Origin of the sequence: Arthrobacter sp. 49Tsu3.1M3, assembly GCF_900168135.1 — a bacterium.
Taxonomy (GTDB): domain Bacteria; phylum Actinomycetota; class Actinomycetes; order Actinomycetales; family Micrococcaceae; genus Arthrobacter.
Genome location: NZ_FUZD01000005.1, coordinates 172,307 through 216,006, shown reverse-complemented (window position 1 = coordinate 216,006; position 43,700 = coordinate 172,307). Strand labels below are relative to the sequence as shown.

38 protein-coding genes, 1 tRNA gene and 1 rRNA gene (1 of these 40 cut by a window edge) are annotated in these 43,700 nt (G+C 67.2%); 12 read left to right on the top strand and 28 right to left on the bottom strand.

Annotated features, from left to right (window positions below):
• The 4 genes from B5X90_RS08925 to B5X90_RS08910 form a co-directional block, all read right to left on the bottom strand.
• Nucleotides 1-68: ribosomal RNA gene (locus tag B5X90_RS08925) — 16S ribosomal RNA — on the bottom strand; the annotation flags it as partial.
• 478 nt (nucleotides 69-546) lie between these two features.
• A complete protein-coding gene (locus tag B5X90_RS08920; protein ID WP_079552079.1) occupies nucleotides 547-4,287 on the bottom strand; it encodes a 1,4-alpha-glucan branching enzyme in 3,741 nt (1,246 codons plus the stop codon).
• Between the two features lies 1 nt (nucleotide 4,288).
• Nucleotides 4,289-6,085: a maltose alpha-D-glucosyltransferase gene (gene treS, locus B5X90_RS08915; protein ID WP_079552077.1), complete on the bottom strand. Its 1,797-nt coding sequence runs from the start codon at nucleotides 6,083-6,085 to the stop codon at nucleotides 4,289-4,291.
• 5 nt (nucleotides 6,086-6,090) lie between these two features.
• Nucleotides 6,091-8,163 (bottom strand): alpha-1,4-glucan--maltose-1-phosphate maltosyltransferase, encoded by a 2,073-nt coding sequence (locus B5X90_RS08910; protein WP_256860138.1) that lies wholly within the window; start codon nucleotides 8,161-8,163, stop codon nucleotides 6,091-6,093.
• Nucleotides 8,164-8,313: 150 nt separating this feature from the next.
• Between B5X90_RS08910 and glgP the strand changes: the two genes are divergently transcribed.
• Nucleotides 8,314-10,932: an alpha-glucan family phosphorylase gene (gene glgP / locus B5X90_RS08905; protein ID WP_179129090.1), complete on the top strand. Its 2,619-nt coding sequence runs from the start codon at nucleotides 8,314-8,316 to the stop codon at nucleotides 10,930-10,932.
• A 30-nt stretch (nucleotides 10,933-10,962) separates the two neighbouring features.
• Here the strand turns inward: glgP and B5X90_RS08900 are convergent, their stop codons facing one another.
• Together B5X90_RS08900 and glgX are read right to left on the bottom strand one after the other, a co-directional pair.
• Entirely contained in the window at nucleotides 10,963-11,319 is a 357-nt protein-coding gene (locus tag B5X90_RS08900) for a barstar family protein (RefSeq protein WP_079552073.1), read from the bottom strand.
• Nucleotides 11,320-11,343: 24 nt separating this feature from the next.
• Nucleotides 11,344-13,458 (bottom strand): glycogen debranching protein GlgX, encoded by a 2,115-nt coding sequence (gene glgX / locus B5X90_RS08895; RefSeq protein WP_079552071.1) that lies wholly within the window; start codon nucleotides 13,456-13,458, stop codon nucleotides 11,344-11,346.
• A 115-nt stretch (nucleotides 13,459-13,573) separates the two neighbouring features.
• On the opposite strand from glgX, the gene B5X90_RS08890 reads away from it, so the two are divergent.
• Nucleotides 13,574-14,377, top strand: a complete 804-nt coding sequence (locus B5X90_RS08890) for a carbon-nitrogen hydrolase family protein (protein ID WP_079552112.1) — start codon at nucleotides 13,574-13,576, stop codon at nucleotides 14,375-14,377.
• Between the two features lie 385 nt (nucleotides 14,378-14,762).
• Here B5X90_RS08890 and rlmB read toward each other — a convergent pair whose 3' ends face one another.
• The 6 genes from rlmB to B5X90_RS08860 form a co-directional block, all read right to left on the bottom strand.
• The gene (gene rlmB, locus B5X90_RS08885; RefSeq protein ID WP_079552110.1) at nucleotides 14,763-15,764 is read right to left on the bottom strand and encodes a 23S rRNA (guanosine(2251)-2'-O)-methyltransferase RlmB; all 1,002 of its coding nucleotides are present in this window, start codon (nucleotides 15,762-15,764) and stop codon (nucleotides 14,763-14,765) included.
• Nucleotides 15,765-15,887: 123 nt separating this feature from the next.
• A complete protein-coding gene (gene cysS, locus B5X90_RS08880; RefSeq protein ID WP_079552069.1) occupies nucleotides 15,888-17,336 on the bottom strand; it encodes a cysteine--tRNA ligase in 1,449 nt (482 codons plus the stop codon).
• A gap of 118 nt (nucleotides 17,337-17,454) precedes the next feature.
• Nucleotides 17,455-17,814 (bottom strand): hypothetical protein, encoded by a 360-nt coding sequence (locus tag B5X90_RS08875; RefSeq protein WP_079552067.1) that lies wholly within the window; start codon nucleotides 17,812-17,814, stop codon nucleotides 17,455-17,457.
• A gap of 106 nt (nucleotides 17,815-17,920) precedes the next feature.
• Nucleotides 17,921-18,439, bottom strand: a complete 519-nt coding sequence (ispF, locus tag B5X90_RS08870) for a 2-C-methyl-D-erythritol 2,4-cyclodiphosphate synthase (protein ID WP_143264690.1) — start codon at nucleotides 18,437-18,439, stop codon at nucleotides 17,921-17,923.
• A complete protein-coding gene (gene ispD, locus B5X90_RS08865; protein ID WP_079552063.1) occupies nucleotides 18,436-19,266 on the bottom strand; it encodes a 2-C-methyl-D-erythritol 4-phosphate cytidylyltransferase in 831 nt (276 codons plus the stop codon). The genes ispF and ispD overlap by 4 nt, the downstream gene beginning before the upstream one ends.
• Before the next feature lie 198 nt (nucleotides 19,267-19,464).
• Nucleotides 19,465-19,947 (bottom strand): CarD family transcriptional regulator, encoded by a 483-nt coding sequence (locus B5X90_RS08860; RefSeq protein WP_026266570.1) that lies wholly within the window; start codon nucleotides 19,945-19,947, stop codon nucleotides 19,465-19,467.
• A gap of 325 nt (nucleotides 19,948-20,272) precedes the next feature.
• Here B5X90_RS08860 and B5X90_RS08855 point away from each other — a divergent pair, with 325 nt between their 5' ends.
• Entirely contained in the window at nucleotides 20,273-20,842 is a 570-nt protein-coding gene (locus tag B5X90_RS08855; protein ID WP_079552060.1) for a hypothetical protein, read from the top strand.
• Between the two features lie 217 nt (nucleotides 20,843-21,059).
• Here the strand turns inward: B5X90_RS08855 and B5X90_RS08850 are convergent, their stop codons facing one another.
• Nucleotides 21,060-21,740: a response regulator transcription factor gene (locus B5X90_RS08850; RefSeq protein WP_018774213.1), complete on the bottom strand. Its 681-nt coding sequence runs from the start codon at nucleotides 21,738-21,740 to the stop codon at nucleotides 21,060-21,062.
• Nucleotides 21,737-22,969 carry a sensor histidine kinase gene (locus tag B5X90_RS08845; RefSeq protein ID WP_079552058.1) on the bottom strand — a complete coding sequence of 411 codons (1,233 nt, stop codon included), beginning with the start codon at nucleotides 22,967-22,969 and terminating at the stop codon, nucleotides 21,737-21,739. The genes B5X90_RS08850 and B5X90_RS08845 overlap by 4 nt, the downstream gene beginning before the upstream one ends.
• A gap of 207 nt (nucleotides 22,970-23,176) precedes the next feature.
• On the opposite strand from B5X90_RS08845, the gene phoU reads away from it, so the two are divergent.
• Complete coding sequence (phoU, locus tag B5X90_RS08840) at nucleotides 23,177-23,839, top strand: phosphate signaling complex protein PhoU (RefSeq protein WP_079552056.1); 663 nt, start codon at nucleotides 23,177-23,179, stop codon at nucleotides 23,837-23,839.
• Between the two features lie 177 nt (nucleotides 23,840-24,016).
• Here phoU and B5X90_RS08835 read toward each other — a convergent pair whose 3' ends face one another.
• Nucleotides 24,017-24,763, bottom strand: a complete 747-nt coding sequence (locus B5X90_RS08835; protein WP_079552053.1) for a phosphoglyceromutase — start codon at nucleotides 24,761-24,763, stop codon at nucleotides 24,017-24,019.
• 178 nt (nucleotides 24,764-24,941) lie between these two features.
• On the opposite strand from B5X90_RS08835, the gene B5X90_RS08830 reads away from it, so the two are divergent.
• Nucleotides 24,942-25,790, top strand: a complete 849-nt coding sequence (locus B5X90_RS08830) for a class I SAM-dependent methyltransferase (protein WP_256860137.1) — start codon at nucleotides 24,942-24,944, stop codon at nucleotides 25,788-25,790.
• 15 nt (nucleotides 25,791-25,805) lie between these two features.
• Here B5X90_RS08830 and B5X90_RS08825 read toward each other — a convergent pair whose 3' ends face one another.
• Together B5X90_RS08825 and B5X90_RS08820 are read right to left on the bottom strand one after the other, a co-directional pair.
• A complete protein-coding gene (locus B5X90_RS08825; protein ID WP_079552051.1) occupies nucleotides 25,806-26,159 on the bottom strand; it encodes a DUF2516 family protein in 354 nt (117 codons plus the stop codon).
• 9 nt (nucleotides 26,160-26,168) lie between these two features.
• Entirely contained in the window at nucleotides 26,169-27,365 is a 1,197-nt protein-coding gene (locus B5X90_RS08820) for a trans-sulfuration enzyme family protein (RefSeq protein ID WP_079552048.1), read from the bottom strand.
• Between the two features lie 134 nt (nucleotides 27,366-27,499).
• Between B5X90_RS08820 and tmk the strand changes: the two genes are divergently transcribed.
• From tmk to B5X90_RS08800, 4 genes are all read left to right on the top strand, one after another.
• The gene (gene tmk / locus B5X90_RS08815) at nucleotides 27,500-28,156 is read left to right on the top strand and encodes a dTMP kinase (protein ID WP_079552046.1); all 657 of its coding nucleotides are present in this window, start codon (nucleotides 27,500-27,502) and stop codon (nucleotides 28,154-28,156) included.
• On the top strand, nucleotides 28,153-29,295 hold the full coding sequence (locus B5X90_RS08810) for a DNA polymerase III subunit delta' (protein WP_079552044.1): 1,143 nt from the start codon (nucleotides 28,153-28,155) through the stop codon (nucleotides 29,293-29,295). The genes tmk and B5X90_RS08810 overlap by 4 nt, the downstream gene beginning before the upstream one ends.
• A 60-nt stretch (nucleotides 29,296-29,355) precedes the next feature.
• A complete protein-coding gene (locus B5X90_RS08805; RefSeq protein ID WP_179129089.1) occupies nucleotides 29,356-30,939 on the top strand; it encodes an alpha/beta hydrolase in 1,584 nt (527 codons plus the stop codon).
• 114 nt (nucleotides 30,940-31,053) lie between these two features.
• Nucleotides 31,054-31,126: transfer RNA gene (locus B5X90_RS08800), tRNA-Thr, on the top strand.
• 677 nt (nucleotides 31,127-31,803) lie between these two features.
• Here the strand turns inward: B5X90_RS08800 and B5X90_RS08795 are convergent.
• The 5 genes from B5X90_RS08795 to B5X90_RS21595 form a co-directional block, all read right to left on the bottom strand.
• On the bottom strand, nucleotides 31,804-32,367 hold the full coding sequence (locus B5X90_RS08795; protein WP_079552040.1) for a DUF805 domain-containing protein: 564 nt from the start codon (nucleotides 32,365-32,367) through the stop codon (nucleotides 31,804-31,806).
• A 41-nt stretch (nucleotides 32,368-32,408) separates the two neighbouring features.
• A complete protein-coding gene (locus tag B5X90_RS21255; protein WP_179129088.1) occupies nucleotides 32,409-32,585 on the bottom strand; it encodes a hypothetical protein in 177 nt (58 codons plus the stop codon).
• 227 nt (nucleotides 32,586-32,812) lie between these two features.
• Entirely contained in the window at nucleotides 32,813-33,556 is a 744-nt protein-coding gene (locus tag B5X90_RS08790) for an HNH endonuclease family protein (RefSeq protein ID WP_372702882.1), read from the bottom strand.
• Nucleotides 33,557-33,712: 156 nt separating this feature from the next.
• On the bottom strand, nucleotides 33,713-35,344 hold the full coding sequence (locus tag B5X90_RS08785; protein ID WP_256860136.1) for a cellulase family glycosylhydrolase: 1,632 nt from the start codon (nucleotides 35,342-35,344) through the stop codon (nucleotides 33,713-33,715).
• Nucleotides 35,341-35,466 (bottom strand): hypothetical protein, encoded by a 126-nt coding sequence (locus B5X90_RS21595; RefSeq protein WP_256860135.1) that lies wholly within the window; start codon nucleotides 35,464-35,466, stop codon nucleotides 35,341-35,343. Before B5X90_RS21595 ends, B5X90_RS08785 begins: the two co-directional genes overlap by 4 nt.
• A gap of 190 nt (nucleotides 35,467-35,656) precedes the next feature.
• Between B5X90_RS21595 and B5X90_RS08780 the strand changes: the two genes are divergently transcribed.
• Nucleotides 35,657-36,973: an MFS transporter gene (locus B5X90_RS08780; protein WP_079552036.1), complete on the top strand. Its 1,317-nt coding sequence runs from the start codon at nucleotides 35,657-35,659 to the stop codon at nucleotides 36,971-36,973.
• Here the strand turns inward: B5X90_RS08780 and B5X90_RS08775 are convergent.
• Nucleotides 36,970-37,443, bottom strand: coding sequence for a hypothetical protein (locus B5X90_RS08775; protein ID WP_079552034.1), 474 nt, complete (start codon nucleotides 37,441-37,443; stop codon nucleotides 36,970-36,972). The two genes, B5X90_RS08780 and B5X90_RS08775, sit on opposite strands and share 4 nt — an antisense overlap.
• A gap of 148 nt (nucleotides 37,444-37,591) precedes the next feature.
• Here B5X90_RS08775 and B5X90_RS08770 point away from each other — a divergent pair, with 148 nt between their 5' ends.
• Both B5X90_RS08770 and B5X90_RS08765 read left to right on the top strand, forming a co-directional pair.
• Nucleotides 37,592-38,566: a hypothetical protein gene (locus B5X90_RS08770; protein WP_256860134.1), complete on the top strand. Its 975-nt coding sequence runs from the start codon at nucleotides 37,592-37,594 to the stop codon at nucleotides 38,564-38,566.
• Nucleotides 38,567-38,602: 36 nt separating this feature from the next.
• Entirely contained in the window at nucleotides 38,603-38,860 is a 258-nt protein-coding gene (locus B5X90_RS08765; protein ID WP_306292823.1) for a hypothetical protein, read from the top strand.
• Nucleotides 38,861-39,106: 246 nt separating this feature from the next.
• Here B5X90_RS08765 and B5X90_RS08760 read toward each other — a convergent pair whose 3' ends face one another.
• The 5 genes from B5X90_RS08760 to B5X90_RS08740 all read right to left on the bottom strand — a co-directional run.
• On the bottom strand, nucleotides 39,107-39,952 hold the full coding sequence (locus B5X90_RS08760; RefSeq protein ID WP_079552030.1) for an aldo/keto reductase: 846 nt from the start codon (nucleotides 39,950-39,952) through the stop codon (nucleotides 39,107-39,109).
• Nucleotides 39,953-40,104: 152 nt separating this feature from the next.
• Nucleotides 40,105-40,572, bottom strand: a complete 468-nt coding sequence (locus B5X90_RS08755) for a hypothetical protein (protein WP_079552028.1) — start codon at nucleotides 40,570-40,572, stop codon at nucleotides 40,105-40,107.
• A gap of 7 nt (nucleotides 40,573-40,579) precedes the next feature.
• Entirely contained in the window at nucleotides 40,580-41,257 is a 678-nt protein-coding gene (locus B5X90_RS08750; RefSeq protein WP_079552026.1) for a bacterial proteasome activator family protein, read from the bottom strand.
• Between the two features lie 161 nt (nucleotides 41,258-41,418).
• Complete coding sequence (locus B5X90_RS08745; RefSeq protein WP_079552023.1) at nucleotides 41,419-41,610, bottom strand: YbdD/YjiX family protein; 192 nt, start codon at nucleotides 41,608-41,610, stop codon at nucleotides 41,419-41,421.
• 13 nt (nucleotides 41,611-41,623) lie between these two features.
• A protein-coding gene (locus B5X90_RS08740) for a carbon starvation CstA family protein (protein WP_079552021.1) crosses the window boundary here: on the bottom strand, nucleotides 41,624-43,700 show its 3' portion. It continues 275 nt past the right edge of the window; only the last 2,077 of its 2,352 coding nucleotides appear in the window; the start codon falls outside the window, past its right edge; its stop codon occupies nucleotides 41,624-41,626.

The window sequence follows — 43,700 nt, the reverse complement described above, 5'->3', positions numbered from 1 at the left end:
CGTTCGACTTGCATGTGTTAAGCACGCCGCCAGCGTTCATCCTGAGCCAGGATCAAACTCTCCGTTGAAGTAAAACAGACACAACCGGCACCCCCGGGAAAACGGGAGAAACCAGCTGCACAAAATTTGAAACCAGCCAAAAACACCAGACCACACCACGGGGTGGCGGGCCCGGCAAATTCAACCAATTCAATACAATAAATTGGTATCAACAAACTTGGCACACTATTGAGTTCTCAAACAACAGACACACCCGGCACCACCACAACCTTTTCGGTCGAGGATCGCTCCGGAGCAACTTTTCAAACTTACCCGGCCGCTTCACCCTAGTCAAATCGGCGGTCCAGACTCATTCTTGCCATAGGCTTCTGGGTCTTGGTGGCCGTTCAACTCCGGGGAGCAGCGCGGAAATAAACTCTACCACCACTTGGACCCGCTGACAAAGCGGCCCCGAAGACGGTGCAGAAAAGCCCGGAATCACGGGGATTCCGGGCCTCTCGCAGACACTTCCCTACGCTCGGCAGGTCTGCTGTCCGGGCGCTGCGCCTAGCCCAGCGGCTTGAAGTACGCGGCCCCGAGTGGAGGCAGGGTCACGGTGAGCATGGCCGGCTGTCCGTCCAGGCCTTTCTTCGTCGCGGTCAGGGTTCCGGTGTTCGCCACCCCGGAACCGCCATAGCTGGCGGCGTCGGTGTTGAGCACTTCCTGCCACTCGCCGGCGGCCGGGACGCCGAGGAGGTAGTCCGTGTGCGGGCCGCCGGAGAAGTTCACGGCGCAGACCAGCGGGTTGCCGTCGGCATCGCGGCGGATGAACGTCAGCACGTTGCGGTCCGAGTCTCCCCCATTGATCCACTGGAAACCTTCGGGCTGGTTGTCCCGCTCATACAGTGCCGGCGTGGAACGGTAGAGCTCGTTGAGATCCTTGGTCAGGAGCTGCATGCCCTTGTGTGCCGGGATGTCCGCGAGCCACCAGTCCAGGCCGTACTGCTCCGACCACTCCGCTTCCTGGCCGAATTCGGTGCCCATGAAGATCAGCTGCTTGCCCGGGTGGGCCCACTGATAGCCCAGGAATGCGCGCAGGTTTGCCAACTGCTGCCACCGGTCACCGGGCATCTTGCGCAGCATGGAGCCCTTGCCGTGCACAACTTCATCGTGGCTGATCGGCAGCAGGAAGTTTTCCGTGAACGCGTAGACCATCGAGAACGTGATGGTGCCGTGGTGCCACCGGCGGTTGTACGGGTCCTCAGCCATGTACTTGAGCGAGTCGTGCATCCAGCCCATGTTCCATTTGAGGCCGAAGCCCAGGCCGCCGCCGCTCGTGGGTGCCGTGACGCCCGGGAACGCGGTGGATTCCTCGGCAATCATGACCGCGCCAGGGTGGGTCTTGTAGACCGTGGCGTTGACCTCCTGGAGGAAGGAGATCGCCTCGAGGTTTTCGCGGCCGCCAAAACGGTTTGGCTGCCACTGACCCTCCTCGCGGGAGTAGTCGAGGTAGAGCATGGAGGCGACGGCGTCCACGCGGAGCCCGTCGATGTGGAACTCATCGAGCCAGTACAGGGCGTTGGCCACCAGGAAGTTGCGCACCTCCCTGCGGCCGAAGTCGAAGATCAGCGTTCCCCAGTCCGGGTGTTCGCCCAGGTTCGGGTCGGCGTGCTCGTACAGTGCTTCGCCGTCGAACCGGGCCAGGGCCCACTCGTCCTTGGGGAAGTGCGCCGGGACCCAGTCGAGGAGGACGCCGATGCCGGCTTGGTGGAGTTCGTCGACGAGGTGGCGGAATTCGTCCGGGTGCCCAAAGCGCGAGGTCGGCGCGAAGTACGAGGTGACCTGGTAGCCCCACGAGCCGCCGAAGGGGTGCTCGGCCACGGGCATGAACTCCACGTGGGTGAAGCCGAGCCATTTGACGTATTCCACGAGTTCCTTGGCCAGTTCGCGGTAGCCCAGCCCCACCTTCCAGGAACCGAGGTGGACCTCGTAGACGCTCATGGCAGAGTTGTGCGGATCGCGGGCAGCGCGGGCCTGCATCCACTCGGCATCCTTGAAGACATACGAGGGCTCTACCACCCGGGATGCAGTCAGCGGCGGGACCTCGGTGCCGAAGGCCAGCGGGTCCGCCTTTTCCACCCAGTATCCGTGCCGGGTCCTGAGTTCAAATTTGTAGCACGCCCCTGCTACAACCCCGGGAATGAAGACTTCCCAGACACCGGTGGAACCGAGGGAGCGCATGGAGTGTTCGCGGCCGTCCCAGCCGTTGAAGTCACCCTTGACGCGCACTGCCTGGGCGTTCGGGGCCCAGACGGCGAAGGACACGCCGTCGACGTCGCCAAGCGAGGACTTGTAGTGCTGCACATGCGCGCCCAGGACATCCCACAGACGCTCGTGCCGGCCCTCACCGATCAGGTGCAGGTCCACTTCGCCGACGGTTGGCAGGTAGCGGTAGGGGTCGTCCATGATCTGGGGCTCGTGGTCCTTGTAGGTCACCTCGAGCCGGTAATCCGGCACATGGCCGCGTTCGAGCGGCTCCATCACGGCCACCCATACGCCGCTCGATTCGTGCGTCATGGGCGTCGAACCTGCCGACGTCACGACCGAGACCGCTTCCGCCAGGTGCTTGACCGTCCGGATGGTGACGTGGCCATGGTCATCGAGGTGGGCGCCGAGGACCGAGTGGGGCGCGTGGTGTTCGCCGCTGGAGACCCTCGCAAGGGTCTCGCCATCCACGGGCAGTGGTGTTCCGGGCCGATCGATACGTGCTGATCCTGTCATTTTTATACCTTCCGCTGCGGCTTCGGCGGCGACGCCGGAACCTGTACTGCCGAGGAGACGACGCGATGCGTTCACCGGGATGGAGAGCCAGTCCGGCCTGTTCCTTAGTTCGTAGATGACTTCGTAGAGGGCTTTGTCGAGCCACAGCGCCACAAAGAGCGGCGAATCGCGGTCGATGCTGCCGGGAATGACGTCGGCGTAGCCGGCCAGGAAGGCCTCAGCGCAGTCATCCACCCAGGTCCCGGGTACCACGGCGCCGGGGTTTTCGCGGACGGCGGCGCCGGCGGCGTAGTCGAAGGACCGCAGCATGCCGACAACGTCCCGAAGGGCGACGTCCGGGAAGTTGCGCTCGGAGATGGGGCGCAGGGGCTCGCCCTCGAAGTCGAGGATGGCCCAGCGCGGGGGGCCTCCCGGCTCGCCCGGGACCATGCGGGCGGGAACCTGCAGGATCTGCCCGAGATGGAGGTCGCCATGGATACGCTGGAGCTGGCCTGCGCTGGTGCCCTCGAGCCGGCCGAGGAGACCGTTCAGCGCTTCTTCGTAAGGCCCGACGACCTGGCCGGCCTGGGCCCAGGACTGACGGACGCGCTCGGCTACTCCCGGCGCGATGTCCTGTCCCGGCGCAGATTCGGCGGCTGTGCCCAGGGCCTCGGCGAGCCTGCGGTGTACGGTGGCTGTAGCCGCGCCCAGCGCGTGGGCTTCGGCAGCGAACCCGATCCCCCGGCTGGCCGCGTCCACGGCGAGCCGCCAGGCATCGAGTCCGCCGGCGAGGAATTCGTGCGCCACGGCAAGCTCGCCGGAGGCGAGACGGACAGTGGCGGGACGGACAGTGGCAGGACTGCGGGCACCGGATGGCTCCGCCCCGGCTGCAGCCGCCGGCACCTCCCACTCGCCGGCCACCCACCCAAGGGTTGCCGGGACCTCCGCGGTGTGCCCCGCAGTCAGCGCCGCACCGATTTCAACCTCGGGATTGTGGCCTTCGGACAGCACCCGGAAGAACTTCACGATGGCGACTGTGCCGCCGTCCTCGTCGTCGACGATTACGGAGCTGTTCGATTGCTCGCCCGCGAGGACCTTGACCTTGCCGGTTCCGGACGGCAGGCGGTAGCCGGACTCCACCAGGTGGCCGGTGGCGTTGCCCGACGGCGTCGTTGCGCCGTGCCGCATGAGCTCCAGCCAGGCGGCGACAAAGGAGGCGTCGTGGACACCGTCGTACACCCACTGGTGGGCGGCATCAGCGCGGGTGCCGGGAAGTTCGCCGATCAGCGCGCGTTCTGCCCCCGGCAAGGGTTCTGGCCGGAAACTGAGCGGCACCTGGACGACGTCGGTGCGGCTGCCGCCGGGCGTGGGGTAGGACACCGCGACCAGCAACACCTCGAACGTGGCCCCGCCGGCGCCCGTGTCCAGGCGCAGGCCGCCCGCCGGTTCGAAGGTGAACTCGGCGGTCTTGACAGGGAACCATCGCTGGCGCGGCAGCCAGGCGCCAAGGAGTCCGCTCAAGGCCGGGGCAATGACTGGTCGCGTCATCTCAACCCTCGATGGACAGGACGGGCATCGCCTGTGTGAACGGGGATGCCGGGTTGGAGGCGGCGGAACGGATCCGCAACCAGAAGAAATCGTGGCTGCCCAAGGTCAGGGTCAGCGTTCCGTCGTCGCCGATGGCCGGGAAGGCCTGGCCGCCGAAAACGTCCCGGAGGCCGCGGCCGGCGAAGTTCGGCACCCGCAACGTGGTCGCCACGGGGTGCTGTGAGAGGTTGAAGGCGCACAGGATGGTCTCGGCGTCCTCGCCGGCGGCGTTGCCTTCCGGGAGCTCACGCAGGTACGCGAGGACGACGTCGTGGTCAGCCTCCACATGCTTGAATCCGCCGAGCCCGAAGGCGGGGTGGTTCTTGCGGACGCTCAGGATCTGGCGGGTCCAGCGCAGCAGCGACCCCGAATGGGCGGCCTCGGCCTCCACGTTCGCCATGCTGTAGTTGTAGACCAGCGACTGGATCACCGGCAGGTACAGCTTGCCCGGGTCGGCGCTGGAGAACCCGGCGTTCCGGTCCGGGTTCCATTGCATCGGGGTGCGGACCGCGTCACGGTCCTCGAGCCAGATGTTGTCCCCCATGCCGATCTCGTCCCCGTAGTACAGGAACGGGCTGCCCGGCAGGGACAGCAGCAGGGCGTTGATGAGTTCGATCTCGGAGCGGGAGTTATCCAGCAGCGGGGCCAGCCGGCGCCGGATGCCGATGTTGGCGCGCATGCGCGGATCCGGCGCGTACCAGCCGAGCATCGCGGCGCGTTCGTCGGAGGTGACCATTTCCAGCGTCAGTTCGTCGTGGTTGCGCAGGAACGTGCCCCACTGGGCGCCTTCGGGAATGTCCGGGGTGTCCTTCATCGTCTCGATGATGGGGGACGCCTTCTGGTCCCGCAGCGCATAGTACAGCCGCGGCATGATCGGGAAGTGGAACGCCATGTGGCATTCCGGTTCCTCTTCGGTGCCGAAGTACTCCACCACTTCGGCGGGCGGCTGGTTGGCCTCGGCAATGATCACGCGGCCCGGGTAGCTTTCATCGACCATCCGGCGCAGCTGGCGGAGGAATTCGTGGGTCTGCGGCAGGTTCTCGCAGTTGGTGCCCTCCTCCTCGAACAGGTACGGGATGGCGTCGGCCCGGAAGCCGTCGATGCCCTGGTCCAGCCAGAACCGCACGACGTCGAAGAGCGCGTCAATGACCTTGGGGTTCTCGAAGTTCAGGTCGGGCTGGTGGCTGAAGAACCGGTGCCAGAAGAACTGCCGGCGGATGGGGTCGAAGGTCCAGTTGGATTCCTCCGTGTCCACGAAGATGATGCGGGCGTCTTCGTACTTTTCATCCGTGTCGCTCCACACGTAAAAGTCGCCGAACGGACCATCCGGGTCCTTGCGTGACTCCTGGAACCACGGATGCTGGTCGGAGGTGTGGTTCAGCGGGAGGTCGATGATCACCCGGACGCCCCGGGCATGGGCCTCGGCCACGAGCCGTTTGAAGTCGCTGATGGTGCCGAACTCGTCCAGCACGGAGTTGTAGTCCGAGATGTCGTAGCCGCCGTCGCGCAGCGGTGACTGGAAGAACGGCGGGAGCCACAGGCAGTCCACCCCCAGCCACTGCAGGTAGTCCAGTTTTTCGATCAGGCCGTGGAAGTCGCCCGAGCCGTCTCCGTTGCCGTCGGCGAAGCCCCGGACGAGCACCTCGTAGAAGACCGCCTTGCGGTACCAGAGAGGATCGTGCTGGAGGCCAGGGGCATTCAATTCAAAGCTCCCCCTCGGGCTGAAGTGCTGGCTCGGGTTCTGCGGGCTAAAACTCACTGGCACTACCTCCGGATGCTAAGAATGTGAACGGGCTCGACGTGCGGGTCCAGGCGGACGTAGTTGTATTCCCCCCATTCCCAACTCTCGCCGGTCAGCAGGTCATCAACCATGAAACGGCCGTTGTGCGTGAAGTTCTCCGCGTCCAGTTCCAGCGCCGGCAGGTCCAGGGACACCGTGCTCTCCCTGGTGCCGTGCGGGTCCACGTTGACGACGATGATCAGGGTGTCCTTGGTCCCGTCCGCGAGGGTCTTGTGCTTGGAGTACACCACGGTGGAGTTGTCCGAGCTTTGGTGCACCGTGAGGTTCTGCAGGTCCCCCAGGGCCGGGTGCGCGCGCCGGATCCCGTTGAGCCGGGTCAGGTACGGGGCCAGGGTGCGCCCCGTTTCTGTCGCCGCGTCCCAGTCGCGGGACTTGTACTCAAACTTCTCGTTGTCGATGTACTCCTCGGCGCCGGGACGCGCCACGTGTTCGTAGAGCTCAAAGCCGGCGTACACGCCCCAGATCGGGCTTGCCGTCGCGGCCAGGGCGGCACGGATCTTGAAGGCCGCCGGGCCGCCGAACTGCAGGTATTCGGTGAGGATGTCCGGGGTGTTGACGAAGAAGTTCGGCCGGAAGTAGGCCGCCGACTCGTGGCTGACCTCCTGGAAGTACGTCTCCAGTTCTTCCTTGGTGTTCCGCCAGGTGAAGTAGGTGTAAGACTGCTGGAAGCCGGCACGGCCAAGAGCGTGCATCATGGCCGGGCGGGTGAATGCCTCGGCGAGGAAGACGACGTCGGGGTGCTTCTTATTGACCTTGCCGATCAGCCATTCCCAGAACCACACGGGTTTGGTATGCGGATTGTCCACCCGGAACACCTTGACGCCATGGCTGACCCAGAGCATCACAATCCTAAGAATTTCGTTGGACAGCCCCGCGGGGTCGTTGTCGAAATTCAGCGGGAAAATGTCCTGGTATTTCTTTGGCGGATTCTCCGCGTAGGCAATAGTGCCGTCGACGCGCGTGGTGAACCATTCCGGGTGGCTTTGCACCCACGGGTGGTCCGGCGCGGCCTGCAGGGCCAGGTCCAGGGCCACCTCGAGTCCCAGCTCACCGGCCCGCGCCACGAAGGCATCGAAGTCCTCGAAGGTGCCCAGATCCGGGTGGATGGCGTCGTGGCCGCCCTCGTGGGATCCGATGGCCCACGGCGAACCGGGATCGTGAGGTCCGGCGATCAGGGTGTTGTTCGGCCCCTTGCGGTGCTGGACGCCGATCGGGTGGATCGGCGGCATGTAGATGATGTCAAAGCCCATGGCGGCGACGGCGTCGAGGCGCTGCGCGGCGGTGCGGAAATTGCCGGAGGTCCATTCCCCGGTGTCGTGGTTGCGCACGGCACCTTCGGAGCGGGGGAAGAATTCGTACCAGGCGCCGGCCCCGGCAAGCCTTCGCTCAACCAACAGCGGGTAGGGCTCGGACACCGTCACAAGTTCGCGGATGGGCTGGCGTTCGACGACGGCGGCGACGTCGGCGCCGAAGCCGGCGGCGAGGCGTTCCTCGGGTGTCCGGGACGTGTCTGAGAGGACGACGACGGCCATCCGCAGCGTTCTGCGGTCACCGGAGGGGCGGGAGGCGTCTTCGGAGGCTTCCGCCAGCAGGGCGGCACCTTCGGACAGCATGAGCTCGACGTCGATGCCGGCCTCCACCTTGACCTCGGCGTTGTGGTGCCAGGTGCCGTAGCGGTCGTGCCAGGCCTCGATGACGAAGGACCAGTTGCCGGTGGCGGGCGGGGTCAGGAGACCTTCCCAGCGGTCCGTGCCCATTCCCCGGGGTCCGCGCGGCGGGGCGAGGCGGACCCGCTGCCGCTCCTTGCCGCGGGGGTCGAGCAGGACGGCGCTGACGCCGAGCTGGTCGTGTCCCTCCCGGAACGCGGTGGCTCCCACAACAATGGTTTGGCCCTCGACGGCTTTGGCGGGAAACTTTCCCCCCTCCACCGAAGGCTGCACGGCGGTGATCGGAAAGCGGCCAAATCGAAGGCCATCCGTGATCAGGGCCTTGGGCTTTTGCTTGGACAGGGCGCTGGTTCGCGAGTTATTCGTCACAGCCTCGACGTTATCTACAAAACGGCCAGAATGCTAAGGCCTCGAACGTTTTCCGGAGGTTTCCGGCTCTGGCGGACCGATATTCGTCATTTACAGGAAAGAATCTTAAAGCGGTTCCGGGGCACCGACTTGTCCGTTAGTGTTTCGCTGGTGAAGGCAATCCGCAGATTTACTGTCCGAACCGTTCTCCCGGAGTCGATCCGGCCGCTGGCCCGGCTCGCCACCAATCTCCGGTGGTCCTGGCATCGGCCTACCCGGGAGCTTTTCGAGGGGCTCAACCCCGGGATCTGGGCGGAGAGTGCCCACGACCCCGTGACTTTCCTGGGCCTGGTCAGCCGGGAAGAGCTGCAGCGCCTCGCCGCGGACCAGGACGTGGTGCGGCGCGTGCACGCCGCGGCCGATGATCTCGACCGGTACCTGGAACAGCCGCGCTGGTACCAGAGCCTGGGCGACGGCGCGCCGGCATGCATCGCCTACTTCTCGCCCGAGTTCGGCATCACCGAGGTCCTGCCCCAGTACTCGGGCGGCCTGGGCATCCTGGCCGGGGACCACCTGAAAGCGGCCTCGGACCTTGGCGTGCCGCTGATCGGCGTCGGCCTCCTGTACCAGGCCGGCTACTTTAAGCAGTCGCTCTCCCGGGACGCCTGGCAGCAGGAAACGTACCCGGTCCTCGACCCCGACGGGCTGCCCCTGACGCTCCTGCGCGAGGCCTCCCCGGACGGCAACGGCAAACCGGTCCAGATCTCCCTGCCGCTTCCCCAGGGCCGGCGCCTGCTGGCGCACGTGTGGCGGGCCGACGTCGGACGCGTGCCGCTGCTGCTGCTGGATTCCAACGTTCCGGGCAACGACGAGGCCGCCCGCGGCATCACCGACCGCCTGTACGGCGGCGGCGGAGACCACCGGCTGCAGCAGGAGCTGCTGCTGGGCATGGGCGGGGTCAAGGCGCTGCGGGAGTTCCAGCGGCTTACGGGCGTCCCCGCGCCGGAGGTCTTCCACACCAACGAGGGCCACGCCGGGTTCCTCGGCGTCGAGCGGATCCAGGAATTGATGTCCGGCGCGACGCCGCTGAGCTGGGAGGAGGCCCTGGCCGCCGGGCGCGCGTCCACGGTGTTCACCACCCACACGCCGGTGCCCGCGGGAATCGACCGCTTCGAAATCTCCCAGATTCAGCACTTCTTCGAAGCCGGCCTCGCCCCGGACGTCCCGGTGGCAAAGATCCTGGACCTGGGCCGCGAGGACTTCGCCGACGGCAACCCGTTCGTGTTCAACATGGCCGTGATGGGGCTGCGGCTCGCCCAACGGGCCAACGGTGTGGCCAAACTGCACGGCGTGGTCTCGCGCGGGATGTTCTCCGCCCTGTGGCCGGGCTTCGACCACTCCGAAATCCCCATCACCTCCGTCACCAACGGCGTGCACGTCCCCACTTGGGTGGACCCGCGCATCTCCGCGCTGGCGCGGGACCAGTTTGGTGCCGAGGCGGAAGCGCAGGGCCGGTGGGACCTGGCCTACAACGTCACCGACGAGGACCTCTGGGCGTTGCGGCGCGAGATGCGGGTGTCCCTGGTGGAGGATGTCCGGCGCCGGCTCAGGGCCGCGTGGAAGAAGCGCGGTGCGGCCGACGCCGAGCTGGCGTGGACGGACTCCGTCTTGGATCCGGACGTCCTGACCATCGGCTTCGCCCGCCGCGTGCCGACCTACAAGCGGCTGACCCTGATGCTGCGCGATCCGGAACGGCTCAAGGCGCTGCTGCTGCACAAGACGCACCCCATCCAGCTGGTCATTGCCGGGAAGTCCCACCCGGCGGACGACGCCGGCAAGAAGATGATCCAGGACCTCGTCCGGTTCACCGACGACCCCGCCGTGCGGCACCGGATCGCGTTCCTGCCCAACTACGACATCGCCATGGCCCGGACCCTGTTCCCCGGCTGCGATGTGTGGCTGAACAACCCGCTGCGCCCGCTGGAGGCCTGCGGCACCTCCGGCATGAAGGCGGCCCTGAACGGCTCGCTGAACCTCTCGGTCATGGACGGCTGGTGGGATGAGATGTACGACGGCGAGAACGGCTGGGCGATCCCGACCGCCAACAACGACGCCTCCCCGGAGGAACGCGACGACATCGAGGCGGCGGCACTGTACGAGCTGCTCGAAACGCAGGTGGCGCCGCGATTCTACGGGCTGACCGTGTCCGACGCCGCGGGCGCTGCGGGACCATCCCAGCCCGGCCCGCAGGCTGTTCCTACGCACTGGGTCTCGATGATCAAGCACACCATGTCCCACCTGGGGCCGGCGGTTTCCGCGGAACGGATGCTCCGGGACTACGTCAACGTCCTGTACCGGCCCGCCGCGATCGCAGGGCGCCACGCCGTGGCGGACAACTACGCCCAGGCCAAGGCCCTGGCGGCATGGAGCTCACGGGTCCGGGCCGCGTGGCCGCACATCCAGGTCGAACACGTCGACTCGGTGGGGGTATCCGAGGACCCGCAGATCGGCGACCTGCTGCAGGTAAATGCGTATGTGGCGCTGCGTGAGCTCTCACCGGACGACGTCTATGTTGAGGTGGCCTACGGCCGCGCCGAGGACACCGACGAGCTGACGGACATCACGGTAGCGGAGCTCAAGGCCGCAGAAGACCTCGGCAAGGGCCGGCACCTCTTCAGCGGCACGCTGGTGATCGACCGTTCGGGGTCCTTCGGCTACACCGTGCGCGTGCTCCCCAAGAACGATGCGCTGGCCTCCAAGGCGGAACTGGGCCTGATCGTCAACGCCTGACCGTCACCGCGTGGCGTCGTGTGAGCTCGTTTAGAGGCAGACGGCGATGACGTCCAGGCTCTTTCCGGCGTAGCCTTCGGCGTCCTGCAGCGTTTCGCAGATGACGCCGAAGGACCGGTCCGCCCGGAGCGCAGCGGGCACCTGCCAGATGAACGTCACGGGGGCCTCGCCGTCGTCGGTCACGGCATCCGCGACGTCGTGCAGCGAATCGTGCAGGGCATCCAGGTCCGTGCCGTAGTCCTCGGGGACGTCCAGGAGTTCGCCGAACGTATCCAGGACCGCCTGCTTGGTGTCCGCGGCGGGGACCACCAGGGCGCGCCGGCCGGCGTCGCCGATTTGCGCCGTGAGTTCTTCGATGGTCCAGGTCTCTGCCGAGTAAATCTTCATGGGGTCCTTAATCTCGAAATTTAATTAGGTGCGGTAGATATTGATCGTGTTGGCCTGAACGAGGTCGCGCTCACCTGAGGCGACGCGGGCGCCCTGACGCCGGTCATGGAGTTCGGACGTCGTCACGCGGAGTTCGAAGAGCCGGTGCCCGGTGCCGTCCTCATTGCTCAGCCGAGGCAAGGTGACCTTGACGTCGTCGGCGCCGCCGTTGACCACCACGAGACCGTCGATGTGCCCGTCGTCGGACCCGAGCAGGAGCTGGATCACCCGGTGGCCGGGGTCGTGCCACGTGTCGGCGGACATGGGCTGGCCGGCCACATCGAACCAGTGGAAGTAGGACTGGTTGTCACGCGCCGGGTAATCATGCGGCTGGCTGGCCAGAAACTCCTTGCGCAGCCGGATGACGCGCTTGGTGGTGCGCAGCATCGCATGGGATTCCGTCGTGCTGGTCCAGTCGATCCAGGTCAGTGCATTGTCCTGGCAGTAGGCGTTGTTGTTCCCCTGCTGGGTCCGGCAGATCTCGTCCCCGGCGGTGATCATGGGTACGCCCTGGGAAATCATCAGGCAGGCCATCAGGTTCCGCCTGCTTTGGGCACGCCGGGCGAGGATGTCGCTGTCCTCGGTGGGGCCCTCGAAGCCGTGGTTGTAGCTGCGGTTATCGCCGTGGCCGTCCCGGTTCTGCTCGCCGTTGGCCTCATTGTGCTTGCGGTCGTAGGCCGTCAGGTCGGCCAGGGTGAAGCCATCGTGGGCCGTGATCAGGTTCAGCGACGCTAGCCGGGACCGGCCCGAGGACTCGAACAGCCGGGCGGAACCAGAGAGCGCGTCCGCGAGGCGGGCCACCGGGCCGCCGCTGCCACCGCCGTCGATCGCGGCGCGGTCGGCGAGCCAGAAGCTGCGGACGGCGTCGCGGAAATGATCGTTCCAGTCCACCCACCCGGCGGGAAACCGGCCGGTCTGCCAGCCGCCGTAGCCCACGTCCCAGGGTTCGGAAATCAGCTTGACGCCTGACAGGACCGGATCGGCTCCGACGGCGACGAGGAAGGGGTGCCGCGGATCGAATTCGTTGGCGCTGTTGCGGCACAGCGTGACCGCGAGGTCGAAGCGGAACCCGTCGATGTGGAACTCGCTCACCCAGTAGCGCAGGGAGTCCAGCACCAGCTGCACGACGCGGGGTTCGCCGAAGTTCAGGCTGTTGCCGCAGCCGGTGGTGTCCACGTACCTGCCGTGGCCGTCGTTGCGGTAGTACTGCATCTCGCCCAGGCCGCGGAAGCTCAGGGTGGGGCCGTCCGTGCCGCCCTCGGCGGTGTGGTTGTACACGACGTCGAGGATGACCTCGAGCCCGGCGGCATGCAGCAGCTTGACCATGCCCTTGAACTCGTCCTGGACCGCGTGGGCGCCGGCGGCCTGGGCGGCCTCGGTGGCGTAGCCGGGATGCGGGGCGAAGAACGCGGCCGTGTTGTAGCCCCAGTAGTTCGTCAGCCCGAGCTGCTGCAGGTGCGGTTCGTCCACGTGGAAATGCACGGGCAGGAGCTGGACCGCCGTGACGCCCAGCGAGATCAGGTGCTCGATCATGGCCGGGTGGGCCATCCCGGCATACGTCCCCTGCAGGTCCTCCGGAATGTCCGGGTGCAGCTTCGTCTGGCCCCGGACGTGGGCCTCGTAGACGATAGTGTTGCGCCACGGGACCCGCGGGCTGCGGTCCAGACCCCAGTCAAAGTCGTTGCCGACCCGGACACTGGTGATCAGATCATCGCGTTCGTCGACGGCCCGGCCGTAGGGGTCCATGAGCAGCGGCTGCTCGCCGGCGGCATCAAAATCCGTGGCGGGCATGGACAGCGGGAGGGCCTCGTGTTCCGGGGAAGCCCGGAAGCCGTAGCGCGAACCGGCGGGGATGCCCTCAACAATTCCGTGGTGGACGCCGTCCGTGAAGTTGGGCAGGGTCTTTACCTGCCAGGTTCCCCCGGGCGGCTGATATGCGATCTCCAGGGTGGTCACGCCGGGCGCGTAGACGGCCACGTTCGCGAACGCCCCCCGGGGATCGTCCACCGCCGGTGATCCGGTATGTGGAACGCTGATCCCCAGCGGAAACGCCCGCGAAGCGTCTACGGTGGAAGCGGTATCTATGTAAGACATAACCATTGCTTAAAGCTTAGCCGGGCCAGACAAATGGCCCCCGTTTTCGTTTTCATGACGTTTTGCAGTGTACGGACCGCCGCACTGCATACTGTAATGGAGCGCCGAGATGGAGGTAATTGTGCGCGTTGCACTAGCCCAAATTATTACCGGCCGTGACCTGGCCGCGAACCTTGACCTCGTGGACGCCTATGCGCGCCAGGCCAAGGCCGGCGGCGCGGACCTGGTGGTGTTCCCGGAGGCCACCATGCGGGCCTTCGGCAATTCGCTCCTGGATATCGCCGAGCCACTGGACGGCCCGTGGGCATCCCACGTCCGCGCCCTCGCCGCAGAGCTCGGCATTGTGATCGTCGCCGGCATGTTCACTCCCGGCACCGCCGGAGACGGCGCCAAGGTGCGCAACACCCTGCTGGTCACCGGCCGCGGCCTCGAGGCCAGCTACGACAAGATCCACCTGTTCGATGCCTTCGGTTTCGCCGAGTCGGACACGGTTGACGCCGGCGCCACCCCCGCCACCTTCGAGCTCGACGGCGTGACGTTCGGCCTCGCCACCTGTTACGACGTCCGATTCCCGGACCTGTTCACGGAAAACGCGGACCGCGGCGCCGACGTCAACATTGTGTGCGCCTCCTGGGGTTCGGGCCCCGGCAAGGCCGAGCAGTGGAAGCTCCTGGCCCGCGCCCGCGCCCTGGACTCCACCACCCTGGTCCTCGCCTGCGGCCAGGGCGACCCCGCCAGCGTGGGTCACCAGGTCAAGGGTTCCGCCCCCACCGGCGTCGGGCACTCCGTGGTGGTCTCCCCCCTGGGCGACGTCCTCGAAGAGCTCGACGGCGCCCCCGGCCTTCTCTTCGCCGACCTGGACACCGCCGCGGTCCAGGAAGCCCGCACCAAACTCCCGGTCCTGGCCAACCGCCACAGGTTCTAGGCGGCACCAGCCGTTAGTGGTTACCTTCGCAGAGGTCACCTTCCGCCCGGCTGCTTGAAGAGACGCTCCCTCACTTTTCGCACGTTAAAAGGAAACGCTCCCTCACTTTTCGCACATTAGACGGAAGCGCTCCCCAACAACAAGTGAGGGAGCGCTTAGCCGTTTACCGCGAAAGGTGAGGGACCGTTTGCCATCCTCCCGCACAAGGTGAGGGAGCGTCGGAGCCAGAACCGGAGTTTTTGCTAAGGAGCGCATCGCCGACCAGAGCGTAGTGAGGCCGCCCGCGGCCGAGCAAAGCGAAGGAAGGTGTCTAAGCGACGGCAAAACTCCGGTTCCGGCGAAACCTAACAACAACTGCGGTTCCGCCGAAACCTGACCCAGGGTTCTACTTAGCGGCGCGCTGGCGGGAGATTTCGTAGAGGGAGATGCCGACGGCCATGGAGGCGTTGAGGGATTCCATGGCGGAGTCGATCGGGATGGAGACGATCTGGTCGCAGTTTTCGCGGACCAGGCGGCTCAGGCCCTTGCCTTCGGATCCGACGACGATGCACACCGGTTCGGTGGCCAGCGTGAGCTCGGGCAGCGAGACGTCGCCGTCGCCGTCGAGCCCCAGGACGTAGATCCCCATGTTCTTGAACGCCTTGAGCGTGTTGTTCAAGTTGGCCGCGCGGGCGACGGGGACGCGGGCGGCTGCACCGGCGCTGGTCTTCCAGGCCGAGGCGGTGACGCCCACGGAGCGGCGCTCCGGGACGACGACGCCGTGGCCGCTGAAAGCCGAGACGGAGCGGATGATCGCCCCGAGGTTGCGGGGATCGGTGATGCCGTCGAGCGCGACGAAGAGCGGGGCGTTGGCTACGTGGCCCTTCTTCCAGGCCTCGAGGGTTTCCTCGGCGAGCTCGTACGCGTCCTGGTATTCGTACGGCGGGATCTGCAGCACGAGGCCCTGGTGGATGGCGTCGTCGGTCATCCGGTCGAGCTCGGGCTTGCCGGTTTCCATCAGCGGGATGCCGCGTTCGGCGGCCAGCTTCAGGGATTCCTTGACACGGTCGTCCATTTCGATGCGGACGGCGACGTGCAGGGCCTTGGCCGGGATGCCGGCGCGCAGGGCTTCGACCACCGAGTTGCGCCCGGTGACGACCTCTTCGGTGGCGCGGCCCTTGGGACCGGAGCGGCCGGAGCGGGCGGCGGCGCTGGTAGTGCGGCTTCCGCTGGCGCGCTTGGCCTCGGAGCGTTCCGAGAGCTGCTTGTTCTTGAACGCCTTGTGGTAGGGGCGGTCCTCCGCCTTCGGCGTGGGGCCCTTGCCCTCCAGAGCCTTGCGGCCGTGACCGCCGGTTCCGACGGTGGGGCCCTTCTTCAATTTGACGGACCGGCGACCGTTGTTGGCCATGATTTCCACCCCTGCTTGTTACGTACTTCGTTGATAAGTCTGACCTCCAGTCTACTGACTCGAGTAAAATCCACGATTTCGGGGTGGCCCGGGAGGGATGTCAGGCGGCGCAGCAGGATCCGTTCAGCCGCGCTTGAGGCTCCAGCTTGCCCCGTCCGGCCCGTCCTCGACGACCACGCCGGCTGCGGCCAAGGTGTCCCGGATGGCGTCGGACGCCGCCCAGTCCTTGGCCGCCCGGGCGTGGGCCCGCGCCTCCAGCTGAGCTTCGACCAGGACGCCAAGGGCGGTGTTGGCTTGTTCGTCGGCCGCCGGCGTTGCGGTGGCGTTGAGGCCGAGGACATCCAGCATGGCGGTGACGCTGGCCAACGCCTGGCCCGCGGCGTCGAGGTCGCCGTCGGTGAGAGCCGTGTTGCCGGCCCGGACGGTCTCGTGGAGCACTGCCAGTGCCTGCGGGACGTTGAGGTCATCGTCCATGGCCACGCCAAAGGCTTCCGGGACAGAACCAGCAGACGCATCCGGTCCCGGGTCGGGCAGGACCCGGCTTGCGCGGCTGAGGAAGCCGTCGATCCGCTCGACGGCGGCAGCGGCTTCCTGCAGGGACGTCGGCTGGTAGTCCAGGACCGAGCGGTACTGCGCCTGCCCGAGGTAGTACCGGACGACGCGCGGCGGGGCGATCTCGAGCATTTCCGTCGGACTGATGGTGTTGCCGATGGACTTGGACATTTTCTCGCCGGCGTAGGTGACCATCCCGTTGTGCATCCAGAAGTTGGCGAAGCCGTGGCCTGCCGCCTGGGACTGCGCCATTTCGTTTTCGTGGTGCGGGAAGCGCAGGTCCAGGCCGCCGCCGTGGATGTCGAACTCGGTGCCGAGGTATTTGGTGACCATCGCGGAGCATTCGAGGTGCCAGCCCGGGCGGCCGGCGCCCCACGGCGAAGACCAGCTCGCGGTCGTCGGCTCGCCGTCCTTGTAGCCCTTCCACAGCGCGAAGTCGCGGGGGTCCTTCTTGCCGCGGGGATCCGCGTCCGGAGCGCCCTGCATGTCGTCGAGCCGTTGGCGCGTCAGGGTGCCGTACTTGGACCAGGAACGCACGTCGAAGTAGACGTCGCCGGAGTCGTCGAGGGCCGGGTAGGCGTGGCCGCGGTCGATCAGCAGTTGGATGAGGGCGTGCATTTCCGGGATGTGGCCGGTGGCGCGGGGCTCATAGGTGGGGCGGGAGACGCCGAGGGTGTCGTAGGCCTTGAGGAATTCCTGCTCGTAGCGGTAGGCCAGGGCCCACCATTCCTCGTTGCGGAGAGCCCCGGGCTCGTCTTCAAAGTCGGCGCCGAAGGAGGCTGCGGACTTGGCAAGGATCTTGTCGTCGATGTCGGTAACGTTGCGGACTGCCGTCACCCGGAAGCCGCGGTACTGCAGCCAGCGGGTCAGCTGGTCGAATGCGATGGCCGAGCGGATGTGGCCGACGTGCGGCATGCCCTGCACGGTGGCTCCGCAGTAATACAGGCTCACCTGGCCAGGTACCAGGGGGACGAAGTCGCGGACTTCGGCGGATGCAGTGTCGTAAAAGCGCAGGGTCACCGCTCCAGATTAGCCGATGGCGCTCCGCGGCCCGACCCGCTTTGCCGGCGGCCGGGACTGGCGGGGGCGCAGGCCGGCGGGCGGCAGGCCGGCCGCCGGGAACGGCCGGTGCGGTGACCTACTTGCAGTATTGGCCGATCTTGTTGATCTGCTCCGTGAGCTGGGCCGTCTGTTGGTCCGTCTTGGTTCCCGTAGGGCTCGCCGCAACCTGCTTCATGATCTCGGCCATCTGCTGGATCGGGGCGCCCACCTCCGGCGCCACCTTGTCCGCAACCTCCTGGTAGTGCTGGCCAATCTGCCCCGCCTGCTCCTTCGCGCTCCCGGAGGGCACGAAGGTGTCGGTGTTGAGGAACTTACAGCTTTCCTCGACGCTGAGCTTCGGAGTGGCGCTAGGCGTCTGCGGTGTTGTCGTGGAGGCGGCACAGCCGCTCAGCATGGTCCCTGCCACGAGTACGACGGCGGTCAGCAGCTTCTTCACGGCAGGTCTCCTGGCAATTCGGAACGGGTGTCTCGCTTGGGTCTTCCCTCAAGCGTAGGGGACCGGGGCCGGCGGCGCTTAACCGGCTGTGCTTAACCTGCGGTGCCTAGCCTGCCTGATACACGAGTGCTGTTGCCACGGCTGAGATTCCCTCGCCGCGGCCGGTAAACCCGAGCCCGTCGCTCGTGGTGGCCGTGACGCTCACCGGTGCCGCGGCAGCGGCGCTGAGGACCCGCTGGGATTCCTCCCGCCGCGGGCCGAACTTTGGCCGATTGGCCACGAACTGAACGGCGATATTGCCGATTTCGAATCCGTGGGCGCGAACAATCCGGGCGGCCTCGCCCAGCAGGGTCACGCCGGACGCCCCGGCATATTCGGGCCGGTCCGTACCGAAGTGCGTGCCCAGATCCCCGATCCCGCAGGCAGAGAAAAGCGCGTCGGCCGCGGCATGGGCTACGGCGTCACCGTCTGAGTGGCCGGACAGACCCCGCTCCCCCTCCCAGAAAAGGCCGCCGAGCCACAGCGGCTGCGGCTCGTCCTCCGCGGCGAAGGCATGGACATCGATTCCGATCCCGGTCCGGGGAATGACCGGGGGAACGACTGGCGGGTTGGTGGACATGCTCATCCCTCCACCCAGCGTACGCCCAGGGGGCCTTCGAGAAGGCCTTCGGCCAGGATCAGGTCCAGGGGCGTGGTGATCTTCAGGGACTGGCTGGCGCCGCGTACCGCGTGGACGGGGACCCCGATGAGCTCCACCAGCATCGCGTCGTCCGTGACAAGGGCGGACTGCCCGGCGTCGAACCCGGCGGCAGCCTCGTGGGCGCGCTTGAGGGTGCTCAGGGCGAATCCCTGCGGCGTCTGCACGGCGCGGAGCGATTCCCGGGGCGCCGTCCCGGTGACCAGCTCGGGGGCCACCGCGGCGCCGTCGCCGGTGGTCGGTTCGACGGTCTTGACGGTGTCGACGACCGGTATCACCGGAATGACGGCCGAGGCACCGGCGCCAAGCGCCGCTGCCACGCGGTGAAAGACGGCTTCAGGCGTCAGTGCCCGGGCGGCGTCGTGGACCAGCACCGACTCGATATTGGGCAAGAGAGCCGCCATCGCGGCGCGGACGGAATCGGCGCGATCCGCACCGCCGTCGACGACCGTCACGACGGGAACCCGGACGCCGTTGCCCGACGCCGCGCCGGCTTGCCCGGCCGCAAGCTCCTGGGTAAAGGCCTCGCACAGCGCCCGCAGCTCGGTGTCACCCGGGGGGAGCGCAATGCAGATCTGCTGTGCGATCCCGGCCGCCGCCACGCCGCGGAGGGCGTGGGTGAGGATGGTGTCCCCACCGAGAGGCACTTTTGCTTTCGGCATGCCATAGCCCAGGCGCTGGCCGGAGCCGGCGGCCACAACAATAACCGCTGTGGCGGGACCGGCCGGTGACGTATTCGTCGGTGCAGTATCCATGGGCACAAGACTACGTCCCCGCGCCTCGGACCATCCCGTTGCGCTATCAGTTGTGGCTGCCCTGGAGCGCTCGGGGGACCACAACCGATAGGACAACGGAGGGGGCGGCCGCTGAAAAAGGGCAAAAAGAAGCCCCGGCGGCTGACGCCACCGGGGTTCGATTCTTATCTGCGCCGGCCCTGCTGGGCCGGCCCTGTGCTAGGAAGCCAGGACCTCGTCGAGAACGCTTGCAGCCTTCTCTTCATCAGTCTTCTCAGCCAGTGCCAGTTCCGAAATCAGGATCTGACGGGCCTTGGCCAGCATGCGCTTCTCTCCCGCGGAGAGACCCCGGTCGTGATCACGGCGCCAGAGGTCGCGGACGACCTCAGCAACCTTGATGACGTCACCGGAAGCAAGCTTTTCCAGGTTTGCCTTGTAGCGACGCGACCAGTTGGTGGGTTCTTCAGTGAACTCGGCCCGCAGCACGTCGAACACGTGCTCCAAGCCTTCCTTGCCCACTACGTCCCGAACCCCTACCAGGTCAACGTTTTCTGCTGGAACTTCAATGGTCAGATCACCCTGAGCCACCTTGAGCTTGAGATACATCTTCTCTTCGCCCTTGACGGTGCGCATCTTGATTTCTTCAATTTTGGCTGCACCGTGGTGAGGGTAAACTACTGTCTCGCCGACCTCAAAAACCATGTGGACATTCCCCTTTCCCGCAGACCAGTTTATCACGATTAAGGCATACAACTGGCATCAAAAGGTGCCGGGAACCGCATGAATCCGGGGAAAATGGCCTCAATCCACCCCCTCAAACCCCTTGACGAATGCGGATAATAGTGCCTGCGGCCCTAACTGCCAAGAGGTTTCCGTCCCCGCCGAGCCTCATCCCGTCGCCGGAGAGGCACGCTTGGCCGCGCTTGTGTGTAGTTGCCGAATCCTTGTTTGCGGCCGATTGCGGCTAGGCTATGGCTGAATAATGTTTCAAGACTCTCAAGGAGTGCGTGACGTGCGTTTCACTGCGATGAACCGGGGCCAGCGCGGCAAGCTGGCAATGGCAACGGCTGCGCTTGGCATCGGCCTGTTGTCCCTGACCGGCTGCGGCTACATCAACGCCCAGCAGACCACGGAGCAGTACTCCGCCTCGGACGGAACCCGGACTGATCTCGGTGCGCTCAAGCTGCGCAACTTCATCATCGTCTCCGACGGCGAGGACAAGCCGGGCCGTGTGATCGGCGCCGTGTACAACTCCTCCTCCAACGACGCGGTGCTGACCATCAAGGGTGCGGAGGGCTCGCAGACCCAGGTTCCGGTCAAGAAGAACTCCTACACCATGCTCAACGACTCCACCGACGCCGCGATCCTGAACCCGGCCGGCGCCAAGCCGGGCGCCGTCCTCGAGGTCACCATCTCCGAGAACGGCACCAACAAGGAAGCCAAGTTCACGGTTCCGGTCATGGACGGCACGATCGTCGACTACAAGTCGTACCTGCCGACGCCGGCGCCCACCGAGTCCGGCACGGCCACGTCGACGGAGACGGCTACGCCGACCGAGACGGCCACGCCGACGCCGAGCAGCACGGCCGGCCACTAGCTTCAACGGCTGGACCAATCGTAAAAAGGAGGGGCACCTGCAGGTGCCCCTCCTTTTGTGTGTCCGCTGATGTTCAACTGCGCCGGACTTCCGGCGGCCCGGCAGCGAGGTAGCTGCGGCCACCGGGACTTCCGGCGGCCCGGCAGCAGCGGCCACCGGGACTTCCGGCGGCCCGGCAGCGAGGTAGCTGCGGCCGCCGGGCTGCTTCTTCAGGCCTTTAGGGCTCGAACTTGTAGCCCAGCCCCCGGACGGTGATCAGGTACCGCGGCGCGGACGCATCCGGCTCGATCTTGCTGCGCAGCCGCTTGACGTGGACGTCGAGGGTCTTGGTGTCCCCCACGTAGTCGGAGCCCCAGACCCTGTCGATCAGCTGCCCGCGGGTCAGGACCCGGCCGGAGTTCCGCAGCAGCATTTCCAGCAGCTCGAACTCCTTGAGCGGCAAGGCGATCTGCTCGCCCCCGACGCTGACCACGTGGCGTTCAATGTCCATCCGAACGGGACCGGCCTGCACCGTGGTGGAGACAAGTTCCTCCGGCTCGCTCTGGCGCCGCAGGACGGCCCGGACCCGCGCCACGAGTTCCCGCGAGGAGTAGGGCTTGGTGACATAATCGTCGGCGCCCAGTTCGAGCCCCACCACCTTGTCGATTTCCGAGTCCTTGGCCGTCAGCATGATCACGGGCACCCCGGAGCGCTGCCGGAGTTGGCGGCAGACCTCCGTGCCGGACTGGCCAGGCAGCTGCAGGTCCAGGAGCACGAGGTCGGCGCCGTTGCGGTCGAATTCGGTGATGGCGTCCAGTCCGTTGTCCACCACCTCCACTTCGAAGCCTTCTTTACCCAACAGGTAGGACAGGGGGTCGCTGAAGGACTCCTCGTCCTCGACAATGAGAATCCTGCTCAAGCGGTAGCTCCTTGCTCATGGACGCCTGCGGCGTCACGTCGTTGCGGTCTGGGGTCCCGACTGGAAGTTTGGGCAGCGGGCTTGGCCGCCTCGGGGGCGTCGCCGTCGTCCTGCCCTTCTATCTCGGGAAGTCGAATGGTGAACGTGGAACCCTGGCCGAGGCGGGACCACAGGGTCACCTCGCCGCCATGGTTGGAAATGACGTGCTTGACGATGCTCAGGCCAAGCCCGGTGCCGCCGGTCTGCCGCGACCGGGCAGCATCCACGCGGTAGAAGCGCTCAAAGACGCGCTCCTGGTCCTCGGCGGTGAGCCCATCGCCCTGGTCCGTCACAGAGACCGCCACGAGACCGTCCTTGGCCCGGATGCCCACACCCACCTTGGTGTTCTCCGGCGAGTAGCGGATGGCGTTATCGATCAGGTTGCGCAGGGCGGTCACGAGAAGGTCCTGGTCGCCATAGACGAGGGCATCGGCGTGCCCGCCGACCACCAGCTGGATGTTCTTGCTCTCGGCCGGCAGCACGGAGCGGTCCACGGCCTCGCTGACCACAAGGTTGATGTCAACCGGGCGGCCCTGCTGCGCGACGTTGGCGCCCTGGAGCCGGGAGAGTTCAATGATGTCCTGGACAAGCGCCGCGAGCCGTGTCGATTCCTTGTGCATGCGCTTGGCGAACCGCTTCACCGCCTCGGGGTCGTCAGCGGACGACTCGAGTGCCTCGGCCAGGAGGGAGATCGCCCCGACCGGTGTCTTCAGTTCGTGCGAGACGTTCGCGACGAAGTCGTTTCGGACTTCCTCGGTGCGGGTGAATTCCGTCCGGTCATCGGCCAGCAGGAGGACATATTCCTCCGTGATGACGGCGGCCCGGACCTGGACAACGATCGTGCCCTGGCCGAGCGGGCCGCGCGGCAGCTCCAGCTGCTGTTCAAGGATGACGCCGTCCCGCCGCACCTTGGCCGTCAGTTCCAGCAGCTGCTGGTGCACCACCGTGTGCCCGCGGACCAGGCCGTAGGCGTAGGCGGCGGGGCTGGCGCGGACTACGCCGTCGATCGCATCCACCACCACGAACGCCCGGCCGAGGACGGCGAGTACCTCCGCGGCCCCTTCGGGAAGCGAGGGGTCATCGACGTCGACGTCGACAATGTGCCGCTGCTGCTCACTGACCCGGAACGCGAGTACGCCGAACATGCCAAACGAGAGGCCGATCAGGCCGGCGATCACGCCGATGAGCATTGGATCCACGGCTCCAGCTTATGCTCTGCCACGTGACCGAAACCGAAATCTCCTGCGATTCGGGCAGCGGTTCAGCTAACGTTCACCTATTGGGGCGTAACAGTTCACCGGACACTGAAAGAGTTGACAGTTGGAGCGCCGGTAGGTGAACCGAAATAGGCCCGCCACTTCGATTGCAGGCAATATTTCCGAGGAAAGGACGCACACGTGCGTAAGGTTTTTCAGGAGGAGCTCGCCCAGGTAAGGGAACAGCTCGTCGAGATCTCAGCGCTGGTCACAGAGGCCATCGACAAGGCCACGACAGCTTTCCAGGGCGCCGATATCGACCTCGCCGAGGACGTGATTGCCGCCGATGCCCGCATCGACTTCCTGCAGAACAGCCTCGACGAACGGGCCATCGACATCCTCGCCCTGCAGGGCCCGGTGGCGAGCGATCTGCGCATGCTGGTTGGTTCGCTCCGGATGAGCGCCTCGCTCGAACGCATGGGCGACCTCGCCCGGCACCTGGCGCAGCTGGCGCGTCTGCGCTATCCGGCGTCAGTGGTCCCGGACCAGCTGCGGGAGACCTTCAAGGCTTTCGCGGAACAGGACCTGCTGATCGCCCAAAAGCTCACGGAGCTGCTGGCAACCCGCGACCTCGGCGTGGCCCGGGAGATCATGAAGGCCAACGGCGCCGTCAACGACCTTCACCTGAGCGTTTTCCAGGCGATCGCCCGCAGCGACTGGCAGGAGTCGCCGGCCACCACGGTGGACGTTGCTCTGGCCAGCCGCTACTTCGAGCGCTTCGCGGATCACGGCGTCTCCGTGGCCCAGAAGGTCACGTACCTGGTGACGGGCGCATGGCAGCCGAGCACGATCGAGCACAACTGACTCCGGCCAACTGCGGCTGATCCAGCCGCCGGTACAACGGCGCTGAAAGCACCGCGCTGATTGAACCGGGCTGATACGAACGACGGCGTCCGGTCACCTTGGGGGTGGCCGGACGCCGTCGTTTTGCTCTGTGCCTTGCTCGGCGCCTGGCTTAGTGCCTGGCCGGGCCGGAGCCGGTTACTTCTTGCCCTGGTTGGCGACTGCCTTGATGGCCTCGGCGGCGGCCTCGGGATCGAGGTAGGTGCCGCCCGGGTTCAGCGGCTTGAAGTCCTCATCCAGTTCGTAGACCAGCGGGATGCCGGTGGGGATGTTCAGGCTGGCGATGTCCTCGTCGCTGATCCCGTCAAGGTGCTTGACGAGGGCGCGGAGCGAGTTGCCGTGGGCGGTGACCAGGACGGTCTTACCGGCCCTGAGGTCTTCCTTAATGTCTGATTCCCAGTACGGCATGAGCCGGATCAGGACATCCTTGAGGCATTCGGTGCGCGGGACGGCGTCGCCGAGGTCCGCGTAGCGCGGGTCCCCCACCTGGGAGAACTCGGAATCGTCGGCCAGGGGCGGCGGCGGGGTGTCGTAGGACCGGCGCCACAGCATGAACTGCTCCTCGCCGAACTCGGCGAGGGTCTGGGCCTTGTCCTTGCCCTGCAGCGCGCCGTAGTGGCGCTCGTTGAGCCGCCAGTCGCGCTTGACGTCGATCCAGCCGCGGTCGGCCTTTTCCAGGGCCATGTTTGCCGTGTTGATGGCCCGCTTCAACCGCGAGGTGTAGAGGATGTCGGGGAGGATGTTGTTCTCCACGAGCAGCTCGCCGCCGCGCACCGCCTCGGCACGGCCCTGGTCATTGAGGTCAACATCCACCCAGCCGGTGAACAGGTTCTTGGCATTCCAGTCGCTGTGGCCGTGGCGCAGCAGAATCAGCTTGTAAGTCATGGTTTTCATCCTAGCCGAGCGGTTGGCGGCGGCGCCGAGCGTTACACCGCGCGCGTTTCAGAGCGTGCCCCACCGTCCACTTCACCGCGCGCTTCAGGGCAACGCGGGGTCGCTCCCGGCCTATCCGGCGCCCACCATGGAAATGAGGTGCCCCCGCGTTGGAGGATAGGCTTGGGCGGTGGTGCAGAAGGCTGAACGGGTGCTGGCCCCCCGGAACAAGGGCGGAACGAGAAGCGGCGCACGCGGCGGCAGGCCCGTGGGTAACGTGACCCGCGGAACCACGAACCCCAACCGGATGCGCCGCGTGGACCGCTGGCTGACCGGGCCGCAGGCATGGCGGCTGCGGGCAGCGGCCGATCCTCTCGCCGTCGACCTCGGCTACGGCGCCTCACCGGCCACCGCCGTCGAACTCTTCGACCGCCTCGCCGCCGTCCGCGGGGACGTACAAATGGTGGGGATCGAAATCGAACCGGAGCGCGTCCGGCAGGCCCAAGCCCTTGAACGGCCCGGCCTAAGCTTCCAGCTGGGCGGCTTCGAACTGCCCCTGAACGGAAAGCCCGTGCTGGTCCGCGCCTTCAACGTGCTGCGGCAGTACGAGGAAGCCGACGTGGCGGGCATCTGGCGGCTGGTGCAGGACCGGCTGGCCCCGGGCGGGCTGTTCATCGACGGCACGTGCGATGAAATCGGGCGGCGCGCCGCCTGGGTGGCGCTGGACGTCGAGCGGCCGCTGAGCCTGAGCCTGTCCATGCGGTTCGGTGCCTTCGTGCTGCCCTCCGACGTTGCCGAAAGGCTCCCGAAGGCACTGATCCACCGCAACATGCCCGGCGAGAAGATCCACGCCTACCTGCAGGCGATGGACCAAGCCTGGCTGGAAGCGGCGCCGCTGGCGGCCTTCGGAAACAGGCAGCGTTTCGGGGCGATGTGCCGCGCACTGCTCGACGCCGGCTGGCCGATCCAGGACGGCCCGTCCCGCTGGCGACTGGGCGAAGTGACGGTCGACTGGGAAGCCGTGGCCCCGGGAGCTTAGGCGGTTAGGCCTGGGTCACCAGGGGCCGTAGGGGCCCATGTTGCGGCCGCGGCCGGCGTCTTTGACCGCGGGGCGGACGTCGGCGAGGTACACGGACGCGGCCGTCACGGCTGCCAGGCCGAAAATCCCGAGCGAGCTGGCGCCGCCGCCGCTGCCCAGCTGCGAGAGCAGGGAGAACAGGCCCACTGCGAACGCGCCGCCGGTCAGGGCCAGCCAGAAGGTCTTGGTCCGCTTCGATACGGCCTCGAACGCGTTGGCCTTGTGCCGGAGGCAATCGAAAAACGCCCATGCCTCCAAGGCAAAGGCCACGACAGCCAGGACCAGGTAAACCCCGGATTCGACAAAGTAAATGAGTATGCGTCCGTCCACTCCCCCAGCCTAGCCGTCCAGCGTGCCCAATGCCTGTTCCAAATCGGCCCAAAGGTCTTCCACGTTCTCAATGCCCACGCTCATCCGGACCAGGTTGTCCGGCACGCTCTCCGGCTCGGCCGCGTGCCGGCGCCGGCGTTCGATCAGGGATTCCACCCCACCCAGGGAGGTCGCGGGGAGCCAAAGCTGCAGGGCGCGGATCATGCGGTCCGCGGCGTCCGCGCCGCTGAGGCCACTGTTCTGCCCACCCACCGGTGCCACCTCGATGCACAGGACGGAACCGAACCCCTTCATCTGCTCCTGGGCCCGTGCGTGGCCGGGGTCCGAGGCCAGCCCGGGGAAGCGGACGCCGGCCACCTTCGGGTGACCGTCGAGCCGCTCAGCCAGGACTTGGGCCGATGCCTGCGAACGCTCGATCCGCAGCGCCAGGGTCCGGAGTCCGCGCAGAGCCAGCCACGCCTCGAATGGTCCGGCGATTCCGCCGTGGATGGTGCGGTGGTGCAGCAGGGCGGCGCGGAGACCGGCGTCGGACGTCACCAGCGCACCGAGTACGACGTCGGAGTGGCCGGAGAGGTATTTGGTCACCGAATGCAGCACGACGTCGGAGCCCAGGCTCAGGGGCTGCTGCACCAGGGGCGTGGAAAAGGTGTTGTCCGTGACGACGATGGCTCCGGCCTCGTGCGCCGCGGAGGTCAGGGCCCGCATGTCCGCGACGCCGAGCATGGGGTTCGTGGGGCTCTCCAGCCAGAGCATGCTGGCGGCGCGCCGGCCGGAAGGGGCAAGCGCCGCTAGTACGGCGTCGGTGTCCGCGATGTCCACCGTCCGCAGCTCGAGGAACCCCTTGGCCGCCAGTTCGGTGGCCATGGTGACCGACCCCGCATAGCTGTGCGACGGCATGACGAGCACGCCCTGGGCGGGCACCAGGGACAGGGCCGAACTCACGGCGGCGAGTCCCGAGGCGTAGAGCAGGCCCGGCAGTTCCGCGCCCTCCAACTGGCCCAGCGCCTCTTCAAAGGGGTCCCATGTGGGGTTGGAATACCGGCCGTAGCCGCGGTCGCCGTCGCCCAGGGGTCCCGTGCCGAAGTAGGTCGAGGACAGCACCAGCGGCGGGTTGACCGGCTCGTCGCGGGTCCGCGGCGGGCGCCCTGCCGCGACGACCAGGGAATCCGGCGAAAGCGTGGCGGCCTGTTCTTCAGAAAGACTCATGAGGACAGGGTACGTGGGCGCCCTGCAGGGCACCCAAGCCGTTACGCCGCAGACTATGGACAGACTAGAGTGTCGGGGATTGTCGGTAGTCTAGAACCGTGACTACCCAGAGCCCCGGAGCGTCCCCTCAACTGTTGCCCAGAAAGTTGCCCGGACTGTTTATTGCCTTCGAGGGCGGAGACGGCGCCGGCAAGTCCACGCAGGCGGCTGAACTCGCCAAGGCCCTGGAATCAGGTGGTTTTACCGTGCTGCGGACCCGGGAACCGGGCGGCACGGCGATCGGCGAGAAGCTGCGGTCCCTGGTGCTGGATCACGGCCACGGCCACATCGATGCCCATACTGAGGCCCTGATTTTCGCGGCATCCCGTGCCGCGCACGCGAGCCAGGTCATCCGTCCCGCCCTGGAACGCGGCGAGATCGTCCTCACCGACCGGTACATCGACTCTTCGGTCGCGTACCAGGGCGCCGGCCGGGGCCTTGGAACGCGTGCGGTCCGGGACATCAATGCCTGGGCAACATCGGACCTGCAGCCGGACCTGACCGTACTCCTCGACGTTGAACCCGCCGTTGGCCGGCAGCGGCGTACCGCCGGCGAGGCCGCCGAAGACCGCCTCGAGTCTGAGGCCGACGAATTCCATGCCAAGATCCGGGCGGCCTTCCTGGACCTTGCCTCGGCCCGGCCGGAGGCGTATCTGGTGCTGCCCGCCCGGCTGCCCGTGGCCGAACTCGCCGCCCGGATCCTCGAGCGCGTCGAATCCCTGCTGGCCGTCACCCAAAGCAGCACAGCATGACCGTCTGGGACGACCTCCAGGGCCAGGACGCCGTCGTGGCCCAGCTGCGCCAGGCCGCCCAGAACGAAGGGCTCACGCACGCGTGGCTTTTCACCGGGCCGCCCGGCTCCGGCCGTTCCAACGCCGCGAAGGCGTTCGCCGCGGCCCTGAACTGCGACCAGGAGGATGTCAGCCTGCGCGGCTGCGGCGAATGCCCGGCGTGCCTGACCATCCTCGGCGAAACCCATTCCGACGTCACGTTCGTGCGCACGGAGAAGGTCACCATCACCATCGATGAGGCGCGCGAGCTCGTGTCCACCGCCGGGAACCGGCCCTCGTCGGGCCGGTGGCGAATCATCGTGGTTGAGGACGCGGACCGGATGGCCGAGCGGACCACCAACGTGCTGCTCAAGGCCATCGAGGAACCCACGCCCCGCACCGTCTGGATGCTCTGTGCCCCCTCCCCCGCCGATGTCCTGGTGACCATCCGCTCCCGCTGCCGGCCGGTGGCGCTGCGGCTTCCGCCGGCCGCCGCCGTCGCTGCCCTGCTGGTCAAGCGTGACGGCGTGGACCCGGCGGTCGCCGAGCGCGCCGCCCGGGCGGCGCAGAGCCACGTCGGGATCGCCCGCCGCCTGGCCCGGGACCCGGAAGCCAGGGAGCGCCGGCTCGAGACGGTGCGGTTTCCGCTGTCCCTTCGCGGCGTCACGGCGGCGGTCATGATGGCCGAGAAACTGGTCAAGATCGCCACCGAGGAAGCCAACAGCTCCAACGACGAGCGCGACGCCGCCGAGAAAACCGCGCTTCTGGCCACCCTCGGGGCGCCCGAAAGCGGCACGCTGCCGCCAGCCATGCGGAGCCAGGTCAAGCAACTCGAGGACGACCAGAAGCGCCGCGCCAAGCGTTCCGTCACCGATTCCCTTGACCGCACCCTGACGGACCTGTTGTCCTTTTACCGGGATGTCCTGATCATCCAGATGGGGAACGCTGTGGAACTCGTCAACGTTGAACTCAGAAGCGAACTCGAAGACTTCGCCTCCCGTTCCACCGCCGAAGTGACCCTTGCCCGAATGGACGCCATCAACAAGGCCCGCACGCGGATCACCACCACCAACGTGGCCCCGCTGCTGACGATCGAGTCCATGGCTTCCAGCCTTATTTGACGGTTCCGGCCGCTCCAACGATCATCTTCGCTTTCGTTCCTAGCCTCCAAGGAGAACCGCATGAAGCCTGCTCGACCCCAGTCCGCAAGATCCCGATCCCTGGCGATCGGCATGCGGGCCGTCGGCGCCGTGGCCCTGGCCCTCACGCTGGCCTCGTGCACCCTTTTCGGCGGCGGGGGCGGCAACGGGTCCAGTGCACCGGCCTCGGGGGCCGCGGGGCAGGCGGACCCGTCAATCGTGGCGGCCGCGCCGGCCGAGCTGCGCAGCTACTACTCCCAGCAGGTCGACTGGAAACCGTGTGAGGGCAACTTCCAGTGTGCCAAGATCAAGGTCCCCCTGGACTACAGCAAGCCCGACGGCGAGCGCATCGAGCTTGCCGCCATCAAGCTCCCCACGACAGGCGCCAAGAAGGGCACCCTGATGGTCAATCCGGGCGGGCCGGGCGGCTCGGGGTACGACTTCGTCAGGGATGCGGCCAACACCAACATTTCGGACAAGGTCCGGTCCGCCTACGACATCGTGGGCTTCGACCCCCGCGGCGTGAAGCGCTCCGCCCCGGTCACGTGCCTCACGGACAAGGAACGCGACGCGTCCCGCGCCAAGACCTATGCCCTGGACACCGACGCCGGACTGGACGCGGCCCTGGCCGACAACAAGGCCATCGCTGCCAAGTGCGTGGAGAAGACCGGCCCGGTCCTGGCCCACATCGACACCGTCAGCGCCGCGAAGGACCTCGACATCCTGCGCGGGGTGGCCAACGACACAAAGCTGAACTACCTCGGCTACTCCTACGGGACCCTGCTGGGCTCCACCTATGCGTCGCTGTTTCCCGACAACGTGGGCCGGTTGGTCCTCGACGGCGCCATTGACCCGTCGCTGAGCTATGAGGAACTGACCAGCGGCCAGGCCGTGGCCTTCGAAAAGGCCCTCCACGCCTATGTCGCCAAATGCCAGCAGACGTCCGGATGCCCCCTCACGGGAAGCACCGAGGAAGGCGTCCAGCAGATCCACAACGCCATCAGCGCGGCCGAGGCGAACCCGCTGCCGGCGAAGGACGGCCGGAAGGTCTCGGGCTCCACGTTTGTCAGCGGCCTGATCATCCCGCTCTACAACAATGACAACTGGCCGATCCTTACCCGGGCGCTCGCCACGGCCCTGGCCGGTGACGGCACGGGCATGCTTCAGCTGGCCGACTTCGGCGCCGACCGCGATCCCAGCGGCACCTACACGTCAAACAGCACCTTTGCCTTCAACGCCATCAACTGCCTGGACTACCCGATGGTGTCCGACACCGCGTCCATGCGGGCCGAGGACCAGAAGCTGCGCCAGCTGTCGCCCACCCTGGGTTACTACTTCGCCTATGGCGGCAGTAACTGCAAGGACTGGCCGTACAAGAACGTCCGGACCCCCGCCCCGGTCGAGTACAAGGGCTCGGCCCCGATTGTCGTAGTTGGAACCACCGGCGATCCCGCTACCCCCGTGGAATGGGCCAGCTCCCTGCGCAAGCAGCTTGGGAACGCCTCGCTGCTGACCTGGAAGGGCGAGGGCCACACGGCGTACGGCCGTTCCAACAGCTGCATCGGCAACGCGGTCGATGACTACCTGGTGGACGGAAAGGCCCCGGCGGACAACACCGTCTGCTAGGTCCGCGCCGGGGCCGCCGGGCGGCTTCGGCCGCTCATTTTGACCCGGACGCCGGGACTCTATTACAGTTGTCTCTTGCATGATCCGCCCGGTTCGCCGGGCATTCATGTGGTTGCTTCCTTAGCTCAGTTGGTAGAGCGTCTCACTCGTAATGAGAAGGTCGCCAGTTCGATTCTGGCAGGAAGCTCGGGAAGAACCCCGTATCGCCGCTGATTCAGCGGGGATACGGGGTTTTTTATTGGTTGCGGCGGGATTCGGATTGCTGGGTTAGGCTCCCACTATGAAGCGCCGGGGGCTACTTTTGGTCGTGTCTGGACTGCTACTCAGTGTGCTGGGCGCGGTGTTGTTGAGTCGAGGATCCGAAGTCACTGTTTGCCCGGCGAACGGGTACGCCTATGTGGGCGATGTGGAGCTGGTATTTGCGCACGAGCCGGCGGCGGTTGCTGCCTGCTTCGGGGAGGGTTGCACCCCGGCCACCGTGGTCAAGAGTCCAGACGGTAGGTGGCTGGTGCCACAGTCAGCGCCGTACCTGGCGCCGCCCGTTAGCGTGACCTCTGTCTATGTGGACGTGGTGGACGCTTTCCGCGCCCGTGTTGCGCGGGCGCTCCCGATCGAAACGGAATCAACCGGGGAACACCCGGACGGACCTGTTTGCGGGGGACCCTTCCGGTTCAAACCAGTGCACGTGCCCTGACTGCCCTGCAGGCCGTCCATCGCGCCTGCTTCGCGTGCTGAAAAGCGGCGCGCCCGGCGGCAGCACCTCCCGGGAGGCTCGGAACCCCGACCAAGAAGAAGGCCCCGCTGCCCACTGGGCGGCAGGGCCTTCTTGTAGTTCGTGCGGGGTCAGCGGGTGCGACCGGATGCTTATGCGGGGACGTCGAACCGCTGGCCCTCGGGTTTTGATTCCAGCAGCGTGAAGACGAGGAGAATGATGCCGCCGATAAACGGCACAAGGACGAGGAGGTACATCCAGCCGCTGAAGTTCGAGTCGTGGAGGCGACGGACCGTCAGGGCCAGGGAAGGGACAATGACCGCCAGGAACCAGACGGCTGCCAGGATCAGCCCAACAATGTAGGCGGGGCCAGGGACGCTGGTGCCGTTGGGGCCCAGTTTGGCGCCGGCCGCCGCACCGGAAAGCATGATGACGTTCAAGACGATCGAGACGAGGCCGGAGATGAGCATCCACCACCAGTATTCGCTCCGGCTGGCGCGGCCGGAGAACGTCCCGTACTTCTTGAAGAACCGCGACGCGGCCTCCGGCAGGGAAGCGCCGTAGAGCGGTGCCCAGAGTGGCACGGGCCCGGATCCCTGGGCCGGGTACGCCGCAGCAGCGTAAGGGTTCGGCGCCCACCCCGGGTTCTGCCGGGGCTGCTCGCTGGGCCACACCTGCCGGCCGCTGCCTTGCTGAGAATAATGGGGATCTGACATGTGAGGCTCCTTCACTGGTGTGGCGGGTGGATCCGGGAGGGTCAGTGGACGTCGGCTGCGGCGGAATCGCTGAAGTATGGTGCCTGGCCCGACGGGGGCAGGACATAGGCCCGGGCACGCTCGAGGTCGCGGCGTTGCGCGTTGTGGACCTCGAGGCGGTGACGGCCCGCGCTGACGGAGCTTGGGCTGCTGCCGAGTAGCCGGCGCGGTTGTGCCATGTTTCCCCCAATACCGGGCACCCCAGCGGGCCCCCGGCTGTCATGCTACCGGCGTTTTCGTCCCGTGGGCACTATGCCGTCCCGGAATATTTCCGCAGGTCAGGGGGCAGAAGGCGCCGACATCTTGGTGTGCCGCCCTCAGGGACGGAAGCTACTTGACGAGACGGCGGTTTGGGCGGGTTAGGCGGCGCAGACGAAGGTTCCCCTCAGGGATGCGCTGCCGTGGCCTATTTGCAGGTCGCCAGGATCCCGGCGATGGCGTCGTGCTCGGGCCGGGTCATCCACAGCTTGTACTTGGCCTTCACAGCAGTCTGGCGGGCGACGTATTCGCACCGGAACGCTTTGTTGGCTGGGAGCCAAGCATCAGCCGAGGAATCGGACTTTTGCTGGTTCGCGGGGCCGTCGGCGGACATCAGGTTCAGCGGATCGTTGGCGAGCTGGAGGCGCTGGGCGGCGCTGATCTGCTGGGCGCCGGTCTGCCAGGCCAGCGACAGGGGAATAATGTGGTCGATCTGGACGTCCGCCGAGTTCTCACCACGGGTGAAGGTGATGGTCTTGCCGGTGTATTTGTCGGCAAGCTTGCCGGAGGCGATGACGCAATCCCTGGTCCCGGGTTTGGTCGTCACGTCGGTGAGGTCACGGCGGAGCATGTCGTTGCGCGTGTCGCAGCCGTTGTGGTCCACATCGGACCATGCGGGACCGAACTGCCCGCGGCTGTAGCCGGTCTTCGGCGCCTTGCCCTTCACCGGGATGGACGCCAGCTGGGCCACGGCCGCGGCAACCTCGCCCGGGTGCGCGGAACCGGTGCCGGTGCCGGTGCCCGGAGCCTGGGACGCGGCCGCGCTGTGCACGGCGTCTGCGACTTTGGCGCCAACCTGCGCTGCGGCATCACAGCCAGCGAGGGAGCCTGCGAGAAGCAGGCCGGCAAGGACGGACAGGGACTTGGTGGCGGCGGAGCTGGAGATGTTCATGCCAATCATGAGTGCGACGAAAACGACCAGATTACCCGCACCCCGTTCCGCGCCCGCGCAGGCCCGAGCATGGAGTCGCTCACGTGCGGCTACGGTCGCGGCTCCAGCTGCTTCTCGTCAATACGTTGCGGGGTGAGGGCGACTTTGCGCGGCCGGCTACTTCAGGGTGAGCACCGGATTGACGGGAGCCTTGAGCGAATCCACCTGCAGGCCGACGGACAGTTTCTGGCCGGCGGTGACCTTGGTGGCCCAGTCCGAGCCGCTGCAGGTTACCGACACCTTGGGGACGACCGTGCAGCTGATGCCCCAGGAGTTGGCCACCCGGGTGACGTTAGGATCGGGCCAGCTCACCCTCCAACCGGCCGCCGCCCGGAGGCCGGTGACCTCGATATTGGCCACGTAGCCGCCGGTCCATGAACTGCCGAGTTTCCAGATCGCACTGATCGGCGCGCCCGACGTAGGTGTGGGGGTCGGCGTCGGCGTCGCGGTAACGGTCGGCGTCGGCGTGGCGGTCGCGGTCGGCGACGCGGTGACGGTCGGCGACGGCGTGGCGGTCGCGGTCGGCGACGCAGTTGCGGTCGGCGTCGCAGTGCCGTTCAGGATGGGCGCGAGCGCGGCCAGTTTGGCGGCCTCCGGGGTGCGCCAGTCCGCCTGGACAAGGCCTCCTGTAATGCCGCTGTTCGGGTTGAACGCCCAATACGCGAAGCTCATGGAATTGGTCCCGAGGTAGGAGACCATCTTCTCCATCCACTGCTTGTCCGACGTGGTTTGCAGCGCGGTACCGAACTCCCCGAGCAGAACCGGGGCGATGCCCTGCTTCTGGATGTAACCCCAGTTGGCATCCCACACGGCCGGCAGGTTGTTGGGGTAGCTGGGGTCGCTGAACCACTTCTGCGCAAACAGCGACGCCGGGTAGTCGTGCGGGGAATAGACCACCCGGTTGGGCGTGGCCAGGGTGACCGGCTTGTTCTTGACGTCGGCCAGGCCCCCGCCCCACCAGGTGGAGGTGCCGTTGCCCTGGTTCTCGATGCCCTCAACGATGATCAGCAGGTTGGGATTGGAGGCCAAGACGGCGTTGCCGCCGCGGGTGGCCGCGGCCTGCCAGTCGGTGGCGGCGGCGCCGCCCCACGTCGCCGCCCCGGCAGGCTCATTGTGGAGGTCGGCGCCGATGACGGTGGGATCGTTCTTGTAGCGGGCGGCGAGCATTTTCCAGTCAGCGATCCACCTCGACTCCGGGTAGGCGGAGGTGTACCAGAGCGGGGACTGGTCGGCAGAGGACGGCCGGTGACGGTCCAGGATGATCTGCAGGCCGTTGGCCTTCGCGCGGGCGATCACCGTGTCCATCAGGACCAGGGGCGTCTTGCCCTCCAGCGCGTAGGCGCGGTTGGCCCAGTAGTTCAGGTTGCCCTTGATGGATGCCGCTGCCAGGCACTCGTTGGAGAACGGCAGGCGGACGGTGTTGAATCCCATCGATTTGATGTTGGCCAGGGCCTCGTCGATGGTCAGGGTCCCCCAGAGCCCGTGCGGCATGCAGTCGGGCGTTTCCATGCCGAACCAGGACGCGGCCTTGATCGTATACGGGGCGTTGTTCGAGTCCAGGATCCTCCCGCCGGAGGTGTGCAGCCAGCCGGTGGGCGGCGGCGTTGTGGCGGCAGTGGCCAGGGGAAGCGAGGCCGCGGCGACGCCGGTGAGGGCCAGTCCGGCAGCCACAGCGATGCCCAGAAGTGTGGCAGTCAGGCTCGGGCGCCTTCCCCCGGCGTGGAGTGGCGGATTCGAAAACGGTTTCACAGTTCCTCCGTGAGAATGGCGTGCAGGCGCGGCCTGGTGTTGGTGCGGCTCTTGGCGCGCGGAGCGGCACCGAGGATGAAGGCCCCTCCCGGCGGATGCCGGCGGGTGCCGTCCGAACTCATGGGTGTGTTGCCTTTCAGTCCGTCATTGTGGGTCCCCCCGGCCCGCACAATACGGATCGGCTCTCAAAAAGTACCAAGCTGCCGCCCAGAAAGAACCCCTTTGGCCAATATTTCCTTCTGCGCCTCGACGCGGCCACGGGCCCCTGACCTGCGTATTGTCTTTTTCCGGGCCGTCCGTCAGCCTTAGGAAATGGAACGGCCCGGGCGCAGGATGCCAGCCCGCCAGCAATACCCGCCGTCGCGGTCCGGAAGCCAAACCGGGAATTGGCGGCACCGGCTGTGGGGCCCGGTTGTCGGCTTCGGCCTGGTCAGCCTCGCCGCGGACATGGTGTCCGACGGCGCCCGGCCGCTCGGCGGTCCCCTGCTGGCCCAGCTCGGTGCGTCCGCGCTGTTCGTCGGCCTCGTGACCGGCGCCGCGGAAGCCGCGTCCCAGGGACTCCGGCTGGTGTTCGGCCCCTGGGCGGACCGCACCGGGAAGTACTGGACGTTCACGATGGCCGGCTATGTGCTGACGGCGGTGTGCGTCCCGCTGCTGGCGTTGACGCCGTTCGCCGGGACCGCCGGGATGGCCCTGGCGGCCGTGCTCATCATCGGGGACAGGGTCGGCAAAGCCGTCCGCAGCCCGGCGAAAACCGTGCTGCTCGCCGCCGTCGCCGGGCCGGTTGGCCGGGGCCGTGGCTTCGCCGTCCACAAGTCCCTCGATCTGGCCGGGGCGCTCCTGGGCCCGCTGCTCGTCTCGGCGGTGCTGGTTGCCACCGGCTCACTGCCAGCAGCCTTTGCGGTGCTCATCATTCCGGCGGCGGCGGCGCTGGCGATCCTCGTATGGCTGCGTCGCCGCGTCCGGGATCCCGGCGCGGATAAGCCTGCGGCCGACCGCTCCGGCTCGCCGGAGCCGACCCGCGGGAAACCCGCCGGACGCCCGCCGTCGGCGTTCTCCGGCGTCTTCATCTTGTTCGCGTTGGCCGCGTTCTGCTGGAGCGCCGGACTGGTCGCCTTCGGCGTCATCTCCTACCACCTCACGGCCGACATGGCCGTCCCCGTCTCTGTGGTTCCGCTGCTGTACGCCGGCGCCATGGGGGCCGGCGCCGTCGGGGCCCTCGCCAGTGGCGCCTTTTACGACCGCGCCGGGGCGGCCGTGCTCCTGGCGCTGCCCGTGCTGATCATGGGCGTGCCCGTGCTGGCCCTGGCGCCGAGCGCCGGGCTCGTGGTCGCCGGTGTCCTGGTCTGGGGCGCCGCCACGGGGATCCAGGACTCCACGGTCAAGGCGCTGGTCGCCGATCTGGTGCCCCAACCCCGGCAGGGCACGGCCTACGGGGTGTTCGCGGCGTTCGAGGGCGCCGGCGCGTTGGCCGGGGGCGCCATGTACGGCTCACTGTACGGCGCACGGCCGGCGCTCATCGCTGCCGTGGCCGCACTCCAGGCAACAGCCCTTGTCCTGCTGTTCGTCACGCTGCACCGGGCACGGCACGCATTACCTGGCCAAAGCCCCGCGGAGGGGCTGAGTTAGCGCGCCCAGACCGAGGCCGCGCCGGAATGTCCCGTGATGATGCTCTGGTAAATGAAGAAGGCCCCCGCGAGGGCGGCGGCAATCAGCAGGGCTCCCCGGACAGTCCGGTTGCCCCGAAGCCCGCCAAGGAACGCCAGGCGCCGGCCAAAGGGCTCGTAGGTGACGATCAACATTGCCGCGACCAGGATGAAGAAAATCACGGAAACCACTTTGAGCACGTCACCCTGCTGGGCGTGCTCGTGGACCAGCGCCGATGCCGGACGGACTTTCTCCAACTGCTCGCCTGCCTGTGCGGTCAGGAGTGTTACTGGCACCAGCCCCAGTGACAACACGCCCAGGGGCCACGCCAGGTAGCCCCACCAGCGCCGCGCCACGGCATAAACGATGGCGCCTAGACCTGCGATGGGCGCTAGTACCACTACGGCGTGGACGAGCAGGACATGGGCCGGGAGCCCACCAATTTCGATCAAGTGAAATCTCCTCCAGAACGTGACGGCGCCGGGTCAGATGGCGGGGCAGCGAACCCGCGGCGGGTCAGACTCCTATGATTCTTGCATGGGATCGCGGGAACTAGCGGGCATAGCAGGGCCGCTCTATGCATTGCCCTACGGGGAGTTCGTGGCTGCAAGAACGGCCGCGGCCAAAGACGTCAGTTCCGCGGGCGTCACCGCCGCCGAGCAGCGTGCCCTGGCGGCCGCAGTCCGTGCCCTGCCCAAGCCGTCGGTGGCGGCATGGGCGGTGAATATTCTGGCGGCGCATAGCCCCGAAAGCCTGCGGGAGCTGGCCGCACTGGGGACGTCGATGCAGGCCGCGCAGGATGCCCTGGATGCAGCGGACCTCCGCCGCCTCGCCCAGCAGCGGCGCCAGCTCCTCGCCAGCACGGTGAGGGAGGCACAGGCCTTGGCGGCCCGGCACGGTCGGGCCATCAGCGCCGCCGTCGCGACGGAAGTGGAACAGACCCTGCGGGCCGCCACCGCCGATCCGGGGGCCGCCGCCGCCGTGCAGAGCGGCTGTCTGCTCCGGGCGCTCTCGGCGGACGGGGTCGACGTCGTCGATCTCGCCGGCGCAGTGGCTGTCCCGGGGAGCCATGCGGTCACGGTGCCCGGTACTGGAGCCGCGAGTGGAACGGCCAGCGTCCGCGGGACAGAACCAGCGCCCGGCGCCGGGGGGACCGAACCGGCGGACCTGACCGCAGAGCGCGGCGGAACTGCCGGCGGAAAGCCTACAACGGAGCAACCCCGCCTCCGGGCCGTCGGCACGGCACGGTTGACGGCGACGCCGTCGGCGGTGGAACGGGCGCGGGCCGCCCTGGAGGCGGCCGAAGTGGCCGCCGCGGAAGCCGACGAGGAGGCAGGGCGCGCGGCCGCGGAGCTGGCGGAGGTGACGGCGGAAACCACCCTGCTGGCCGACGAGGTGCGCGAGCTCAGGCGGCGTCTGGACGTGGCAGAAGCCGGGCTCAAAACGGCCCGGAAGGATCGCGAGCTGGCGGCGGCTCTGGCGCAGCAGACGGCACGGGCCGCCGAGCGGCAGCGCCGCAAGGAAGTCCTGGCGCGGGAACGGGTGCTGCGGCTCGGCAACACGCCGGAGCAGTGAACTCTTAGTGTCGGTGGTCAGTTGCACACTGGAATCATGGAGAAGAACCAGAATTTCCAGCAGGGTTTCCCCCACGATATCGAGTCAGATTACGAGGCGGATTTCAACGACGCACAGGACGGCGCACTGTATTTCGCGGTCACCTACCTGGACACCGACTGCGGCCGGATCCGCACCGAGAGCTTCGATGACGCTGCCGCCGCAGACCGCTTCGCCAGCCGCTGCGTTGCGGACGAAGACGGCTGGGCCGTGGTCGACGCAATCCCGGCGAAAGTGCGCAGGGCCGCCGCCTGACTCCGCAGACTTCGGGACCGGCGCCAGTGTCCGGGCCGTATTTCTCCGAGCGCGTGGGAGTGGCCGGTCATGGTCCCAGACCGCGTGAAGGGGCCGGACCGCGGGAAGGGACCGGATCGCGGGAAGGGGCCGGACCGTGGCAAGGGGCCGGACCGCGGGAAGGGGCCGGACGCCCGAAGGGCCTCCACCCCGTGGGGTGAAGGCCTTGTGCGAACACCGACTGGCCGCCGGCGTCGTGGGAGGTGCTTAGGCGAAGTCGGAGACCGCCGGATCCGGACCGATCCGGCCGGCATCTTCGGCGGAACGGTCCAGCCCGTTGATGGCCTGGATGTCGGTCGCGTCGAGGCTGACGTCCAGGCCCGCGTAGTTCTCGCGGATCCGGGACTCGGTCACGGACTTCGGGATGACCACGTTGCCGATGGCCAGGTGCCAGGCAATGACAACCTGGGCCGGCGTGGCGCTGTGCTTGGCGGCGATCTGGGCAATGACGGGGCTCTCGAGGAGCTCGCCGCCCTGGCCCAGAGGCGACCATGCCTGGGTGAGGATGCCCTTGGACGCGTTGAATTCGCGCAGGTCGGCCTGGCTGAAGAACGGGTGCAGTTCGACCTGGTTGATGGCCGGAACAACGCCGGTCTCATCGATCAGGCGCTGCAGGCCTTCCTTGGTGAAGTTGGAGACGCCAATGGTCTTGACCCGGCCCTGCTTCTGGAGCTCGATGAGGGCCTTCCAGGTGTCAACGTATTTGTCCTGCTTGGGCTGCATCCAGTGGATCAGGTACAGGTCCAGGGTCTCGAGGCCGAGCCGCTCCATGGATTCCTCGAACGCCTTCAGGGTGGACTCGTAGCCCTGGTCCGCGTTCCACAGCTTGGTGGTGATGAAAATTTCCTCGGGCTTGAGGCCGGAGCGCTCAACGGCGCGGCCCACGCCTGCTTCGTTGCCGTAGATCTTTGCCGTGTCGATGTGGCGGAAGCCGGCCTCGAACGCCTGGACAACCACCTTTTCGGCCACGTCATCTTCAACCTGCCACACCCCGTAGCCAAGCTGGGGGATGGTGTTGCCGTCATTGAAAGTCAGTTCCGGTGAAAAAGTCATATAAGTATCCTGCCAATTTCGGCGCCCTCCGGCCAGCGACAGGGCGCCGCTAAGCTAGGCGCGTAACCGGGAATACCTTGAATTTCAGGGAATGGCGGCAACGCCGGCCATGCCGGGAAGGGCCTGCGCAAAGGGCTAAGTCGCGTAGCGGCTCAGGCCCGCGTCAGCCCGCCGCCGTCGGCTTCCGCAAGCCGCCGCTCGGCGTCGTGGACTTGTTCCAGCACGGAATCGGCGCGCCGCCGCACCGAGGCGGCACCCACCGGGACCGGCCCCACGGCGAGCCGGAGCATCGCGGCCGCCTCAGCCGTCATGGCCAGGGAGTTGCCAGCCGTCGACAGGGCGCGGTGAACCCCTGCCAGCGGCCCCGGGATGTCCAATCCATTGCTGGGAAAGCGCCGCTGGGCCTCCACGCAGACCTGCCGGACCCTGGGCGCGAGCGCGGAAAGCTGATTGGCGATCTCGACGAGCTCGCCGTACAGGGCCTCGTCCTCGACCCCCTCAAGGACCTGGTGGTAGCGGTCAAGTCCGCGGTTGAACCGGTCGTGGGCGCGCCGCCAGAGCCCCTTGCCAAGTTCTGCGTCGTCCCTGCGGCCTTGCCGTGCTGCGCTGAAGAAGCCCAAGGTCGCGCTAAAGGTACTGGCCCGGACCGTGATCCGGGTCCGCGGGTTCGGGCGGCTCGGAGGAGTCTGCGCCAGGACGCGGCTCGGCGGCGCGGACCGGTTCGCCGTTCTCCCCGATGATGACGCCCGGCGCGATCACGGTTCCGGGGGGCAGCTGGCGCAGCTGCATCTGGGCGTAGGCGTGCTCCCTGGCCGCGTGCTGCGCCGCGATGGCCGTCTGGATGCCGTGGAAGAGTCCCTCAAGCCAGCCGACCAGCTGGGCCTGGGCTATCCTCAGTTCCGCGTCGGAGGGGGTGGCGTTCTCCGGAAAGGGAAGGTTGATCCGTTCGAGCTCCTCAACGAGCTCCGGGGCCAGGCCGTCCTCGAGTTCCTTGATGGAACGGTCGTGGATTTCAGCCAGCCGGACGCGGGCCGCGTCGTCCAGCGGCGCGGACCTCACCTCGTCCAGCAACTGCTTGACCATCGTGCCGATCCGCATGACCTTCGCGGGCTGGTCCACGAGGTCCTGAAGTTCGCTGCCCCGGGGCGGCCTGGGACCGGCACCGGATCCACCGGCGCGGCCGGGCGGCACTGCAGCCGGTGGCGCCAGGGGCGTCCCGGGCAGGGCGTCATCCACGGGTGTGCCTTCGACGGGCACGTCGTCGGCAGTTTGGGCGCGGGGCTGAGTGTCGTGCTGATCGCTCATGGCTTCATACTCTCACGCGCCGGGCGGCCCGGACCCGGCGTCCGCCGCAAGCGGAGGGGCGGCGTCGGACACCGTTGTGCCCCACGCCGCCCCTCCCCCGGCCCGGCCGCGCCAGCTGCTTAGCAACACGCGCCCAGCAACACGCGCCCAGCAGCACCCGCTCAGCAGCACCGCCCTTGCGGATTGGTGTCCTGCCGGTCGGTCCTGTCACGCCAGAACTCCCGCTCGGTGAGGGGAAGGCTGGTGTGCCCGGAGGCCTCATGGTGCTCCAGGTACTTCTTGTAGGCATCGGCGCCCAGCACACCGCCGAGGTACCCGGCAAACCCGCGGAACCCCGCGAGGACCGCGTTCACGCCCGGCCCCGCATCAGTGGTGCCCGGACTTTTCGAGCCGGTCTCCGGCCGGGAGCTGGTTCCACTCGGCCACGAGGTCACGCTCCGCCGCCGTGGGGACGAAGCCTGCCGGGGCGAAGACCCGGGAGGCCTGTGCGGGGTCTTCGTGCTCTTCGTTGGGCAGTCCCGCGGCCGTGTTCCGCAGGGCCTTGATGGTTGCCATCACTGCCGTGATGATGACGACGATGCTCAGCACCACGAAGATGATCGAGAGCCATCCCTGGATCATCGTGTTGCGGACCACGGCCTCCATGGCCGCCTGGGTCTTGGCGGTCCCAAAGGAGGTCTTGCCGTCCGCCAGAGCCTTGGCGAAGGCTGCGTTGTTGGCGAAGTAGCCCACGGCAGGAACGGGCGAGAAGATCTTGTAAAAGCTCGCCGTGATGGTCACGACGGCGGCCAACGCCAGCGGCGCCGCCACGATCCACAGGAACTTCGGGGCGGTGCGCTTGGCGGCGATGGCCAGGCAGACCGAGAGAGCGATGGCCGCGAGCAGCTGGTTGGCGATCCCGAACAGCGGGAACAGGGTGTTGATGCCGCCCAGCGGATCGGTGACGCCCATGAGCAGGACCGCGCCCCAGGCGGCCACCATGATGGCGGTGCAGAGCCAGGCGCCCGGGCGCCAGGAGTGCTCCTTGAACTTCGGGACAAAGTTGCCGATCGAGTCCTGGAGCATGAAGCGGGCAACGCGGGTGCCGGCGTCGACGGCGGTGAGGATGAAGAGGGCCTCAAACATGATGGCGAAGTGGTACCAGAAGGCCATCATCGCGGTGCCGCCGATAAACTGCTGCATGATATGGGCAAGGCCGACGGCGAGGGTGGGCGCGCCGCCCGAACGCGACACGATGCTTTGCTCCCCCACGTCCTTGGCCGTCTGCGCGAGATCACCGGCCGTGATGTTGACGCCGGACAGGCCCAGGCTGTTGACCCACGCGGCCGCGGTCTCGACGGTCCCGCCGGTCAGCGCCGCGGGGGCGTTCATGGCGAAGTAGATGCCGCGGTCAATGGAGATTGCGGCCACGAGGGCCATGATGGCCACGAAGGACTCCATGAGCATGCCGCCGTAGCCGATCAGGCGCGTCTGGCGCTCCTTCTCGATCAGCTTCGGTGTGGTGCCGGAGGCAATCAGCGCGTGGAACCCGGACAGGGCGCCGCAGGCGATCGTGACGAACAGGAACGGGAACAGGGCGCCGGAGAACACCGGACCGTTGTCCCGGCCGGCGAACTCGCTGAAGGCCGGCACGGTGATTTCGGGGCGGACCACGATGATGGCCAGCGCCAGCATCACAATCACGCCGATCTTCATGAACGTGGAGAGGTAGTCGCGGGGGGCCAGGAGAAGCCAGACGGGCAGGATGGCAGCGATGAAGCCGTAGATGATCAGGCCCCATGCGATGGTGACCTTGTCCAGGTGGAAGAACGCGGCACCCCATTCGGTGCCCGCCACGGCGCCGCCGCCGATGATGGCGGCCATGAGCAGCACGAAACCGATCAGGGACACCTCCATGACCTTGCCCGGCCGGATGAAGCGCAGGTACACGCCCATGAAAAGGGCGATCGGGATGGTCATGCCCACCGAGAAGACGCCCCAGGGGCTCTCGCCGAGGGCGTTGACAACCACCAGGGCCAGGATGGCGACGATGATCACCATGATGAGCAGGGTTGCGACGAGGGCGGCCGTGCCGCCGATGACGCCGAGTTCCTCGCGGGCCATCTGGCCCAGGGACCGGCCCCCGCGGCGCATGGAGAAGAACAGGACGAGGTAATCCTGGACGGCGCCGGCAAGGACGACGCCGATGATGATCCAGATCGTGCCGGGCAGGTAGCCCATCTGGGCCGCGATGACCGGGCCCACCAGTGGGCCGGCGCCGGCGATGGCGGCGAAGTGGTGGCCGAAGAGGACGTTGCGGTCCGTCCGGACATAGTCCTTGCCGTCGGCCTTGTATTCGGCCGGGGTGGCACGGCGGTCGTTGGGTTTGGTCAGGTAGCGCTCAATGACCTTGGAGTAGAAGCGGTAGCCGATCAGGTAGGTGCAGACGGAGGCGAACACAAAC

Bases quoted from the DNA above. Each gene is read 5' to 3' on its own strand.
- B5X90_RS08900 (WP_079552073.1), bottom strand. From the start codon at position 11,319: ATGAAGATTTACTCGGCAGAGACCTGGACCATCGAAGAACTCACGGCG.
- B5X90_RS08860 (WP_026266570.1), bottom strand. From the start codon at position 19,947: ATGGTTTTTGAGGTCGGCGAGACAGTAGTTTACCCTCACCACGGTGCA.
- B5X90_RS08845 (WP_079552058.1), bottom strand. From the start codon at position 22,969: ATGCTCATCGGCGTGATCGCCGGCCTGATCGGCCTCTCGTTTGGCATG.
- ispD (WP_079552063.1), bottom strand. From the start codon at position 19,266: ATGGATACTGCACCGACGAATACGTCACCGGCCGGTCCCGCCACAGCG.
- B5X90_RS08810 (WP_079552044.1), top strand. From the start codon at position 28,153: ATGACCGTCTGGGACGACCTCCAGGGCCAGGACGCCGTCGTGGCCCAG.
- glgX (WP_079552071.1), bottom strand. From the start codon at position 13,458: ATGGTTATGTCTTACATAGATACCGCTTCCACCGTAGACGCTTCGCGG.
- B5X90_RS21255 (WP_179129088.1), bottom strand. From the start codon at position 32,585: ATGGCACAACCGCGCCGGCTACTCGGCAGCAGCCCAAGCTCCGTCAGC.
- B5X90_RS08750 (WP_079552026.1), bottom strand. From the start codon at position 41,257: ATGAGCGATCAGCACGACACTCAGCCCCGCGCCCAAACTGCCGACGAC.
- ispF (WP_143264690.1), bottom strand. From the start codon at position 18,439: ATGAGCATGTCCACCAACCCGCCAGTCGTTCCCCCGGTCATTCCCCGG.
- B5X90_RS08855 (WP_079552060.1), top strand. From the start codon at position 20,273: ATGAACCGGGGCCAGCGCGGCAAGCTGGCAATGGCAACGGCTGCGCTT.
- B5X90_RS08920 (WP_079552079.1), bottom strand. From the start codon at position 4,287: ATGACGCGACCAGTCATTGCCCCGGCCTTGAGCGGACTCCTTGGCGCC.
- B5X90_RS08760 (WP_079552030.1), bottom strand. From the start codon at position 39,952: ATGACTTTTTCACCGGAACTGACTTTCAATGACGGCAACACCATCCCC.
- B5X90_RS21595 (WP_256860135.1), bottom strand. From the start codon at position 35,466: ATGAGTTCGGACGGCACCCGCCGGCATCCGCCGGGAGGGGCCTTCATC.
- B5X90_RS08795 (WP_079552040.1), bottom strand. From the start codon at position 32,367: ATGTCAGATCCCCATTATTCTCAGCAAGGCAGCGGCCGGCAGGTGTGG.
- rlmB (WP_079552110.1), bottom strand. From the start codon at position 15,764: ATGGCCAACAACGGTCGCCGGTCCGTCAAATTGAAGAAGGGCCCCACC.
- B5X90_RS08790 (WP_372702882.1), bottom strand. From the start codon at position 33,556: ATGAACATCTCCAGCTCCGCCGCCACCAAGTCCCTGTCCGTCCTTGCC.
- B5X90_RS08820 (WP_079552048.1), bottom strand. From the start codon at position 27,365: ATGAGTCTTTCTGAAGAACAGGCCGCCACGCTTTCGCCGGATTCCCTG.
- B5X90_RS08765 (WP_306292823.1), top strand. From the start codon at position 38,603: ATGGAGAAGAACCAGAATTTCCAGCAGGGTTTCCCCCACGATATCGAG.
- B5X90_RS08835 (WP_079552053.1), bottom strand. From the start codon at position 24,763: ATGACTTACAAGCTGATTCTGCTGCGCCACGGCCACAGCGACTGGAAT.
- B5X90_RS08805 (WP_179129089.1), top strand. From the start codon at position 29,356: ATGAAGCCTGCTCGACCCCAGTCCGCAAGATCCCGATCCCTGGCGATC.
- B5X90_RS08780 (WP_079552036.1), top strand. From the start codon at position 35,657: ATGGAACGGCCCGGGCGCAGGATGCCAGCCCGCCAGCAATACCCGCCG.